The sequence below is a fragment of the Pseudoalteromonas sp. H71 genome (assembly GCF_001468485.1).
GTDB lineage: Bacteria > Pseudomonadota > Gammaproteobacteria > Enterobacterales > Alteromonadaceae > Pseudoalteromonas.
The window spans coordinates 1-57,671 of record NZ_LODI01000024.1 but is presented as its reverse complement, the minus strand read 5'-3'; the positions used below and the strand labels follow the sequence as shown (position 1 = coordinate 57,671).

The 57,671-nt window shown below is 39.6% G+C and carries 59 protein-coding genes, 1 rRNA gene and 2 pseudogenes (1 of these 62 running past the window's edge); 15 read left to right on the top strand and 47 right to left on the bottom strand.

Going from position 1 to position 57,671, the window contains the following annotated elements; translation table 11 throughout:
- Nucleotides 1–407 carry the 5' portion of a tRNA uracil 4-sulfurtransferase ThiI gene (gene thiI, locus ATS71_RS11530; RefSeq protein WP_058404962.1) on the bottom strand. It extends 1,051 nt beyond the left edge of the window, so 407 of the gene's 1,458 nt are visible here — the first part of the coding sequence; it begins with the start codon at nt 405–407; its stop codon lies beyond the left edge, outside the window.
- Between the two features lie 98 nt (nt 408–505).
- The gene (locus ATS71_RS11525) at nt 506–1,159 is read right to left on the bottom strand and encodes a TetR/AcrR family transcriptional regulator (protein ID WP_006791540.1); all 654 of its coding nucleotides are present in this window, start codon (nt 1,157–1,159) and stop codon (nt 506–508) included.
- Nucleotides 1,160–1,482: 323 nt separating this feature from the next.
- Between ATS71_RS11525 and coaD the strand changes: the two genes are divergently transcribed.
- Nucleotides 1,483–1,974, top strand: coding sequence for a pantetheine-phosphate adenylyltransferase (gene coaD, locus ATS71_RS11520; protein ID WP_058404961.1), 492 nt, complete (start codon nt 1,483–1,485; stop codon nt 1,972–1,974).
- 60 nt (nt 1,975–2,034) lie between these two features.
- Here coaD and ATS71_RS11515 read toward each other — a convergent pair whose 3' ends face one another.
- The 13 genes from ATS71_RS11515 to argC all read right to left on the bottom strand — a co-directional run bounded on the left by ATS71_RS11515 (nt 2,035) and on the right by argC (nt 12,374).
- Complete coding sequence (locus tag ATS71_RS11515; RefSeq protein ID WP_058404960.1) at nt 2,035–2,550, bottom strand: hypothetical protein; 516 nt, start codon at nt 2,548–2,550, stop codon at nt 2,035–2,037.
- Nucleotides 2,550–3,080 (bottom strand): hypothetical protein, encoded by a 531-nt coding sequence (locus ATS71_RS11510; protein ID WP_058404959.1) that lies wholly within the window; start codon nt 3,078–3,080, stop codon nt 2,550–2,552. The genes ATS71_RS11515 and ATS71_RS11510 overlap by 1 nt, the downstream gene beginning before the upstream one ends.
- Nucleotides 3,080–3,610 carry a hypothetical protein gene (locus ATS71_RS11505; protein WP_058404958.1) on the bottom strand — a complete coding sequence of 177 codons (531 nt, stop codon included), beginning with the start codon at nt 3,608–3,610 and terminating at the stop codon, nt 3,080–3,082. Before ATS71_RS11505 ends, ATS71_RS11510 begins: the two co-directional genes overlap by 1 nt.
- The gene (locus ATS71_RS11500; protein ID WP_058404957.1) at nt 3,610–4,140 is read right to left on the bottom strand and encodes a hypothetical protein; all 531 of its coding nucleotides are present in this window, start codon (nt 4,138–4,140) and stop codon (nt 3,610–3,612) included. The genes ATS71_RS11505 and ATS71_RS11500 overlap by 1 nt, the downstream gene beginning before the upstream one ends.
- Entirely contained in the window at nt 4,140–4,673 is a 534-nt protein-coding gene (locus tag ATS71_RS11495; protein ID WP_058404956.1) for a hypothetical protein, read from the bottom strand. The genes ATS71_RS11500 and ATS71_RS11495 overlap by 1 nt, the downstream gene beginning before the upstream one ends.
- The gene (locus ATS71_RS11490) at nt 4,674–5,180 is read right to left on the bottom strand and encodes a hypothetical protein (protein WP_058404955.1); all 507 of its coding nucleotides are present in this window, start codon (nt 5,178–5,180) and stop codon (nt 4,674–4,676) included.
- Between the two features lie 353 nt (nt 5,181–5,533).
- Nucleotides 5,534–6,067 carry a hypothetical protein gene (locus tag ATS71_RS11485; RefSeq protein ID WP_058404954.1) on the bottom strand — a complete coding sequence of 178 codons (534 nt, stop codon included), beginning with the start codon at nt 6,065–6,067 and terminating at the stop codon, nt 5,534–5,536.
- Nucleotides 6,068–6,083: 16 nt separating this feature from the next.
- Nucleotides 6,084–6,284, bottom strand: coding sequence for a hypothetical protein (locus ATS71_RS11480; protein ID WP_058404953.1), 201 nt, complete (start codon nt 6,282–6,284; stop codon nt 6,084–6,086).
- A gap of 259 nt (nt 6,285–6,543) precedes the next feature.
- Complete coding sequence (gene argH, locus ATS71_RS11475; protein WP_058404952.1) at nt 6,544–8,409, bottom strand: argininosuccinate lyase; 1,866 nt, start codon at nt 8,407–8,409, stop codon at nt 6,544–6,546.
- A 48-nt stretch (nt 8,410–8,457) separates the two neighbouring features.
- Nucleotides 8,458–9,660 (bottom strand): argininosuccinate synthase, encoded by a 1,203-nt coding sequence (locus ATS71_RS11470; protein WP_058404951.1) that lies wholly within the window; start codon nt 9,658–9,660, stop codon nt 8,458–8,460.
- Nucleotides 9,657–10,589, bottom strand: coding sequence for an ornithine carbamoyltransferase (locus ATS71_RS11465; RefSeq protein WP_058404950.1), 933 nt, complete (start codon nt 10,587–10,589; stop codon nt 9,657–9,659). The genes ATS71_RS11470 and ATS71_RS11465 overlap by 4 nt, the downstream gene beginning before the upstream one ends.
- A gap of 7 nt (nt 10,590–10,596) precedes the next feature.
- Nucleotides 10,597–11,364 carry an acetylglutamate kinase gene (gene argB / locus ATS71_RS11460; RefSeq protein ID WP_058404949.1) on the bottom strand — a complete coding sequence of 256 codons (768 nt, stop codon included), beginning with the start codon at nt 11,362–11,364 and terminating at the stop codon, nt 10,597–10,599.
- Nucleotides 11,364–12,374 carry an N-acetyl-gamma-glutamyl-phosphate reductase gene (argC, locus tag ATS71_RS11455; protein ID WP_058404948.1) on the bottom strand — a complete coding sequence of 337 codons (1,011 nt, stop codon included), beginning with the start codon at nt 12,372–12,374 and terminating at the stop codon, nt 11,364–11,366. Before argC ends, argB begins: the two co-directional genes overlap by 1 nt.
- Before the next feature lie 220 nt (nt 12,375–12,594).
- Between argC and argE the strand changes: the two genes are divergently transcribed.
- The gene (gene argE, locus ATS71_RS11450) at nt 12,595–13,740 is read left to right on the top strand and encodes an acetylornithine deacetylase (protein ID WP_058404947.1); all 1,146 of its coding nucleotides are present in this window, start codon (nt 12,595–12,597) and stop codon (nt 13,738–13,740) included.
- Nucleotides 13,741–13,793: 53 nt separating this feature from the next.
- On the opposite strand, the gene panP is transcribed toward argE, so the two are convergent.
- On the bottom strand, nt 13,794–15,422 hold the full coding sequence (gene panP / locus ATS71_RS11445) for a pyridoxal-dependent aspartate 1-decarboxylase PanP (protein WP_058404946.1): 1,629 nt from the start codon (nt 15,420–15,422) through the stop codon (nt 13,794–13,796).
- 275 nt (nt 15,423–15,697) lie between these two features.
- Here panP and ATS71_RS11440 point away from each other — a divergent pair, with 275 nt between their 5' ends.
- Nucleotides 15,698–17,581: an EAL domain-containing protein gene (locus ATS71_RS11440; protein WP_058404945.1), complete on the top strand. Its 1,884-nt coding sequence runs from the start codon at nt 15,698–15,700 to the stop codon at nt 17,579–17,581.
- Nucleotides 17,582–17,614: 33 nt separating this feature from the next.
- On the opposite strand, the gene trmB is transcribed toward ATS71_RS11440, so the two are convergent.
- From trmB to folB, 8 genes are all read right to left on the bottom strand, one after another.
- Entirely contained in the window at nt 17,615–18,283 is a 669-nt protein-coding gene (gene trmB, locus ATS71_RS11435; RefSeq protein WP_058404944.1) for a tRNA (guanine(46)-N(7))-methyltransferase TrmB, read from the bottom strand.
- A complete protein-coding gene (locus ATS71_RS11430) occupies nt 18,283–19,050 on the bottom strand; it encodes an ABC transporter permease (protein ID WP_058404943.1) in 768 nt (255 codons plus the stop codon). Before ATS71_RS11430 ends, trmB begins: the two co-directional genes overlap by 1 nt.
- Nucleotides 19,051–19,980, bottom strand: coding sequence for an ABC transporter ATP-binding protein (locus ATS71_RS11425; RefSeq protein WP_058404942.1), 930 nt, complete (start codon nt 19,978–19,980; stop codon nt 19,051–19,053).
- Complete coding sequence (locus ATS71_RS11420; protein WP_058405099.1) at nt 19,980–20,600, bottom strand: flavin prenyltransferase UbiX; 621 nt, start codon at nt 20,598–20,600, stop codon at nt 19,980–19,982. Before ATS71_RS11420 ends, ATS71_RS11425 begins: the two co-directional genes overlap by 1 nt.
- A 1-nt stretch (nt 20,601) precedes the next feature.
- A complete protein-coding gene (mpl, locus tag ATS71_RS11415) occupies nt 20,602–21,957 on the bottom strand; it encodes a UDP-N-acetylmuramate:L-alanyl-gamma-D-glutamyl-meso-diaminopimelate ligase (protein ID WP_058404941.1) in 1,356 nt (451 codons plus the stop codon).
- Between the two features lie 175 nt (nt 21,958–22,132).
- Nucleotides 22,133–22,933: an undecaprenyl-diphosphate phosphatase gene (locus ATS71_RS11410; RefSeq protein ID WP_058404940.1), complete on the bottom strand. Its 801-nt coding sequence runs from the start codon at nt 22,931–22,933 to the stop codon at nt 22,133–22,135.
- Nucleotides 22,930–23,418 (bottom strand): 2-amino-4-hydroxy-6-hydroxymethyldihydropteridine diphosphokinase, encoded by a 489-nt coding sequence (folK, locus tag ATS71_RS11405; RefSeq protein ID WP_058404939.1) that lies wholly within the window; start codon nt 23,416–23,418, stop codon nt 22,930–22,932. The genes ATS71_RS11410 and folK overlap by 4 nt, the downstream gene beginning before the upstream one ends.
- Nucleotides 23,419–23,778 (bottom strand): dihydroneopterin aldolase, encoded by a 360-nt coding sequence (folB, locus tag ATS71_RS11400; RefSeq protein ID WP_058404938.1) that lies wholly within the window; start codon nt 23,776–23,778, stop codon nt 23,419–23,421. It abuts the gene before it with no gap.
- Nucleotides 23,779–24,022: 244 nt separating this feature from the next.
- On the opposite strand from folB, the gene plsY reads away from it, so the two are divergent.
- Nucleotides 24,023–24,634: a glycerol-3-phosphate 1-O-acyltransferase PlsY gene (gene plsY, locus ATS71_RS11395; protein ID WP_058404937.1), complete on the top strand. Its 612-nt coding sequence runs from the start codon at nt 24,023–24,025 to the stop codon at nt 24,632–24,634.
- A 9-nt stretch (nt 24,635–24,643) separates the two neighbouring features.
- Here the strand turns inward: plsY and tsaD are convergent, their stop codons facing one another.
- The 3 genes from tsaD to ATS71_RS11380 are packed head-to-tail and all read right to left on the bottom strand — an operon-like array spanning nt 24,644 to nt 26,645.
- On the bottom strand, nt 24,644–25,657 hold the full coding sequence (gene tsaD / locus ATS71_RS11390) for a tRNA (adenosine(37)-N6)-threonylcarbamoyltransferase complex transferase subunit TsaD (protein ID WP_058404936.1): 1,014 nt from the start codon (nt 25,655–25,657) through the stop codon (nt 24,644–24,646).
- A gap of 57 nt (nt 25,658–25,714) precedes the next feature.
- Nucleotides 25,715–26,305, bottom strand: coding sequence for a YjaG family protein (locus tag ATS71_RS11385; RefSeq protein WP_058404935.1), 591 nt, complete (start codon nt 26,303–26,305; stop codon nt 25,715–25,717).
- Entirely contained in the window at nt 26,298–26,645 is a 348-nt protein-coding gene (locus ATS71_RS11380) for a putative signal transducing protein (RefSeq protein ID WP_058404934.1), read from the bottom strand. Before ATS71_RS11380 ends, ATS71_RS11385 begins: the two co-directional genes overlap by 8 nt.
- 81 nt (nt 26,646–26,726) lie before the next feature.
- Here ATS71_RS11380 and ATS71_RS11375 point away from each other — a divergent pair, with 81 nt between their 5' ends.
- The 3 genes from ATS71_RS11375 (at nt 26,727) to ATS71_RS11365 (ending at nt 29,116) form a co-directional block, all read left to right on the top strand.
- Entirely contained in the window at nt 26,727–27,158 is a 432-nt protein-coding gene (locus ATS71_RS11375) for a DUF2721 domain-containing protein (RefSeq protein WP_006791572.1), read from the top strand.
- 357 nt (nt 27,159–27,515) lie between these two features.
- Entirely contained in the window at nt 27,516–28,400 is an 885-nt protein-coding gene (locus tag ATS71_RS11370; protein WP_058404933.1) for a LysR family transcriptional regulator, read from the top strand.
- A 95-nt stretch (nt 28,401–28,495) separates the two neighbouring features.
- Nucleotides 28,496–29,116: a 2OG-Fe(II) oxygenase gene (locus tag ATS71_RS11365; protein WP_058404932.1), complete on the top strand. Its 621-nt coding sequence runs from the start codon at nt 28,496–28,498 to the stop codon at nt 29,114–29,116.
- Between the two features lie 5 nt (nt 29,117–29,121).
- Here the strand turns inward: ATS71_RS11365 and ubiA are convergent, their stop codons facing one another.
- Nucleotides 29,122–30,000: a 4-hydroxybenzoate octaprenyltransferase gene (gene ubiA, locus ATS71_RS11360; RefSeq protein WP_058404931.1), complete on the bottom strand. Its 879-nt coding sequence runs from the start codon at nt 29,998–30,000 to the stop codon at nt 29,122–29,124.
- Nucleotides 29,997–30,536 carry a chorismate--pyruvate lyase family protein gene (locus tag ATS71_RS11355; protein WP_058404930.1) on the bottom strand — a complete coding sequence of 180 codons (540 nt, stop codon included), beginning with the start codon at nt 30,534–30,536 and terminating at the stop codon, nt 29,997–29,999. The genes ubiA and ATS71_RS11355 overlap by 4 nt, the downstream gene beginning before the upstream one ends.
- Before the next feature lie 167 nt (nt 30,537–30,703).
- Between ATS71_RS11355 and ATS71_RS11350 the strand changes: the two genes are divergently transcribed.
- Nucleotides 30,704–31,102, top strand: coding sequence for a flagellar basal body-associated protein FliL (locus tag ATS71_RS11350; RefSeq protein ID WP_058404929.1), 399 nt, complete (start codon nt 30,704–30,706; stop codon nt 31,100–31,102).
- Between the two features lie 2 nt (nt 31,103–31,104).
- On the opposite strand, the gene glpG is transcribed toward ATS71_RS11350, so the two are convergent.
- The 6 genes from glpG to ATS71_RS11320 form a co-directional block, all read right to left on the bottom strand.
- Nucleotides 31,105–31,932: a rhomboid family intramembrane serine protease GlpG gene (gene glpG, locus ATS71_RS11345; protein WP_058404928.1), complete on the bottom strand. Its 828-nt coding sequence runs from the start codon at nt 31,930–31,932 to the stop codon at nt 31,105–31,107.
- On the bottom strand, nt 31,929–32,246 hold the full coding sequence (glpE, locus tag ATS71_RS11340) for a thiosulfate sulfurtransferase GlpE (protein ID WP_004588558.1): 318 nt from the start codon (nt 32,244–32,246) through the stop codon (nt 31,929–31,931). The genes glpG and glpE overlap by 4 nt, the downstream gene beginning before the upstream one ends.
- A 68-nt stretch (nt 32,247–32,314) precedes the next feature.
- Nucleotides 32,315–33,340 carry an L-threonine 3-dehydrogenase gene (gene tdh, locus ATS71_RS11335; RefSeq protein WP_058404927.1) on the bottom strand — a complete coding sequence of 342 codons (1,026 nt, stop codon included), beginning with the start codon at nt 33,338–33,340 and terminating at the stop codon, nt 32,315–32,317.
- A 46-nt stretch (nt 33,341–33,386) separates the two neighbouring features.
- Nucleotides 33,387–34,580 (bottom strand): glycine C-acetyltransferase, encoded by a 1,194-nt coding sequence (locus ATS71_RS11330; protein ID WP_058404926.1) that lies wholly within the window; start codon nt 34,578–34,580, stop codon nt 33,387–33,389.
- Between the two features lie 168 nt (nt 34,581–34,748).
- Nucleotides 34,749–35,309, bottom strand: coding sequence for a D-glycero-beta-D-manno-heptose 1,7-bisphosphate 7-phosphatase (gene gmhB / locus ATS71_RS11325; RefSeq protein WP_058404925.1), 561 nt, complete (start codon nt 35,307–35,309; stop codon nt 34,749–34,751).
- Nucleotides 35,306–36,367, bottom strand: a complete 1,062-nt coding sequence (locus tag ATS71_RS11320) for a glycosyltransferase family 9 protein (protein ID WP_058404924.1) — start codon at nt 36,365–36,367, stop codon at nt 35,306–35,308. The genes gmhB and ATS71_RS11320 overlap by 4 nt, the downstream gene beginning before the upstream one ends.
- Nucleotides 36,368–36,490: 123 nt before the next feature.
- Here ATS71_RS11320 and ATS71_RS11315 point away from each other — a divergent pair, with 123 nt between their 5' ends.
- Nucleotides 36,491–37,213 carry a 3-deoxy-D-manno-octulosonic acid kinase gene (locus tag ATS71_RS11315; RefSeq protein WP_058404923.1) on the top strand — a complete coding sequence of 241 codons (723 nt, stop codon included), beginning with the start codon at nt 36,491–36,493 and terminating at the stop codon, nt 37,211–37,213.
- On the opposite strand, the pseudogene ATS71_RS11310 reads toward ATS71_RS11315, so the two are convergent.
- From ATS71_RS11310 to ATS71_RS11305, 3 genes and pseudogenes are all read right to left on the bottom strand, one after another.
- Nucleotides 37,202–38,115 (bottom strand): annotated as a pseudogene (locus ATS71_RS11310) (glycosyltransferase); the annotation flags it as partial. The gene ATS71_RS11315 and the pseudogene ATS71_RS11310 sit on opposite strands and share 12 nt — an antisense overlap.
- A gap of 1 nt (nt 38,116) precedes the next feature.
- Nucleotides 38,117–38,287, bottom strand: a pseudogene (locus ATS71_RS19050) (glycosyltransferase); the annotation flags it as partial.
- Nucleotides 38,284–39,357, bottom strand: coding sequence for a hypothetical protein (locus ATS71_RS11305; protein WP_058404921.1), 1,074 nt, complete (start codon nt 39,355–39,357; stop codon nt 38,284–38,286). The gene ATS71_RS11305 and the pseudogene ATS71_RS19050, both read right to left, overlap by 4 nt.
- A 169-nt stretch (nt 39,358–39,526) precedes the next feature.
- On the opposite strand from ATS71_RS11305, the gene ATS71_RS11300 reads away from it, so the two are divergent.
- A complete protein-coding gene (locus tag ATS71_RS11300; RefSeq protein WP_058404920.1) occupies nt 39,527–41,074 on the top strand; it encodes a capsule assembly Wzi family protein in 1,548 nt (515 codons plus the stop codon).
- A gap of 86 nt (nt 41,075–41,160) precedes the next feature.
- On the opposite strand, the gene hldE is transcribed toward ATS71_RS11300, so the two are convergent.
- Together hldE and ATS71_RS11290 are read right to left on the bottom strand one after the other, a co-directional pair.
- Entirely contained in the window at nt 41,161–42,600 is a 1,440-nt protein-coding gene (gene hldE / locus ATS71_RS11295; RefSeq protein ID WP_058404919.1) for a bifunctional D-glycero-beta-D-manno-heptose-7-phosphate kinase/D-glycero-beta-D-manno-heptose 1-phosphate adenylyltransferase HldE, read from the bottom strand.
- Complete coding sequence (locus ATS71_RS11290) at nt 42,600–43,190, bottom strand: D-sedoheptulose-7-phosphate isomerase (protein ID WP_058404918.1); 591 nt, start codon at nt 43,188–43,190, stop codon at nt 42,600–42,602. Before ATS71_RS11290 ends, hldE begins: the two co-directional genes overlap by 1 nt.
- 182 nt (nt 43,191–43,372) lie before the next feature.
- Here ATS71_RS11290 and waaA point away from each other — a divergent pair, with 182 nt between their 5' ends.
- Nucleotides 43,373–44,650, top strand: coding sequence for a lipid IV(A) 3-deoxy-D-manno-octulosonic acid transferase (gene waaA / locus ATS71_RS11285; protein WP_058404917.1), 1,278 nt, complete (start codon nt 43,373–43,375; stop codon nt 44,648–44,650).
- A 2-nt stretch (nt 44,651–44,652) separates the two neighbouring features.
- Nucleotides 44,653–45,201: a DUF1415 domain-containing protein gene (locus ATS71_RS11280; RefSeq protein WP_058404916.1), complete on the top strand. Its 549-nt coding sequence runs from the start codon at nt 44,653–44,655 to the stop codon at nt 45,199–45,201.
- Nucleotides 45,202–45,231: 30 nt separating this feature from the next.
- Here the strand turns inward: ATS71_RS11280 and ATS71_RS11275 are convergent, their stop codons facing one another.
- The 4 genes from ATS71_RS11275 to purL form a co-directional block, all read right to left on the bottom strand.
- Nucleotides 45,232–45,561 (bottom strand): YdbL family protein, encoded by a 330-nt coding sequence (locus ATS71_RS11275; RefSeq protein WP_058404915.1) that lies wholly within the window; start codon nt 45,559–45,561, stop codon nt 45,232–45,234.
- A 10-nt stretch (nt 45,562–45,571) separates the two neighbouring features.
- A complete protein-coding gene (locus ATS71_RS11270; RefSeq protein WP_033025578.1) occupies nt 45,572–45,769 on the bottom strand; it encodes a YnbE family lipoprotein in 198 nt (65 codons plus the stop codon).
- Nucleotides 45,770–45,771: 2 nt separating this feature from the next.
- Nucleotides 45,772–48,228, bottom strand: a complete 2,457-nt coding sequence (locus tag ATS71_RS11265; protein ID WP_058404914.1) for a YdbH domain-containing protein — start codon at nt 48,226–48,228, stop codon at nt 45,772–45,774.
- A gap of 141 nt (nt 48,229–48,369) precedes the next feature.
- Nucleotides 48,370–52,260 (bottom strand): phosphoribosylformylglycinamidine synthase, encoded by a 3,891-nt coding sequence (gene purL / locus ATS71_RS11260; RefSeq protein WP_058405098.1) that lies wholly within the window; start codon nt 52,258–52,260, stop codon nt 48,370–48,372.
- Nucleotides 52,261–52,471: 211 nt separating this feature from the next.
- Between purL and mltF the strand changes: the two genes are divergently transcribed.
- On the top strand, nt 52,472–53,887 hold the full coding sequence (mltF, locus tag ATS71_RS11255; protein ID WP_058404913.1) for a membrane-bound lytic murein transglycosylase MltF: 1,416 nt from the start codon (nt 52,472–52,474) through the stop codon (nt 53,885–53,887).
- A gap of 180 nt (nt 53,888–54,067) precedes the next feature.
- A complete protein-coding gene (locus ATS71_RS18705) occupies nt 54,068–54,235 on the top strand; it encodes a hypothetical protein (RefSeq protein WP_171034590.1) in 168 nt (55 codons plus the stop codon).
- A 10-nt stretch (nt 54,236–54,245) separates the two neighbouring features.
- Here ATS71_RS18705 and tadA read toward each other — a convergent pair whose 3' ends face one another.
- The gene (tadA, locus tag ATS71_RS11250) at nt 54,246–54,743 is read right to left on the bottom strand and encodes a tRNA adenosine(34) deaminase TadA (RefSeq protein ID WP_058404912.1); all 498 of its coding nucleotides are present in this window, start codon (nt 54,741–54,743) and stop codon (nt 54,246–54,248) included.
- A 178-nt stretch (nt 54,744–54,921) separates the two neighbouring features.
- On the opposite strand from tadA, the gene ATS71_RS11245 reads away from it, so the two are divergent.
- Nucleotides 54,922–56,226, top strand: a complete 1,305-nt coding sequence (locus ATS71_RS11245) for an inosine/guanosine kinase (protein ID WP_058404911.1) — start codon at nt 54,922–54,924, stop codon at nt 56,224–56,226.
- Nucleotides 56,227–56,241: 15 nt separating this feature from the next.
- Here the strand turns inward: ATS71_RS11245 and glsB are convergent, their stop codons facing one another.
- Together glsB and rrf are read right to left on the bottom strand one after the other, a co-directional pair.
- Nucleotides 56,242–57,165: a glutaminase B gene (glsB, locus tag ATS71_RS11240; RefSeq protein WP_058404910.1), complete on the bottom strand. Its 924-nt coding sequence runs from the start codon at nt 57,163–57,165 to the stop codon at nt 56,242–56,244.
- Between the two features lie 410 nt (nt 57,166–57,575).
- Nucleotides 57,576–57,671: ribosomal RNA gene (gene rrf, locus ATS71_RS19420) — 5S ribosomal RNA — on the bottom strand; the annotation flags it as partial.

The following is a 57,671-nucleotide window of genomic DNA, read 5'->3' as shown; positions in this document are numbered from 1 at the left end:
TTTAAACCACCACCAACGTAACGCTCTAAATCGGTTGATGTAAAGTCGTGTTGGCCTATACGTTTTGCACGTACGCAAAATGTTTTACCCGCAATTGTGTGGCCAATTAATTCAAAGGTTTTTTGATAAATTTCGTCCAAAGTACTAAATTCGACTTCGGTCACTTCAATAAATTGCACTATACCTGGAATGCGTTGCAAACCATCAATAAAGTCTAACCGAGTTTGCGCATCAGTTAATTTGGTAACAACTGAAATGTTATCCCAGTTGTTTCTTACTTGTACTTTTTCGTCAATACGACGCAATACAATTTTAATGTTATTTTCTAACACTTTAGTAAAGCGTTTACGAACCGAGCGGCTTTTGATAGCTATTTCGGGGTGTAGTTTGACGATAAATTTAAGCATAGTTCACTCTTAGACTGCGGGAATTCGCGCTCCCAGGCATTTGGCGCGCGATTATAGCAAAAATTTTAACGTCTAGGAAACAGCCAATAAATGAGGCGTTATGCTACTGCCGGTGCTTGCTGTGCAAGTGCCGTGTACTTTTCGCGAAGTTGGTTCATCTGTACGCTGCTTTTTTCTGTACTGTAAGCTCTAAATAAAGCCAATACTTTTAAAATACCATAATAAATATCTTGCTCAGCCAACGAACCACTGGGTCTTCGTGCTTTTATGTAAGGTGTCCAAAAGCTAACGGTTAATTTAAGTGTGTGTGCTAATTCGGTCACGTCTTGTTCGTCAATGGCGATCATGCCTTTATCTCGCAACCCCAAAATAACGTTACGAACTTGCTCTAGTAACTCAAGCTGAAAATCAATATACGCTTGTTTTAAGTCGGTATCTCTAGAGAGGATATCGCCAAGGTTGTCGTAAAAAAAGTGAAAACGCCACATAAGTTCAAATAGCGAGTCGAGATAAGCAGTTAAATGACTAAATGCATCGTCGTCTTTATCAATAGGCTTAAAATGTGTACTTAAATGATCACGGTAAAGCGCAAAAATATGGCGAATAATGTCTTCTTTATTTTTAAAATGATAATAAAGATTACCCGGACTCATCCCTAAGCTCGATGCAATATGATTAGTTGTTATTGCACGTTCACCATTTTCATTAAACAACGAAATACTGGTGTGTATTATTTTTTCCTTGGTATTCATATGCTAATACTCAAATAGTCTACTGGCTACATTACACTCAAATTTGGATAGGCAGTATAAACAAAATTAACAATTAAAACACTCCCCTTACAACTAGATCGTGTTGACCTTAATGGATTGAAAGTTATTCAACATAAAAGACGACTTAACCACAGCGATTAGTTTGAAACCAAAAAAGCGAGCTATAAATAGCGTCATGCTTTTACGGCATATTCTCACCCTTAATAGTCACTAAAATAATACCTACTAGCTGCACATGCGACTGGGCTGCTTTGTACTGTAAACACTGTTAAACTACGCTAAAATTATAATTTGTGAACCTTATGAACGTTACAGCAATTTACCCCGGCACTTTTGATCCACTTACTAATGGGCACACAGACCTTATACAACGTGCTGCTAAAATGTTTGATACTGTTTTGGTTGCCGTTGCTAATAACCCAAGTAAACAGCCATGTTTTAACCTTGAAGAGCGTGTGGCGCTAGCAAACACAATATTAAGCCATCTAGATAACGTAAAAGTTATTGGTTTTTCTGGATTACTGGCTGATTTAGCACGCGATCACAATGCTCACGTACTTATTCGCGGTATAAGAGCGGTGTCTGACTTTGATTATGAATTTCAATTAGCAAACATGAATCGCCGCCTAAACCCCGATCTTGAAAGTGTATTTTTAACACCTGCTGAAAAAAATTCTTTTATTTCATCTACTTTAGTTAAAGAAGTGGCGCGTCATCAGGGTGATGTAAGCGAATTTGTAGACCCTATTATTGTAAAAGCACTCAAAGATAAAGTAGGCTGCAGTACTAATTAAGCCTAGTGAAGTGCTTTACCAAAGCAAAAAATTTAGAGGTATGCAGCCTCTAGCGATACATTAACTACGTGTGGTTAGTTTTTTAGTTAACCACACCAGTTTTAATAAATCTTTATTTGTAACAAGTACAACGGCCATTGTTATATCAACAAGCGGCATCACTAACGCGTATACTCCCCATAGCCACCAATATTCACTATACGGATCTAGCATTGTATCAATATGTATTGCCAAAAAAAGCGTTGCGTTAACAGATAACCCCCCTACCAAATAGTAAAAGCTAACAGGGATCATTCTGCCTAGGCTGTAACGCCAAATGATAATAGCTGCGATAGTAACCGCATCAAAAATATATAACTGTAAATGCTTTAGCGGTGTATACATATCTATGTATAAACATAAGGTGTAAGAAACCATCATAATGAATGACAGGTAAGTTTGACTATTATCGGTTTTATTAATAGCCGCAGACAAATGATATAAAAAGGTGAAAATAAATAGCCACGTAGTAAAAATACCAAAAGGTTGACCAATTGAAACCATTAGCCAAAAGAAGTCTTCCAAAAAACTACCCATTAAACAGAAACCTGTTTTTTACGATTGAATAGACTGTTTTTTAATTTAACCAAGCCTAAAATATCTTTATTAATAATGAGTACTAAAGCCATGACTAATTCGTCAAAAGGCATCAATAAACAGTATACCCCCCATAACCACCAAAATTTGTAATTCTGATTGATTCCATTATCGATATGCATGGCCAAAAAAAGCGATGCGTTAATGCATAGCCCTGCAATTAAATAGTAAAAAGCAATGGGAGGTACTTTGACAAAACAAAAACGCCAAATAAAAATAACGGCAATGGTAACTACATCAAAAGCTAACACCTGAAGGTGGACAGAGTATTGGCTTATATCTATATATAAACTCAACGTATAAGAAACCATCATAATGAATGAAAGTTGAGTTCGGCTATTATCGGTTTTATTAATAGCCGCAGACAAGTTATATAAAAAAGTGAAAACAAACAGCCAAGCAATAAAAATTCCATAAAGCTCACCGATAGAGACCATAAACCAGAAGAAGTCTTCCAATCTATTCCCCATTACATAACTGCCTGTGTTTTACGATTTAACATACTATTTTTTAATTTAACTACCCCTAAAAAATCTTTATTGGCAATAAGTACTACAGCCATAATTAAATCGACAAGTGGCATAACTGATCCGTAAACTCCCCATAACCACCAATATCCATCATATAGCTTTACAATTGATTCAATATATAGCGCCATAAAGAGAGTCGCATTTATAGTGAGACCTACTATCAAATAATAAAAGCCAATAGGGATAACCTTACCAAAGTACAGTCGCCAAATAAAAATAACGACAATAGTGACAACATCAAAGGCAAATAACTGTAAATGAACTGATGGCGTATATGCATCTATGTACAAATTCAACGAATACGAAATCATCATAATGAATGACAGTTGAGTGCGGCTATTATCAGGTTTATTAATAGCCGCAGACAAGTTATACAAAAATGTAAAAACAAATAGCCATGTAATGAGTATGCCAAAGGGCTCAGCAATTTCAGCGAGGCTAAAAAAAATGTTTTCCAAAACACTACCCATTACCTAGCCACCGGTATTTTACGATTCAGTAAAATATTTTTTAATTTGACCAACCCTAAAATATCTTTATTAGCAATAAGTACTACAGCCATTATGAAGTCAACAATAAGTGTTGAAAAGCCATAAAGCATCCACAACCACCAAAATTCGTAATTTAGATTTACCATTATATCAATATGCATGGCCATAAAAAGCGATGCGTTAATGCACAGCCCAACGATTAAATAATAAAAGCCAATAGGGATTACTTTACCTAAGCACAACCGCCAGATAAAAATAACGGCAATAGTGACCACATCAAAGGCAAATAATTGTAGATACAGTAATGGAGTATACATGTCTATGTACAAACTCAACGTATAAGAAACCATCATAATGAATGACAGTTGAGTGCGGCTATTGTCAGGTTTATTAATAGCAGCAGACAAGTTATATAAAAATGTAAAAACAAATAACCATGTAATAAGTATGCCTAAGAGCTCGCTAATTTCAGCGAGACTCCAAAAGAAGTCCTCCAAAAAACTCCCCATTACCTAGCCACCGGTGCTTTTAGATTCAACACAACATTTTTCAATTTAACCAAACCTAAAATATCTTTGTTCATAATGAGAACTAAAGCCATTATTATATCACTAGAAACCTGTCCAATAGCATACAACCCCCAAACCCACCAATAATCATAATTAGCCAAAACAGCATAATCGTAATGCATAACCAAAAACAGCATAGCGTTAAGACTCAAACCAAGAGTAAGATAATAATATGCAATTGAGTAAGGCGCTTTGTAAAAGTGTGAAAAGGTCACGATTGCAAAAATAGCAACCACGTCAGATAGAGCAAAATCTAAATAAAACGAAGTCGTAATAATTACTTGCGCTTTTCCCATTATTAAGGTCAGCGTATAAGACACCATCATTATTAAAGACAGGAACATAACGCTTCTGTTTTTAACATTTATGCTTATTGTTAAATTATAAAGAAATGCAAAAGCAAAAAGCCATGTGATAAAAATACTCAAATGGGCGTTGATTGAACCAAGTATTAATGTTGCATGTTCAAGCATTTATACACTTCGACTCAATTTTTTATATATGCATAATTTTGCTTTAACTAAACCTAAGAAATCTTTTTTAATGAAAAAAACAGCAACCATAGCAAAGTCGTTAAAGTTAACTAGCCAAGAATAAACTATTGTAAAAAGCCAAGGCTCGTAGTTGTTATAAACCACAGTATCTAAATGCATTCCTAAAAATAGGATGGCATTCACTGAGAGTCCCACTAATAAATAGGCAAATATAAGCCTCTCTTTAATAATTAAATTAAGTACCACTAGGGCAAAAATAGTGGCCATATCAAAATAAAAAAAATCGAGGTACAGTACTGTTTGAATATCTATAAAAAGGCTTGATAGATATGAAACAGTCATCACTAGCGATAACCAAACACGCTTTTTGTCAGGCTTATTAATGCTAGAAACGAATGAGTACAAAAAAGCCATTAAAAAACCCCACTGCACCAATGCCCCAATATAAAAACTTACATCTGGACTTAATACTAGGTCATCTAACATGGCAATCGCTTACATAGTAAGAGCCGACAGTTCTGGCCGGTAAGTACATATTTAATTGGATGGGTTTATATATGCTTAAAACCAAGTAGGACAAAAAAGACATTAAAAAATACCCCATTGTACTAATGCGCTAATTTACGTAGATAGTTGGGGCTAGTTTTAAAGCGTTTCATGATTTTGTTGTTTACCAAATTTAAGGAGTATGCTTTTATTTTACAGTCTAAAGCTGAGTGACAGTGGATTAATACTTTATAATGGCTGGTAGTCGTACCATAGTCACTTGGAGGAAAGTTACCGCACTTTGATGTATGCTTTGACGTTTTTTCATCGCAAAAATAAAAATGAATTTTAAGCTAGGGCACATTTGAATTGGCGCTTGGGTTTAGTAATGTGCTGATTGTATTCTTAAGTTTATGAAGCCCTAAAATATCTCTATCAACTATTATAGCTACAATCATAATAAAATCTATTGAGTTCATAGCGTACATATAAACCTCCCAAAACCACCAATGATGTTTATTTTCATAAATGTCAGTGTCTAAATGCATTAATAAAAATAAAATAGTATTAATGCTTAAGCCTAATACTAAATATAAAAAAGATGGCGTGGTTTTTTTTACTATTTTGTATAAGCACAGAAGAGCGATAATTGTAGCGATATCATATAAGGCGAAATTTAAGTAGAATGAATTTTTAAAAGAAAGCCAAGTAAAAAAGTAATCTGATAAGGTGTATGAACACATCATAACCAAAGAACTGACCAAAAGGGTCGTGTCTCTTTTTACATCCAGTGAGTAAACAAATACATTAAAAAAAAAAGCCATTAAAAACCCCCACATAAAAAATGCGGAGAGAGAAAACAGCCCAAATAACTCTTGTAATAACATCTAACGCCTTAAATTATCACTTTGGTTTAATCATGTCAGGTGGCAAAACACCAGCACGCTGTAAATCAACACTTGCCGCACTTAAACCTTCTTGCGAGAAACTTACTGTATCAGATTGTAGGGTTTTAGTGCTAGCAGTTTGTTGAGCCAAAGGCTGTAATTGTTGTGTTTTGTTGTATGCTTGCATTTGCACTTGGTTATTAGCTGAAATTTGCATGTAATTGATCCTTATAAAAGTTTAAATTTAATTGGCGTAAAACTAAATCACACCATTGTGTAGGTATATGCACTACTCATGGTGGTAGTTGCTATTTTATAACTACGTAACTATTAGCAAGCTATATACCAACTTTTATTTAAATATTATTTTTAAGTAAATTACTAGTAATTGAAACAACCAAAACACATCCGACCAGACAAACTCAGGCATAAAAAAACGCACAGGGGTAACCGTACGTTTTTTGTATCCAGGGAGTTTAAGCCACGAATTTACACGGGATCGCCGCTTTATTACTTGGCTTTAAAATATATTCCATTGCTACTTCGTCGCAGTTTTCTTTACGAAGGCACAATTCACAATCTTTCATTACTTTTTCAGGCAGGCTGTCTTTACTGCAAAAAGCAAAATCTTGTTTTTCAAAAAAGTCTGGCACGCGCGTAAGTACAATTACGCGATTAAGTGCCAATTTTTTGGCTTTTATTAGCAAATGGTCAACTAATTGCCGCCCTTGCCCAGTCACCGCACTTTGCGGGTCAATACCCAAAGAGCGTATCTCTGCAAGGCCTGTATCGTATATATACAGCGATGCACAGCCCGACACCTTGCCGTCTATTTCGGTTACAGCAAATTCATTAATTGAATGCACCATATCACTTTTTGCACGCGGCAAATTTTCGCCGACGGTTGCCCAATGTTGAATAAGTTTTGCAATGGATTCAACGTCGTCTAGGTTGGCATCACGAACCGTTATCTGCTGTTTTTTTTTGGCTGCTTTAATTGCGCTAGTGACTTGCTCAATAGAGGTACCGCCAATTGCTTGACGCGCTTTAATACAGGCGTCTATTTCAAGTACCGGATAAACGTCGTCTTCAAATACATCATTTACTGATTTATATTGCTCAAGTGAGAGCTCCTCAAGCGTTTTATCCTCACTTATTGCAAGCTGTACTAACACCCCCACAATATGATGGCCTTCTCTAAAAGGTACCCCTTTAGCCACTAAGTAATCAGCCAGCTCGGTTGCATTTGCATGGCCACCTTTTGCCGCAGCCAATGTACGCTCACCTTTTACTTTTACGCCTTTAATACACGCTTGTGCCATATGAATACAGGCAAGCCATGTTGGCATCGCATCAAAAATGCCTTCTTTGTCTTCTTGCATATCTTTGTTATAAGCAAGTGGTAATGCTTTAAGGGTCATCATCATGGCGCTAAAGGCACCAAATACACGGCCTGTTTTACCACGAATAAGCTCAAGTGCATCTGGGTTCTTTTTTTGCGGCATTAAAGACGAGCCAGACGTAACATTGTCGGCAAGCTCAATAAAGCCCGCTTCACCTGAGTTATAAAAAATTAAATCTTCAGACATACGCGATAAATGAATCATTGAAATTGAAGCACAACTTAATAACTCAACAACAAAATCACGGTCTGAAACGCCATCCAAGCTATTTTTTGTTGCTCCTGTGAAACCTAACCCTTGTGCAAGTGTTTGGCGGTCAATTGGGTAAGCAGTGCCAGCCAACGCGCCACTGCCTAGCGGACAATAGTTCATACGGGCTTTAGCGTCTTGCAAACGGCTTTCGTCGCGTTCTAGCATTTCAACATACGCCATACACCAGTGGCTAAATAGTACGGGTTGTGCACGTTGTAAATGGGTATAACCTGGTAAAATAGTCCCCAGTTCACGTTCGGCTAACGCAACAAATTCAGCTTTTAATTGCGCAATGGCTTTTAAAATATGATCGGCAGTATCACGGCACCATAATCTAAAGTCGGTGGCCACTTGGTCATTTCGACTTCGGCCTGTGTGTAACTTTTTAGCTAGGTCACCCACTTTTTCGATTAAAGCGGCTTCAACATGTGAATGAATATCTTCAGCACCTGAGGTAGCTACAGCGGTTGGATCTGCTTTTACCTCTTCGAGTAACTCGTATAATGCCGATACTAATTCTTTGTGCTCATCGCTTGATAACACGTTCACTTGTTCAAGTGCGCCAGCCCATGCCACAGAGCCAATAATATCTTGCTCTGCTAATTGGTAGTCAAATGGAAGAGAGTCGTTAAATTGCTTAAACGCCTCGTCTGGACCCGTAGAAAAACGTCCGCCCCATAATGCCATGAAATATCTCCAAACCCTGTAATGCCCCTTTTATAAGGGGCGTAAAATTTACTTTTTAGACAACGCCGAAATTCTGCTTGAAAGCGAGAACAAACGAATAAAGCCTTCAGCATGTGATTGGTCATACACATCGTCTTCGCCAAAGGTTGCAAAGTCTTCGCTGTATAGGCTGTTAGGTGATTTTTTCTGAACCGCAGTCACTTGGCCTTTATAAAGCTTAAGTACCACTTCGCCCGTTGCTAGTGTAGACAGCGCTTCTGCACCGGCTAAAATAGAATCTTTAAGTGGCGTAAACCAACGTCCGTCGTACACTAAGTGCGAAAATTCGCCGCCTAATACTTCTTTCCACTTACGGCTTGATTTATCAAGTACCAGCTCGTCTATTGCTTGAAGCGCCGCCATGATCACAGTACCACCTGGGGTTTCGTAACAACCGCGTGATTTCATACCGACTAAACGGTTTTCGACTATATCTACACGGCCAACACCATGCGGTGATGCAATGTCGTTTAATTTAACTAAACAATCATAAGGTTTAAGCTCTTCGCCATTTACAGCAACCACTTCACCTTCAACTACTTTTAATGTTACAAGTTCGGCTTTATCTGGGGCTTGCTCTGGAGAGTTAGTCCAGGTCCATACTTGATCGCTAGGCTCACACCATGGATCTTCAAGCTCGCCACCTTCGTGCGAAATATGCCATGCGTTTGCATCACGGCTGTAAATTTTTGTTGCTGAAGCAGAACACGGAATATCACGCTCGGCTAAGTAATCTAATAGTGATTCACGGCTTGATAAGTCCCACTCACGCCATGGCGCAATAACTTTTAGCTCAGGTGCAAGCGCTGCAAAACACGATTCAAAACGTACTTGGTCGTTACCTTTACCCGTACAACCATGTGAAAGTGCATCAGCCCCTACTTTACGTGCAATCTCTACTTGCGCCTTAGCAATAATTGGGCGCGCCATAGACGTACCAAGTAAATACGTACCTTCGTAAATAGAACCCGTTTTAAGCGTTGGGTAAATGTAGTCACTTACCATTTCGTCTTTTAAGTCAACTACGTAACACTCAGATGCGCCCGAAGCAATTGCTTTTGCCTCTACGCCTTCAAGCTCTTCTGCGCCTTGGCCTACATCGGCAACAAACGCGATTACCTCACAACCGTAGTTTTCTTTTAACCATGGCACGATAGCCGATGTATCTAGACCACCCGAATAGGCTAAAACGACTTTTTTAATTGAACTCATAGGTGTTCCTTAACAAAATTTGGATTTAGTAATGTAACTAGCAGAGCATTTTGCGCATGCATGCGATTTTCTGCTTGTTGAATAATTTTAGATGCTGGGCCATCCATTACCTCAGAAGTAATTTCAAACTCACGGTGTGCCGGTTGACAATGTAATACCGTAGTCGCCCCTGTTTGATCTAGCAATGCTTGGTTTAGCTGATAAGGCATGTATTTTTCTTTAACTTGCTCAAGCGGGGTATCGTCCCCCATTGAAACCCATGTATCGGCGTAAACAACGTTTGCGCCAACCGCCGCTTCTACACGGTCACTTACCATGACTGATGCGCCGTTCATTGCAGCTATTTGCTCAGCCTTTTTAAGAATTTGCGAATCAGGCGAGCTGCCTTTTGGTGTAACAGCAACAAAATCAGTACCTAGCGTTGCCGCTAATAGCATTAATGAATGGGTAACGTTATTACCCTCGCCGAGGTAAGCCACTTTAAGTTCGCTCACATCGCCATGCACTTCTTGAAGGGTTAAAAAATCTGCCAGTGCTTGGCACGGGTGGTACAAGTCACATAAGCTATTAACCACAGGCACAGAGGAGTATTCACCTAACGTTGTTAATGTACTGTGCTGATTAACACGCGCTACAATACCGTCAGCCCATGTAGAAATATTTAGTGCAAAATCTTTTACCGATTCGCGAGCGCCCATAGCGCCATTTTGCTGATCTAAATAAACAGCGTGGCCACCTAAACGATTAATACCAATATCAAACGATAAACGTGTACGTAGGCTTTGCTTTTCAAATAGTGTAACAACTGACTTACCCGCTAGTACTTGGCTGTATTTCTCGGGATTTGCTTTTAAATCACGCGCTAGCTTTAATAAATTAAGTGCGCCTTGTTGGTCTAACTCTAGACCGGTTAAAAAATTATCTAACATGGTAACCCTATGGTGTAATCTTTGTTCCGACATGCTCGCCTTGCAGCAAAGCAGTTAAATTTTCTGGCTTTTGCCAGCTGGAAATATACACACCGCGTCGTAAGTGTAGGGCAGCGTGAAGACTGGTCTTAACTTTGACCTCCATCCCGCCCACAATTACTCCCTCTGCAATTAAAGTCTCAATGTGTTTTGTGTCAAGGTGATGTAACGGCTGCTTATTAGCGTCAAGTACGGCCTCTACATCGGTCATAAAAATAAGCTCTGCATTTAAATTATTAGCAATAGCGGCCGCAGCCTCGTCAGCATTAACGTTGTACCAAAGTCCTTGTTCATCAAATCCTATTGAGCTAACAATAGGTAGGCGCCCGACGTTTAGTAAATCGTTAATAATAGAGTCATCGTTGCTTTCGCACTTACCTACTAAACACAATGCTTTGAGCTTTTGCGATGCGGTTACGCCTGCTTCATAAAGGCTTAAGCCAACAGGCTTGTGGCCAGCAGAAATAGCTTGAGCCATTAGCTGCTTGTTTGCACACCCTGCAAGTGCACCGACTATATGCGGCATTTGTTCAGCAGGGCTAATACGTAAACCTTGATGTTTAGCACTAACAAAACCTGCCTCTTTTAACCATGTATCGACTAATGCCCCACCACCATGCACAATTACAAAGTTATGGTTTGGCTGATTAGATAACACTTCAAATAACGCGTGAGCTGCATTTTCAGTATTAAGTACAGCACCGCCAAGCTTAATAACCCACGTTTTTTTACTCATTAAAACGCTCCTTTTAAGCCTGTGGTATGGTTTAAACCCATAGATAAATTAATACATTGCAAAGCTTGCCCCGCAGCACCTTTAAGTAGGTTATCGATTGCCGCAACAACAATTAATTGCGAGCCTTGCTGTTGCCACCCAATATCAACGTGTGGCTGCTTTGCAACCCCTTTGATTGATGGAATTTTATTGCCTAACAAACGAATTAAAGGCTCTTTTGAAAGCACATCATAAGCCGTTGCTACTTGCTCACTTGTCACCTCAGGTTTTAGTTGCACGTAAATCGTTTCTAAAATACCGCGAGCAAAGTTACCTAAATGAGGTGTAAATAAAACCTTATGGCCCAGGTGCTGTTCTATTTCTGGTCCGTGACGGTGGTTAAATAAACCATATGGCGCTAGCGATACTTCACAAAAATGAGTACCTACACTGGCTTTACGCCCTGCGCCGGTAACACCCGATACTGCATTAATAATAATCGATTGTTCACCCAGTAAGCCTGCGAGCTGTAATGGCTTTAACGCATTCAGTGCCGCAGTAGGGTAACAACCCGCAACAGCCACTAACTTTGCATTTGCAATTGCATTGCTATTCCACTCTGCTAAACCGTATGCCGATTCATTTAGTAGCTCAGGGTGCTTATGTTCAAAGCCATAATAAGTAACGTAATCGTCATTACTTGCTAGGCGGTAACCACCCGATAGGTCAAACACCTTTTTGCCCATCGCTAAAAATTGCGGCGCTAAATCTACACTGACTTTATGGTCGGTACACAGGCATACGTAATCTGCATTCGCGTTAATGTCGTCAAACGCTGATTTGGTAAGAGGAAGTAAAGGAATATCAAGTAAGCCTAAGTGTTCTGGGTATAAATCACTCAGTAATTTATGTTTGTCTAGGCTACCTTCAGATACATAACAACCTGATAAAGTTAAATTTGGGTGTTTAGCAATAAGGCTTGCTAGTTCTGCGCCGCTGTAACCACTTGCGCCAATAATCATTACATTCATTATTTACTCGTTATCTTAAAATTTATTACTACTTACTTATGTTTCGCTTACACTAGCTTAGGTGCTAATTAAGTCTTATTTATTAATGAATTTTGATTATCGTCGCATTATCTTCATGGTGTTACTTAATATATTTATGCTTAAAAAGTGAATTGATATTCATCATAAATACTTTTATATTGTTATGCAATTAAATTGAATAATTATTTTGGGAATTTTTATGTCTCTACCTTCGTTTATTTCTATGTATCAGCAATTAATTGCAGCCCCTTCTATTAGTGCGATTGAAGACAGTCAATGTATGAGCAATAAAAGTGTTATCGAGTTACTTGCACAATGGTGTGAAACTCTTGGCTTTACGTGTGAAATAATAGAACTTGAAGGTAAAAAAGGGCGTTATAACTTATTAGCAAAACGCGGCATTGGCGATGGCGGTTTAATGCTTGCTGGGCATACCGATACAGTACCGTTTGATGATAGCCGCTGGAATCATAATCCGTTTAAATTAACCGAACTCAATAACAAACTTTATGGTTTAGGCAGCATTGATATGAAAGGATTTTTTGCTTTCGTGCTGCAAGCTATAAGCGAGTTGGATGAAAAACAACAAACACAGCCAATTTTAATACTTGCCACTGCAGATGAAGAAACAACAATGGCAGGTGCTCAACAAATTTGTCAGCACCCAAATTTAAAACCAGCGCGCTGTATTATTGGTGAACCCACTGATATGACACCGGTATTTACACATAAAGGCCATATGAGTACAGCTATAAGGGTCGTTGGTCGCTCAGGGCATAGCTCCGATCCCGAACGTGGTCTAAACGCCATTGAAGTTATGCATAAAGTGACTTCAAAATTACTGATCTTGAAAGAGCAATTAAAGAATAAGTATTCACTAAATCACTTTGAAATACCTTACCCTACTTTAAATTTAGGTAATATTCATGGTGGCGACAACGCAAATAGAATATGTGGCTGTTGTGAAATGCATATTGATATGCGCCCACTGCCAGGGCTTAGCGTGCAAGAGTTGCAAGCTTTGCTTCTAGATGCAACAAAAGAGATTAACGAACAATATCCTAACTCAGTGAGTGTAATTGACCTGCACGACCCAATACCGGCATTTACAGGCCATACCGACAGTGCGCTAGTTCAACTTGCAGAAAAAATAGCTGGCCAAAAAGCCATTGCTGTTAATTACTGTACAGAAGCCCCGTTTATTCAACAATTAGGCTGTGAAACCATTGTTATGGGGCCGGGTTCAATTAACCAAGCGCATCAACCTGACGAATTTTTAGCAATGGAAAAAATAAAGCCCTCACAGCACATCATTAGCAATATTATAAAAGCCTGTTGCTTTTAACTAAGCAATAAAAAAGACGCTTGTTAGCGTCTTTTTTATAAATGCGGTATTTACTATTTCATGTATTTGCTTAAATACTTTTTAAATACAGGGTCTGTTTTAGCAAGCTCTTTTTGCTCAGCTAATATCTCTTTTAAAATCACACCCGAGGTAAGCGGGTTAGCCAGTACAACCCTAAACACAACCGTAGGTTGATTATCGTATTGAGTTGGGGTCAAACGAGTACGCGATACAAACGATCGTCCAGACTCACGCTGGCGTTTTTGCATACTGGCTGTAAAACGATTTAGTGAGGCAAAAATATCAATCCGTGTTTTTTCATCAGCCTCAGCAATCGCTTGTTTTATTTGTTTTGGCACATAACGATAAGTGAGCAAGCACAGTTCAGGTTCTGAAATAAGCTCAAAATCTTCATCTGCTTTGATTAAATCAGCAAAGTATTTTGCTTTTTTAATGCTTCTATCGATTAGCATTTCATAGCCTTTACGGCCTATAACACGTAAGCAAGCATGCACTAACATAGCCATACCAGGGCGACTACCTTCGAGTGTGTGACTACCTAAATCTTTAGAGCCCTTACGCAATATATACTCAGCATGATGTTCTATTGCATCGGTTGCAGCGGGGTCTTTAAATAACACCAAACCAGCCCCCATAGGTACATACATTTGTTTATGGGCATCAATTGTAATTGAGTCTGCTCGCTCAATGCCATTCAACAAAGGACGGTACGTGTTCGATAACAACGTTGCCCCACCCCATGCTGCATCAACATGAAAATGACAGTTAATTTCTTGCGCTAAATCAGCCATTTCGTTGAGGGGATCGATATTACCGGTTTCAGTTGTACCAGCAACACCAATAATCGCCATCACTTTAATGCCTTTAGACTCTAGCTCGCGAGCTTTATCTCGCATGGCATTTACATCGACTTTATTGTCATCCGTTGTTTTGATACCAATTAAGTTGTCGCGCCCTAACCCTAATAAATCAACCGATTTCCCTAGTGAGTAATGGCCTCGCTCTGAAATTAAAACCGCGAGCCCTTTATACCCATAATGAAGCATACCAGCCACTAGCCCTTGGGCTGCAATACCTGTGAACTCGCCATCTGGTTTTAATAAACGATTTCGAGCAATCCAAAGCGCAGTAATATTTGCAACCGTGCCACCTGAGCAAAATGCGCCAAGTGAGGTTTTAGCGCTGTGCATCCATTTAGAGTAGAACGCATCATTTTGGCCATAGGCTAAATGATGCATCATACCAAGTACTTGGCGCTCTAAGGGGGTAAATGCCTTGGATGTCTCTATTTTTACTAAATTTTGATTTAGTCCCACCATCAATTTTGATAGAGGTAATAAAAAATGTGGCAGTGCAGAGGTCATATGGCCAATAAAACTTGGTGCAGCAGTATGCACAGAATGCGCAACAAGCTGCTCCATTATGTCTTGAGCATAAGCAGATACAAATGTTGGATCTTCCGGGATCACCGCAGATTGAAAGTCTTTTTCAATTTCATGTAAGGGTTTTTCAATTGCCGCTATATTTTCGTTCAAAAAACCTGCTAAATTACTCGATATCTCAAGCTCAATTTTGCTTAAAGTTGAGTCTGGTGCTTCAGGTACAGTGAATATACGCTTGAGGCTTTCTTTAGAGGCGACGGCACAACGCTTTTGATCCATCTTAATACCTAGTGTGTGTGTTGCTAAAACACCTGTTTAACTAGTGAAAACGCCCAAATATGGCGGTAAGTTAAGCAATAGTGTTTCTAAATAATTGCGCTAACTGTACTGCAATATAAGTAAAATGTCTCGTTAAAAGCCTTAAAAGCAACAACACGCATGACAAAAAAGTGTTAATTTAATTAAAATTTTATTTAATCGAATAAATACTAATTATTTATTGGGCAATTTTGTATTTTAAGTATAATAAAAAAAACAATAAAAAAGGGACAGACATGCTTAAGGGAAGAGTAAAAGTGAGCTGGTTAGTAGCTGGTTTTGCTTTATTTTTAGTCAGCTTAGTTGTCTACATCTATTACACCTACCAAACAACCCGCGCTGAAATTATGGAGTCTGTCGATGCTCGTCTACTTAATGCCGCAGCCACTGTAAAGCATATACTAGGTGATGATTACCTAAATACCATGAATCAAAACGGCCAAATTAATTTTATTGATTATGAAGTCAAAAGCAGGCAGCTTTCAGAGTTTGCACAAGCACTCGGTGTTGAATATGTATACGCGATGATATTAAAAAACAACCGCGTATACTTTACGGCATCTAGCTATACTCAAGAAGATATGAGCAATGGCAAAATAACGCAATATTTAGATATATACCCAGAAGCAACCAATCTCAACATAAGTGCTTTTTACTCCACAGAACCAGTATTTGAAGTTTCAGCGGATCAGTGGGGTCATTTTAAAACGATATTTATTCCTTACGTAGATACTCGAACAGGTACCACTTACCTTACCGGTGCCGATATAACGATTAACGACCTAAACCAAAAGCTGAGTGAAAGCGTTTCTAAAGCAGCTGCTATGGCAAGCTTTTTCTTTTTTATAGCAGCGCTTGTTGCCGCTATTTATGTTTATTTACTTAAGCGTTCATTAGCAACTGACTCCAGTACCGGCTTTGATAACCACATTGCTTTGGAATATTTACTCAAAAAAAGTAATAACCACCATATGCAACTAGCCGTTGTATGGGTGAACGAAATTGAGGATATAAATAGTTTTTACGGCACTGAAATTGGCGACCGAGTAATGAAAAATCTACTTATGCATTTTAAAAGCCGTTGCTCTACTCACTGTCATTTATATCGCTTAGCAACGAATAAACTGGTACTGCTTTCCCCCAAAGAAACACCTTATGAAGAACTTAACGACTTAATTGAAACCTATAATGCCAATACGCCTTTATTAACCGACCCATTCATATACATCACTTTATGTGCGGGCATTGCAACTGGCAATAAGTCACTATTACTTGAAAATGCTCATATTGCTGCCCTGCAAGCAAAACAAGGCAGACATACGGTTATTAATTATTCAAAAGCCCTACATGATGTTAAAACTCAATATCAATACAATGTAGAAATGGCTAAAGAAGTTCACGATGCGTTTGATAACAACCGAATTGTGCCCTACTTTCAACCAATAATAGATACCAAAACTAATCAGGTAGTGCAGTATGAATGCTTGGCTCGGATGGTGACCGCAAGTGGAGAGATTTTAAAACCCGATGCGTTTTTAGATGTAGTTACTCGCTCTAGAATGGACGGGTTATTAACCCGCACTATATTTTCGCAGTGTATTAGTCGCTTTAGAAAGACTAATATTTGCTGGAGCTTAAATATAACAGCGCAAGATATGTTAGACCCAAGTTTAAACGAATATATTACTAACGAACTTAAACGTTACCCACACCCAAGCAATATCACTTTAGAGTTAATCGAAACGCAAGCCATTGCTAATTATTCAGAAGTGAAAGCCTTTATTTCTATGGTAAAAAGTAAAGGGGTAAAAGTCATTATTGATGATTTTGGAAGTGGCTATTCAAATATTTCAAATGTGCTTAAGCTAGAAGTAGATGGAATTAAATTAGATGGTGGATTGATAAAACAAATAATAAACGATAAAGACATTTACTTATTTATTGAGCATATAGCAGCATTTGCTAACCAATTAGATTTACAGCTCATTGCTGAATCTGTAGAAAACGCAGCCATAGTTAATGCGCTACAAAAAGCAAATGTGACGCTTATGCAAGGTAATTACTTTGCTTATCCCGCGCCACAATTCGCTATATCTGAAGATACTAATTTAGCCAGCTGAGTAAACTGTAACGACTAAATATTCTAGCCATACTTAGGTTAAATTAATGATAAGCCGATGACTTTGCTGACCGCTAGCCCAATACTTACGCTCAAACGGAGTGATTGCATCATCTGACTCATAAAGTGTCACTTCGCAGTGATTACCTGTAAGCGCAAGCGCTCTGGCAAACTCCTTTACGTAAATATCCCAATTACTGCGAACCTCTAATTGCCCACCTAATTTAACAATAAACGGAAAAATAGCCGCACCATGCCATCTGCGCTGAATATGCTTTGATTTAGGCCATGGATTTGGGTAAAGCAAATAATGATGCGTAGGCTGCCAATTAGCAGCCACTGCTAAACGCCAAAAATCGTTTAAATCGGCTTGCACTAAAATATACTGCCCGCTATCAGTTTGCTTGTATTCTACGTCGTGCTTATCAAGTCGATGAGATGATTTATCAACACCAATCACCAACGCATCGGGGTGCCGTTTAGCTAAGTTCGCGCTGCTTTCACCCACACCACAGCATGAGTCTAAAATAAGTGGGCCATCAAATGCCTGCACCTTTTCATTAACCTCATCAAATGCCGCTTGCGTGTGAGCAGCAATGGGCTTTTTAAACTCGGCGCTTAAATGCTTATTTACTATTTCATCAAGCTTTTCATGAATACCAGCCTGATTAGATACAATACTTCGAGAATTTGCATCACTCATTAATGTCTTAGCCCCACACCTTTTTTGATTAATGTAAGCGCAACAGAAAATAACACTGTAATGAACACTAAAATAACACCCAATGCGACCGTTAAATCAACATCCGACACACCTAAAAATCCATACCTAAATGCGTTAACCATATAAATGATTGGGTTTATTTGCGATACGTTCTGCCAAAACTCAGGTAGTAACGTAATTGAATAAAATACACCACCTAGATACGTTAGCGGAGTAAGTATAAATGTGGGAATAATACTAATATCATCAAAACTATTAGCGTAAATAGCATTAATCAAACCACCTAATGCAAACACCGCAGAAGTTAAGATAACTGTTGCCATTATTACAAAAATATTATGTATTTGAATATCAACAAACAGTAGCGACACGCAGGTAACAATAAAGCCTACCATCATACCGCGCGTCATACCGCCTCCCATGTAGCCTAATACAATTATATAATTAGGCACCGGAGCAACGAGCAACTCTTCAATACTTTTTTGAAACTTGGTTGAATAAAAACTAGAGGCGACATTAGAGTATGAATTAGTTATAACCGACATCATAATTAAGCCGGGTACAATAAACTCCATGTAACTAAATCCGCCCATTTCACCAATACGCGAGCCAATTAAGTTACCAAAAATAACAAAATACAAACTCATTGTAATAGCCGGTGGTACTAAGGTTTGCACCCAAATACGTAAAAAACGAATACACTCTTTAATCCATATACTTTTTAAGGCTACGCCATATTTTAACATTTATTCGCCCCGCCCTTGCTCTAGTAATCCTACAAATAACTCTTCTAATCTATTGGCTTTGTTACGCATACTCAATACTGTATTACCTTGTGCTGTGAGCTCAGTAAATACCGCATTTAATCCTTGCGATTTTGCCACTTCAACCTCAATGGTATGATCGTCCGTCATGGTGTAGGTATACCCTGGTAATGTGACGGGCTTTGCTGGCATTTTTAAATCAAGCACAAAGGTTTCTTTATCAAGCTTTGCTAATAACGCTTTTATGGTGGTATTTTCTACGATGCGCCCACTATCGATAATAGCGATGTTTTTACACAGTAACTCTGCTTCTTCAAGATAGTGCGTGGTTAAAATAATTGTGACGCCTTGCTCATTAATTTTGCGTAAAAACTCCCACATAGAGCGGCGTAGCTCTATATCTACTCCCGCTGTTGGCTCATCTAAAATCAGCAGCTTTGGCTCGTGCATCAGTGCGCGTGCAATCATTAAACGGCGCTTCATACCGCCAGAAAGCGTGCGTGCCTGCTTGTCTTTTTTCTCAAGTAAACCTAGTTGCTTTAAATACTTATCAGCGCGTTTGTGCGCCTCGCTGCGAGTAACACCATAATAACCTGCTTGGTTAACCAGTATTTGCCCTAACGTTTCAAACTGGCTAAAGTTAAACTCTTGCGGAACAAGCCCTAAATGCGCTTTAGCTGCCTCTAAGTCTGTATCAATATTGTGCCCAAATACTTCAACCTTGCCTTTTGTTTTATTAACCAAAGACGATATAACACCTATGGTGGTCGATTTACCCGCGCCATTAGGGCCTAATAAAGCAAAAAAATCGCCCTCATTAACTTGTAAGTCAACACCTTTAACAGCCTCAACGCCGTTTTTGTATACCTTGGTAAGGCCTTCGATATTTAATGCAATACTTTGCTTACTCATTACTTACCCTCACCATAGCCCCAACGTTTTGTTAGAGCATGCTCAATGTTTAAATGATCTAAAATGCGTGCCACCATAAAATCGACTAAATCTTCTATGCTTTGCGGTTTATGATAAAAGCCAGGGGCTGCGGGCATAATGGTTACACCCAATCGCGATAGCTTTAGCATATTCTCTAAATGGATCTCGCTAAAAGGCGTTTCGCGCGGCACTAAAATAAGCTGGCCACGTTCTTTAATCACCACATCAGCCGCACGCTCTAGTAAATTATCAGATGCGCCTACCGCAATCGCTGATACCGATCCTGCACTGCATGGACAAACAACCATTTTTTTGGGCGCTGCAGAGCCAGAGGCTACAGGACTAAACCAGTTATCTTTACCAAACACTTGTAATTGCTGTGGTTTTGCATCAAATAGCGCATTTAATTGCTCAGTGGCTTTATCTTCATTTGCAGAGAGCTTTATGTTTGACTCAGTATCAAGCACAACTCGAGCCGCACTCGAAATAAGTACATACACTTGATACTGCTGCTCAAGCAGTACTTCAAGCAATTTTAATCCATATGGCGCACCAGAGGCACCGCTAAACGCTAAGGTTATTTTATCTTTAAATTGCAAATTATTCTCCGCTGTATTTATCAGCCAATCCATCAACAAGCTGCTGATGGAGGCCATTAAAACCGCCATTACTCATGATTAGAATGTGTTGATTAGGCTGCACATTTTCAAGCACCGTATTAATAATCGACTGCGTGCTGTTAAAGCATTGCATACCCGCTTTATCTGCTTGCTCTTTCAGTGACCAACTTAAGTTATCTGGCTCAAATAACAGTACATCGTCAGCATCGCGTAACGAATCAAGCAATGTATGCTGATGTACACCCATTTTCATGGTGTTTGAGCGGGGCTCTAAAATAGCAATAATTTTTTCATCGCCAACTTTAGCGCGTAAACCCGCTAAGGTTGTTTTAATCGCTGTTGGGTGATGAGCAAAATCGTCATACACCTTAATACTATTTATGTCGGCTTTGAGTTCCATTCGCCTTTTTGGGCTAATAAACTCGGCAAGTGCATCAATACTGTGACTCACAGCAATTCCCACATGGCGCGCAGCTGCAATTGCCATAATCGCATTTTTTACATTATGCTCGCCAATTGCGCCCCAATTAACCGTGCCTTGCTGCTCATTATTCAAAAGTACATCAAACTCGCTGCCATCGGCTTTAATTAGTTTATAGCCCCAATCGCCATCTAACGTTTCGCTTTCACTCCATAGACCTTGCGATATAACGTCTTCAAGCGCTTTGTCTTGTTTTGGCCAAATGACTTTACCGCTGTAAGGTAGTGTACGCATTAAGTGGTGAAATTGTTTTTTAATTGCATTTAAATCTTCAAAAATATCTGCGTGATCAAATTCAAGATTATTTAAAATTAGCGTACGCGGTAAATAGTGAACAAACTTACTACGCTTATCAAAAAAGGCGGTATCGTACTCATCGGCTTCAATTACAAAAAATGGGGTTTCGCCCACTTTAGCCGACACACCAAAGTTTTGTACTACGCCGCCAATTAAAAAGCCAGGCTTAAGGCCCGCATATTCGAGTATCCACGCAAGCATACTGGCTGTGGTGGTTTTACCATGCGTACCAGCTACCGCAAGTACCCAAGAGTTTTGCAATAAGTTATGCTTTAACCACTCAGGGCCTGAGGTATAAGGTAAGCTGTTATCTAACACATATTCAACACATGGGTTACCTCGGCTCATGGCATTACCAATCACCACCATATCGGGTTTTGGCTCCAATTGAGATACGTCGTAACCTTGAGTGAGCTCAATACCAAGATCTTCAAGCTGGGTGCTCATAGGTGGGTAAACGTTTTGGTCTGAACCTGTCACTTGATGACCAAGTGACTTAGCAATGGCTGCAATACCGCCCATAAACGTACCGCAAATGCCCAAAATATGAATATGCATATACTTTCCTTAAACCGTATGCTCACTTTGCAGCTGTGCAAAGTTTAATGGCGCTATAATGCCAAATTTCGCGCATAGTTACCATTATATGTAGGTATTTTACTAATGCTTAAAGTCATTATCACAAACAAAAAAGCCTTCTAAATTAGAAGGCTTTTTTGCAAAGTAAATTAATCTACATACTTAAAAAAACGATTAAACCTAAGCCTAAAACTAATCGGTAAATGACAAAAGGTAACATTCCCATTCGTTCAATCACTTTTAAAAATAAATAAATACACGCATAAGCAGATAAAAAGGACAGTACCACCCCTAGTAACAATGTGCCCCATTCAACAACGTGGTCGCCCAATGCGAGCTCTACTGTGTAATAAAGCCCCATCATTGATATAACAGGAATGGCGAGTAAAAACGAAAAGCGCGCTGCGCTTTGCTTATTCATGCGTAGCATTAAACCCGCTGTCATTGTAATACCTGAACGAGAGGTACCCGGGATCATAGCAACGGCTTGCGCCAAGCCAATCATTAAAGCCGACTTCCAATTAAGTTGATAAATTGTTTTAACTTGTTTTCCTTTGGCATCAGCGTACCAGAGCAGCAAACCAAAAATAATGGTGGTGGCAGCAATGACCCATGCACTTCGAAGGTATAACTCAACAAAATCCTTAAGTAACAAACCAAATACTGCAGCAGGTATTGTCCCTAAAATAATCCACCAGCCGAGTTTACTGTCGTCTGTTTTACCTTGTGCGCCAAACGATTTAAACCACGCACTGAGAATATCAGCCACTTCTTTACGAAAATAAATGACAACCGCTATCAAAGTGCCCACATGCACTGCAACATCAAAAGCGAGTCCTTGATCTTCCCAGCCTAAAATTTGCGAGGGTAAAATTAAATGAGCCGAGCTAGATATGGGTAAAAACTCAGTAAAACCTTGAATTAGCGCTAAAATTATTATTTCTAAAATACTCATGGGTTAGAAAACTCCACCTTCCATAGTTTTTGTTGAGGGTTATTATATTCATTCCATAATTGAGCAATTGTTTGCTTAGCTACAGGGTGATAAAAACCGGGGGCAACCTCACTGAGAGGCTGTAGTACAAATGCATTTTTAGTGATTTCATCGCGCGGCAATTGCGCAGGGCTGTCACAAATAACATCGTCGTAAAACAATAAATCTAAATCTAGTGTTCGTGGACTGAACTTTTTATCATTAGGTGTACGACCATTATCGCGCTCTATTTCTTTTAGTAACGCACACACTTCAGCTAGCGGCCTATCTGTTTTTGCCCCAACGACCGAATTATAAAAGTTATTACCTACGAAACCTACGGCTTCGCTTTCAAAAACAGACGAATGCTCTATATTTTTAAAATGCGTTTTAAGCGCTTTTAAGGCACTTTGCATATAGTGCACTTTGTTAATATTTGACCCAAGACTAATAAATATTTGCGCCATTTAAACGCTTGCCTTATTGCGAGTTATTTCTACTCCAACAGTTTGTGCTTGCGGCACTGCTGCAGGTTTACTCACTCTAATTTTCACTTGAGTTGTATTAAATTCCGTTAAAATAATATCAGCCAATTGCTCAACAAGTGTTTCAAGTAACTCAACAGGCTTAGCAGTACTATGTGCAATGACGCGTTCGCTTACTTTTGCGTAATCAAGTGCTAAATTAATGTCATCATTTGCGGCAGCGGGTTTAATATCACTTAGCATTTCAATATCAAAATAAAGGCTCTGTTTACTTTCTTTTTCAAAGTCGTACACTCCAATAATCGTGTCGACGTGCAATTGAGATATAAATACCTTATCCATTGATACTCCAAAAGACCAACAACTGTTCTAACTACATAAACTAATTAAAAATTAATATTGTATATGCTTTAATCAGTGTTTAAATATGTAAAAATACCTTCTACAATAACAAAATAACGCGTTGAGCTAAAATTGATAGAAGTATAATACTTTTAACGATAAATTTTGCCGCCAATAATAGCCCAAAAACGATGTTAATTGCATTAAATGTAACGGGTATAACGATAAAAAAATAAGGAACTATGTGTTAGCCATTTTGATGTTTGTTTTAGCGTACCTACTTGGGTCGATTTCGTCGGCTATTTTAGTGTCGCGCCTATTTAAACTCCAAGATCCCCGCACACATGGCTCAAATAACCCTGGCGCAACTAATGTTTACCGCTTAGGTGGCGCTTTTCCTGCTGTTTTAGTTCTTGTTTTTGATATTTTAAAAGGCACAATTCCAGTGTGGGGGGCCTATTTTTTACAACTTGAGCCTTTAGTTCTGGGCGTTGTTGCCGTCGGCGCCTGTTTAGGGCACATGTACCCCGTGTTTTTTAATTTTAAAGGAGGCAAGGCCGTTGCAACCGCATTTGGTGCTTTACTTCCAATAGGTTTATCCCTGGCAGGGTTATTAATTGCTACTTGGCTAATTATTGTTGCGGTAAGTCGCTACTCTTCACTTGCCGCCCTCGTTACCGTTTTACTCGCACCGCTTTATACGTGGTTAATTAAGCCCCTATATACATTGCCAGTGGTTTTTATCACGGTGCTCATTATTTTTCGCCACAGAACAAATATAGTTAGGTTATTTGCGGGTGAAGAACCAAAAGTGGGGGCTAAAAACGCCCCCACCGATGAAAATAAACCAACATAACCCGTTAAATTAAATGGGCTCGAGGCTGTCTATTGGCCAACGTGGCTTGGTTTTCATATCGAGGGTTGCAAACTGACCTGCTTTTAAACGCTGCATTCCGGCATAAGCAATCATTGCGCCGTTATCTGTACAAAACTCTGTACGCGGATAATAAACCTCACCTTTCATCCCTTGCATCACACGCTCAAGCTGAAGCCTAAGCTGGGTATTTGCGCTTACTCCACCTGCAATAACTAAACGTTTGATGCCTGTTTGCTTAAGCGCTCGCTTACATTTAATAACTAACGTATCAATAACGGCGGTTTGAAATGCATGAGCTATGTCAGCTTTAGTTTGCTCGTCTTCATCATTTTCACGAATGGTAATCGACGCCGCAGTTTTTAAGCCACTAAAGCTAAAATCAAGGCCTGGCTTATCAGTCATTGGACGAGGAAAGATAAATCGTTTTGGCACACCCTGCTCTGCTAATTTAGCTAAGCGAGGGCCTCCTGGGTAATCAAGACCTAATAACTTAGCTGTTTTGTCAAACGCTTCACCTGCAGCATCATCAACAGACTCGCCCAGTACTTCGTATTGACCAATGCCTTCAACTTTTACCATCATGGTATGGCCACCAGAAACAAGTAACGCAATGAACGGAAATTCAGGTACGTTTTCTTCAAGCATAGGAGCAAGTAAGTGCCCCTCCATATGATGAACCGCAACAGCAGGAATATCCCAGCCATAAGCCAAAGAGCGACCAATTGAAGTACCCACTAACAGCGCCCCAACCAAGCCTGGGCCAGCGGTATAAGCAATACCATCTAAATCTTCAGGGCCACACCCCGCTTGAGCAAATGCGGCATCAATAAGAGGTAGAGTTTTACGCACATGATCGCGTGACGCAAGCTCAGGAACCACACCACCGTAGTCAGCATGCACTTTTACTTGGCTGTATAATTGATGAGCTAATAAACCTTTTTCATCATCATAAATTGCAATACCAGTCTCATCACATGACGATTCAATGCCTAAAATTCGCATTGTACTTCTCCCGCTTTTTTATCACTACTTAATCAAAGTTCAAGTTACTTAATTTGTTTATAACGTCAAACCAATATTTGTTTGACCATCAAAAACAGCAAATTTTTTCAGCGCTTTTACACTATCTGAAGTAATACGCCCCATATTTTCAACAAAATCAATAAGCTCAGCTAACACTTCAATTTCATACTGCATCAAAGGGTGTTCCCTAACAGCGGTATTGTCTGCAATTTCACCGTCTACTGTCATTTGGTATTCAATAAAGCGCGCAACGGTTGCTTGCGAAATTTTACTAACGCTTACAAATTCTTTATCGTCTTGTGCCATTAAGCCATGCATCAAGCTCAGTAATGACGTTGCCGCATCAATAGCCGGGTATGTACCAAACATATCAAAATCAGCCAGCTCTGGAACATTAGGTTCCACTTTTTCAACTTGCTTTTCTAAATCGATCTTACTTTTTGGTAGCAAGATTTTTTCCCAACAAACATTAAGCGCATTACGAAGTAACGTTTCATCACCAAACCCCGTAGCTTCACTAAATAAGCCGTAATTTGGCAACATACGTTCAATTAGCGCACTTGCTAATACCGCTTTTTGTAAATAGTTTAGCTCTCTAATACGCTGAAAATTATTTGCTTTAGTCATTCTTTAACGTCTCACATGACCAACAAAAATCAAATGTTGATCCATTATGCTCATTACAGTTAGGACATACCCAATCTGGAGCGGATTGTTTTACTTGCTGATAGTTTACCAATATTTGTCGCGCATGGCGCTCTTTTATCGCATAAACCTGCACTCTAACTTGTGCCTGATCGAAAGGAATTTCTCCAAGTGCGCCTTGAAGCATTTCTCCTGCAACTTTACACTCTATCCCGCCTGCTTGAATTAACCCCTTAACAATATTAGCCTCTAAGGTGTTGGCTGCTTGGTAAATTGTTATCCAATTAAATGCACTATCTGTTGTGTTTTTATGAGTTTGCAATATCGACCTCGATTATTTTGTGTGTACAATACTTTAAGGTATTGAGAACGTTATTAAACAATTTTCAAAAAAGGCGCAAGCATGACACTTACAACCCCGGGTCTACTTTTTCCAGCGATATCTTTATTACTTCTTGCTTATACAAACCGATTTTTAGTGCTTGCGCAATTAATCAGAGAATTAAATGCCAGAGAAGGCGAGTCAATTCGACCTGTCGTTGTTGCGCAAATTACCAATTTAAGAAAACGTATAAAACTAATAAGAACGATGCAAGTTTACGGTGTAGGCTCCTTTTTATTGTGTACTTTGTCTATGTTCGCTCTTTTTATTGAGTTTAATACCACGGGTATTATTTTGTTTGGCGTAAGCCTAACCTGCTTAAGTTTATCTTTATTAACGTCTTTATTTGAAATTCATATTTCATGTGATGCAATAGAAATTGAGCTTCAAAATATTGAAAACAAACCATTGAGTAACAGAGCAAACAAAAACTTTGACAATAAAACAAGCTAAAAGACTAAAATTCGTGCAAATATTTTAATTATTGCTTAATCAATGCCCTACTTTGTGGCATACTTTTTCATTAATTAGCATAATAAAGTTATCTAATATTTTATTTATAGATTTATACCTGCTTTTTATTTTAACTTTGCCAGATAGGGATGTTAGGTGAATACTAAACTATTAGCCTTTAGTCTAAAGGTTAATACTTTTTAACATTTTTACACTTTTATTATTGTGCAAACAGATATATTGTGTGATCTATCGGTTGTAAATTTACATATATTTTTTAATAGTTTAGACAGGTAAAACAAACAGAATATTGATGTATCATTACATCACAACTTACTTATAAAAAGGGACTATAAAGTGAGATTTGAGCAATTAGAACAATTTGTAGCACTTGGTGTGTTACGTCACTTCAGACAGGCCGCAGAAAAAACGCAAATTAGTACTTCTGCGCTTACCCGTAGTATTCAAACCCTAGAAGATGAAATGGGCTATGAGCTAGTTACGCGCTCAACCCGCTCAGTAAAACTGACTCCTGAAGGCGAACTTTTTCTTGATTACGCCAAAAATACACTTAGCGAATTAGAAAACACCAAAAAGCGCCTGTTTCAATCTGTTCATGGCAATGCCGATGAAAAACTTATTATTGGTTACACAAATAAGGCGAGTAATATTGTGCCTATCTCATGTGGGCAATTTTTAGCGCAGTACCCACATGTAAAAATTGAAATGCAATTACAAGAACAGCATGAATTAACGCGTAAGCTTCAAGAAGGTGAAATAGACATTAGTGTTTATTCTCAAGCTATAAATAGTATTGGTAGCGATATTCATCTGCCTGATCAGCTTATTTTATTTGTATCTAAACATCACCCGCTTGCCCAAAAAAGTGACATAAGCAAACACGAACTTGACTCCTATTCAGCCTTTGGCTGTTTCTCTCAGTCAAAACAAGTTCAAACCATGCTAAATGAAGCCATTGATTCTTTAAATAAATCATCAACTATTAAAATGGGCAGTATTGAACTGGTTATATCGGGCATTACTAAATCAGATAGTTTTGCAATCGCCAGTATTGAACATGCAAACACAGTGGCAGAGCACACCGACCTGGTTCAGTTAAAAACAAATAAAGACCTAAGCCATGAGCAGTTAGTTGTTCAAACAAATCAACAAACAGCTGTTACTGAACACTTGGCACATTTACTTTCACTCATAAAAAAAGCAGCCACAACAATTAATTAATCCATTGTTATTTTTGAAATAGGTGCAGCACAAAACAATAGCTTTTTACTCTTTTTCGGCTAAACTGGCGCACCTTCAAAAAAAGAACCACATAAATGATCAACTTTTCAACCGATGGTGCGTTTTATAACGATATTGAAAACCGCGGTTATACAGTTATACCCAATGCCATAAACAAAGAACTAATAGCTGATTTAATGGCTGATTGTTATCGTATAAATCCGCACTTTAGCCTTGCTGGTATTGGTCGTTTAAATCATTTACAAATTGACGATAATATTCGAAAAGATAAAACTTATTGGTTTGATGGGTCATCCCAAGCACAATTAACCTACCTAGCTGTTATGGAGAGTATTCGCACAACGCTCAATCGCACTTTTTTTATGGGGCTATTTGATTACGAATGTCACTATGCAAAATACACTCACGGTGACTTTTATAAAAAGCATGTCGATGCCTTTAAAGGACGTTCTAATAGAGTATTTACCAGCGTTTTTTATTTAAATACACCAGGCGAGGGCGGTGAACTTGTAATTTATAAGCCAAAAAGCAAAGATATTGAAATGACTATTGCGCCAGAGGCAGGAACGTTAGTTTTATTTGAAAGCGAGCGCTTTGTCCACGAAGTATTACCAGCTGTAGATAATCGGTATTCAATTGCTGGCTGGTTTAGAAAAAACGCATCAATTAGCGGAATTATTGATCCACCTCGTTAATATAACTAAATGTTAATGGGGTACGAGAATAGTAAACCAGCAAAAATAGCCATACCAACATAATGGTTGTTTAAAAATGCTTTAAAGCATGCGTCTCTATCTCGCCTTAAAATTAACACGTGTTGATAAATAAGCAACGTAACTGCAATTAGTAGCCCGCCCCAAAACGGCATACCTAAATGATTAATCGAACCTATATAAGTTATAAGTGCGATAAATAAAGCATTTAGTATAAAAATGATATGGCGGTCGAAGCGACCAAATAAAATAGCGGTCGATTTAACACCAATTTTTACATCATCATCTCTATCAACCATGGCATACATAGTATCGTACGCAACCGTCCAACATACATTAGCAGTAAACAGCAACCAAGCCTGTATGGGTAATGCATCAATAGATGCCATATAAGCCATCGGAATTGCCCAACCAAATGCGGCCCCAAGCACGACTTGCGGCAATTGGGTATAGCGCTTCATAAACGGATAGCAAAACGCGAGCGCAAGCGCACCAAAAGACAATAAAATGGTGTTAACATTCAGCATTAAAACCAAAATAAACGCTACAAAGATCAGTAATAAAAATAAACTTAGTGCTTCTGCGCTTGCTACCGTACCAGATGCTAGAGGACGTTGAGCTGTACGTTTTACAGAGCCATCTACTTTTCTATCTGCAAAATCATTTATCACACAGCCTGCACTGCGCATTACTACAACACCCAAAGTAAACACTATAAAATTAATTAAGCTCGGCGTACCGCTATTGGCAAGCCATAAAGCCCAATATGTTGGCCATAAAAGCAATAAAGTACCTATTGGCTTATCAACACGCATAAGCTGTAAATAATAAGAAAAATGCTTAGCTTTTAAACCTGCTAATTTCATAAGTAAAGATACGCTCCGGGTAAAAATACTTCCGCCACCAAAAATTGATACTCACTTAACGAAAACACACTGCGGCGACCTAATAATGTTTGTATTGGCAAATTTTGCTGTGCCACTAAATTTTGTATTGAATGTTTGTTATCGAAACGGGCTATTTCAATATTTTGACGAACAAGCTCGGGCTGTTGAAAAATAACATCGCCTAAAGGACGTTCTCCCATATTATGAAGCGAGTTGTGAGTTTGGTTATTCGGCAGCCAACTTTGAGCGTAAACCATGGGGTGATTATCGCATAATAAAAGCACTTCTCTGTTTAACGCCGATGACGTTTTGCAGTCTAGTAATTGCTGCTGTTCATGGTTTAAATTAAATGTCTGTTCGCTAAGTACTTTTACACTAAAAGAAGTTGCTTTACTTTTTAGTTTAGCGGTTAAAGAGCGCGGCTCAAAAAGCCATTCTCGCTCTGTAGGTGTTAAGTCATCGGTTTGTAAAGCCGATAGCCAGTTAGCTGATAAAGATAAAGGAAAAGTTGCCACAATAACTCAATAAAATATAATCCAAGTAAATGATAACATTGCCTAAGCATTTGAAAAAGTGCCTATTCACCAACCCAAGTAACTAATATAAATAATTGCTTGGCGCTGTTTATTACCTATTATTAAGTATAAACTATTTACAACAGGTTTTCGGAAACGCTTTAAATATGAAAAAAATAGTATATGTGGGTCTTTTTACATTAATTATGAGTTTAGTGAGCCTGAGTGCCCGAGCAGAGTCAACGGTTGGTTACTTTGGTTTTGAACCTGACATAATCACTAATTATATTGGCGCATCAAGTAAAAAGATGGGTTATGTGCGCGTTACCGTTGACTTAATGCTAAGTGATAATTCAGACATCGCTGTTGTTGAGCATCACACCCCTTTATTAAGAGACGCTATTGTAGAAATTTTATCGAAAGAGCCTGAAGAAAAAATAAAGTCATTAACTGGTCGCGAAGAAATTCGCGCAAAATGCATAGAAAAATTAAAAAGCCTGTTAAAAGAAGAAACAGGCCAGGAAATTATTCGTGAAGTGTTATTTACTAAGTATTTGTACCACTAAGTTCAACCACCTTTAGGCTCATTAGTAAATAGTTGGGCGGTATAGGCAAACGCCATTCCGCTCAAAAGTCCACCTAAGTGTGCCCAATTAGCCATTCCAAAAAACAGCACATCAGCAAAGCCAAGCACTAACCAAACAAGCATAAAACCTACAATTGAGGTACTCACTAATGCCGGTTTATGCGGGTTTAAAAAACTATGAATCCAACAATAACCTAGCAAGCCGTATACCACGCCACTTAAACCGCCAAAATTAGGCCCAACAATTAAATATTGCGCCCAGCTACTGATTAAAGCAGTAACAAAAAATAGCCCTATTAGACTCAATTTTCCACATTGCTTTTCAATATTGTCTCCAAGCGATACCCACCATATTAAATTAAACACTATGTGGATTGCGCTAAAGTGAACCAAGGCCGGCGTTAACCAAGTTATAGGAGACGAGGGATCAAATTGTAAAGCAGAATAAATACTCTCAAACCCACCCAATAAAAACGCAACATAAATAACAATACTAAATACACTGACTGACTGATTAAGCCAACTCAGCGCTTTAAATCGCGCTATGAGATTTAGCGATTGCCCTTGATACTTTAGGGGCGATTGCGTACTACCTACATGCCAAGAAGCTTGCTGATATCGTGGATGAGAGGGATTTTGAGTAAACTCAATCCAAAGCTGTTGTACCTGGTGAAAATGCTCTTCAGATACACTAATAACAACATGGCTACCATCGGTTGAATGTAGGCGCCCATCTAAACCTTGGCTTTTTAAATAATCTATAAAGCCTTGTGCGGCACGCGGGTTATTTAAACTGCCAAGTTCTATCATCGTTCTACTTTCTCGCTGTAGGCTGCTTCCCAAGCTGTAAAACCGCCATCCATGCTATATACATCCTCAAAACCTTGCTCAACTAAATAGCTTGCAGCACCTTGCGAGCTCATACCGTGGTAACACACAATAATAATGGGCTGATCGAACTCTTTTTCCATCATAAACTGTGCAATATTGGCATTTGATAATGCCTCAGAGCCTGGGATATGGCCCGCTTGATATGAGTTAGGATCGCGTATATCTGCAATTACTACGTCTTCTTTGTCTAATAACTCATGCGTTTGCGCAATCGATATATGTTTAAATGCCATTGAACTCTCTTTAATAAATAAAATAAAAAAGGCGGCCATAGCCGCCCTTCTTGTAATTTTTTATGGAATTAATCCCAATTTAAAATTACTTTTCCTGACTGACCTGAAATCATCATATCAAAGCCAGCTTGGAAGTCATCTACAGAATACTGATGCGTTATGATTGGGCTTAAATTAAGACCTGACTGAATCAAACTTGCCATTTTGTACCAGGTTTCAAACATTTCGCGACCATAAATACCTTTAATCACTAAACCTTTAAAAATAACTTGGTTCCAATCTACCGCCATATCTGATGGCGGAATACCTAACATGGCAATTTTACCACCGTGATTCATGTTATTAAGCATTGAATTGAATGCGCTTGGCACGCCTGACATTTCAAGGCCAATATCAAAGCCTTCTGTCATGCCTAAATCGGTCATAACCTCTTCAAGCTTTTCGTTGGCAACATTTACCGCGCGAGTTGCACCCATTTTACGAGCAAGCTCTAAGCGATATTCATTTACATCAGTAATTACTACATGACGCGCGCCTACATGTTTAGCAACGGCTGCAGCCATAATACCAATTGGACCAGCGCCTGTAATAAGGACATCTTCACCCACTAAATCAAACGAAAGCGCTGTGTGTACCGCATTGCCAAACGGGTCAAAAATAGACGCTAGTTCATCTGAAATGTTATCTGGAATTTTAAACGCGTTAAATGCAGGGATCACCAAATATTCAGCAAACGCACCTTCGCGGTTAACACCAACACCTGTGGTATTACGACATAAATGAACACGCCCAGCACGGCAGTTTCGACAATGCCCACAGGTAATATGACCTTCGCCAGAGACGCGGTCACCAACAGCAAAACCACGAACTTCTTGGCCCATATCAACTACTTCACCAACGTATTCGTGGCCAACTACCATAGGCGTAGGAATCGTTTTACTTGCCCACTCGTCCCATTTATAAATATGAACGTCGGTTCCACAAATAGCCGTTTTGCGAATTTTAATAAGCAGATCGTTGTGGCCAACTTCTGGTTTTGGCGCATCTGTCATCCAAATGCCCGGCTCTGCTTTTAATTTAGATAATGCTTTCATGAATTACACTCAACAAAAAACCGAAAAGACTTCGGTTTATTAAAAATTAAATAACGCCCATTTCTTTACCAATACGAGTAAAAGCTGCGATCGCTATATCAAGCTGCTCGATACTGTGCGCTGCTGAAATTTGCGTACGAATCCGAGCTTGCCCTTTTGGTACTACTGGGAATGAAAAGCCAGTCACATAAATGCCTTCTGCAAGTAATTTGTCTGCCATAAGTGATGCCACTTTAGCGTCGCCCAACATAACGGGGATAATGGCATGGTCTTTACCTGCGCAGGTAAAACCCGCCGCTTCCATTTGTTCACGGAAGTACTTAGCATTTGACCAAAGCTTAGCCCGAAGTTCGCCGCCATTTTCAAGCATTTCTAGCACTTTAATTGATGCTGTAACAATCGAAGGAGCTAGTGAATTAGAAAACAAGTATGGACGAGAGCGCTGGCGTAGCCATTCAACAATTTCTTTTTTACCTGAGGTGTAACCACCTGATGCGCCGCCAAGTGCTTTACCTAATGTACCAGTAATAATATCTACTCGGTCAAGTACATTACAATACTCTGGTGTACCTTTACCGTTTTCGCCAACAAAACCAACTGCGTGAGAGTCATCAACCATAACAAGAGCATCGTACTTATCGGCCAAATCGCACACGGCTTCTAAATTACAAATTACGCCGTCCATAGAGAACACGCCGTCGGTAGCAATGAGTTTAGTTTTAGCACCCGCTTCGTCTGCAGCAATAAGTTGCTTTTCAAGGTCGCTCATGTCGTTATTCGCATAGCGAAAACGCTTAGCTTTACATAAACGAACGCCATCAATAATTGACGCATGATTTAATGAATCTGAAATAATGGCATCATCTGGCCCCAAAATTGTTTCAAATAAACCTGTGTTCGCATCAAAACAAGAAGAATATAAAATGGTGTCTTCGGTTTCTAAAAATGCACTAATTTTTTGTTCCAGTGTTTTGTGAATGTCTTGCGTACCACAAATAAAACGCACAGAAGCCACACCAAAACCATGCTTACTTAAGCCATTTTGGGCAGCTTCAATTAGCTCTGGGCTATTAGCTAAACCTAAGTAATTGTTAGCACAGAAGTTAATAACACTACCAGAGGCAACTTCTATTTGAGCTTGTTGCTGAGACTTAATAATACGTTCGTTTTTGTACAAACCTTCTGATTTTACGTCTTCAATTTGCTGTTGTAGCTGGCTAAAAAAAGCAGATGCTCTCATCTGTGTTCTCCATTTAATTGAACGGGTAAACAACAACATTTTAGTTACTGTTTAAGATGGGGGGTATTGTAAAAGTTTAGCGAAGAAAATGCACGGTTTGCAGTTCGTCGCAAAGTGGCTAACTGGCAGGAATTCCTGCCAGTTTACAGCCAATTAGGGTAGGATTACTTACCTGCTTAAAAGTGCAGTTAACTCATTGATTGAATCAATAACTAAATCAGCATGTTGAGGTGCATCACTCGGTAAATCTTTACCAGACCTTACTAATACTTTTACGCCAATACAGGCGTTACTGGCCGCTTGCATATCACTAAGCTTGTCGCCCACCATAATACTTTTTTCTGGGTCGATGCTATGGGTATCAATACCCTCAAGCAACATACCCGGTGCGGGCTTTCTGCAATTACACTGTTTTAAATACTCAGGTAATGCCTTTTTTGGGTGGTGAGGACAAAAGTATACATCGGCCACTTCGATGTCATGCGCACTAAATTGGTTTTTCATCCAACCTGTAAGCATTAGGAAATCGTGTTGTGTGTAATATCCTCGCCCAATCCCCGATTGGTTGGTCACTATGATTATTTTATAGCCTGCATCGTAAAATGCTTTACAGGTACTAAATACACCGTCAATAAATTCAAAATCTTCACTTTTATATACATAACCATGATCAATATTAACGACTCCATCACGGTCTAAAAAAAGGGCTTTATTTTGTTGTAGGCTCATTTTAATGACTCTTTTTTTACAACATGGTCAAACATTGCCTTTACGCTTTCTACGCTTATCTGGCTCATTAAATCATCGCCTTTAACGCGGGTGCCCCACGGTACTTGCTGCGCCGTTTTACCGGTTTGATTAAGTAAGTTTTGATGGTAAACCTCAACGACGTAGTTTTGGTATAAATAGGGGCCTGTGCGTGCAGGGTTTGAATGCGCATATAAACCAATAACAGGCGTGCCAACGGTTACTGCCATATGAGCAGGCCCGGTATCAGGGGCAAGTACTAAATCAGCTCTTTTTAATACACATAACAGCTCTTTAAGCTTAGTTTTGCCAACTAAATTTAAAATAGGGCTATTGCAATGTTTAATAATATTATTCGCTAAGTTTACTTCAAGCTCGGTAGGCCCGCCGGTTAAAGCAACGTTAAAACCTTCCGCGTGTGCGTGATCAGCTAGTGCAGCATAGCGTTCAGGCAACCAATTGCGCTGAGCTTTACTAGCCGCTGGCGAGATAACAAATAGCTTGTTAGCTAAATACTCTTGCCCTAATAACTCGTCTGCTTTGCTTTGATCTTGTGTGCTGTAAGGCATTTGCCATGAAGGCGTATAATCATCGACACCTATTGCATTAGCAAAACCTTTAAAGCCCTCTAATACATGCGACTCTTTTTGCGCTGCTATGCGTTTATCTATAAATAAGCTGTGTAGCTCTTTTGAGCGCGCCCAATCAAATCCTATTTTTACTTTTGCAGGTATACAGCGTGCTACAAAGCCTGCTCTTAATGCCACCTGCATATTAAGAAGTACGTCAAACGGCTTACCTTTAAAGGTATTTTTTAATTTCTTAAGCGCAGCGTTACCTTCTTTTTTATCAAAAATTACCAGCTCTACGCCTGGTAAATCAGCAAGTAACACAGCCTCTACTTTACCCATTACCCAGGTTATTTTTGCATTAGGGTGCGCTTTTTGAATTGCTTGAACAGCACTAACCGCATGGCAAACATCACCAATAGCAGAGAGTCTTAAAATACAAATAGAGGAGTAATTAGGCACTTGAGTCACGCATTCCGTTAGGCTTTAAATAATAGGTTAAGATCTTAAATTATACTCGCGTTAATGCAAGCACTTATCCTGCGCCATAAAACACGTTAATATAGGCGCATTATTGAATTATTTTAACAAGCTATGTTTAATACACTAAAGCAAGGCAAACACACTATTTTAAGCCATCCAGATTATTTAAACCTTGTTGATATAAACTGGTTTGATGCAACTTATTGGCAACAGCAAAATAAAATAGTGGGTACTAAAAAAGGCCGTGCTACGGCATGGTTTTTTAAACACGATAACTTAACCGCTGTGCTCAGGCATTATTGGCGCGGTGGATTAGTTGGTAAGGTATTAAGCGATCAATACCTTTACCCTGGCCTTGAAAATACGCGCGTTTACAAAGAATTTAGCTTAATGATAAAGCTTATTGAACTTGGCCTAAATGTGCCTAAGCCCATTGCAGCTAAAGTATTTCACAATGGTTTAATTTACCGCGGCGATATAATTACACAAGCGGTAAACGGCGCTAAAAGCCTGCTCGACATTTTAATTGAGCGCCCTTTAAATAATGATGAGCTTGAAAATATAGCCAGCACTCTTGCGTTATTTCATATTAAAGGGGTGTACCACGCTGATTTAAATATCAATAATATTTTATTTAATGAAGATGGCGACGTATATGTTATCGACTTTGACCGGGGTGAAATTAAGCAGCCAAACGCACAGTGGCAGCAAGCTAATATGGCTCGCCTTGCACGTTCATTTTTAAAAGAACAAGGCCGGAACAATAGCTTTTGTTGGCAAGGTAACGACTGGAAAACTTTGCATACTATTTATAAGCAAAAGCTATCTGCTTAGCGCTAAATACTGCTGAGAAACTTGCTCTGCACTCACTTTTTGCAAAATATCGGCGCTTTCCACGCTCGGCTTATTTGCTAAAACGTGTTTTATTTTAGCCGCTAGCTCTTCGCTATTTCCTACAGGTACTAAGTAATTAGCCAGCTCGCCTGTTAATATTTCACTCGGCCCGAAGGTACAATCAGCACTCACTACAGGTGTACCCACTGCTAACGCTTCAATTAACACTGTTGGCAACCCCTCAAAGTCAGAGCTTAAAACTAATGCCTGCGCGTGTTTAATCCAATTATACGGGTTTTGTTCAAACCCGGGGACAACTAATCGCTCTGCAATACCATACTCTTTTGCAAGCTTAAACGCTTTTGCTGGCTTATTACACAAAAGCACTAATTTGTATTTTTTATCAAGTTTGGCAAATGCTGCAAATAAAATATCGTGGCGCTTTTGCTTAGCTAAGCGACCAACATGAATTAAATAAGGAGACTGCGGGATAGCCGTATTAATTTCATCTGATTGGCGTTTTATTTCAGCTAAGTTAAATGGATTATAAATAGTAGTTATTGCGCTTGGCGTAATTAAATCGCCTTCCATGATTTCTTGCTCTACCCCTTTGGATACACAAACTAGTGACTTACCATTTAGGTTTTGTTTTGATTTTTTAAGATAGCGATAAGAAAACGGGCCTAATTTTTTTTGCCTAGCCAGCTCTGCGTTGACTGAGTTATGTACAACAAAATGTACATTTTTAACTGCACTTTTAGCAAGTAAATTATTACTTCTATCAAGGTTTGAAAGCACTAAATCTATCGCGCCTATGTCTTGTTGTTTATTGCTAAACCAGGCTTCTAACATTACAACGCTTTTATTTATGTTCCAAAAACGGTCTACTTTTGAAGCCCTATNAGAAAATAAACTATCGACCTTAACGCATTCAGGAATATCGTATTCAATGGAGCTTGCAAGTGATAATAAAGTAACATGATGCTCAAGTTCAACAAGCTGCGCAGCCAAAGTAAGCATCACTTTTTCTGCGCCACCGCCAACAAGAGAGTCAATTACTATCACAATGTTCATGCATGGCTTCCTACGAGCATATTTTTTACAGCACTGGTAATTACGCTATAGCTTTGAGGGTTCTCTAATTTATGGTATTTAATTAAGAGAGATTTGTAGCGACTGTCTTCTATTGCGTGTTCAATTTTAGAGACTATATCATCAGCATTAAGGCTTGCTTTAATAACTACACCTGTATTAACACAATTTTCTAGGCGAGCGTGTTGATCCTTTGAAATAGCGCAAGCTATTACAGGGGTTTGCAATGCAATGGCCTGCAACAAAGTATCACCAGCACTTAATAAAGCCAGCTTAGCCTGACTCAACAAGGCTAAAAAATCCGTTCCCTCTAAACTTGTTAAACAAATAATCTCGCTTGTTTTTGGTATTCTTTTTGTATAATTAGAACCAAACACGACCACTGTTTTTAAACCCGTTTTTTTTCCCGCTTTAAGCGCGGTCTCGAAGTAGGTGTCTGCACAATTTAAATTATTAAATGTATGTCCACCAGAGCCTGCATTTACTAATAAGTAGTTATTCTCTTCAAGCCCATATTTGTTCAAAACTTGCTTTTTTTGCTCAACTGAAGCGTGTGCAACGAAAGGGCCAACATTATACGGGTGAGCAAGGGGAAACATATCTAGCTTTGTATTTTCCACCCAACTTAAAGGCGCAATGCAATAATCTGGCTGTACAACCCAATGCGCATCAATTAAATTTGCACGGTTTAGCTTTAACCCTTTTGCGCGCTTTTTTTCATGTTGAGAGATAAAAACAACTTTAGCGCCAACCTCTTTTGCCGCTTTCATGTGTGCTGCGCGCCCAGCACAATCAAATACAACTACGTCTGGTTTGTATGCAGTAATAAAGTCGCACACTAATGTAACTTCTTTGGTTGCTGAAGTCTCAAGTAAGGTGGTATCAAAGGGGCAATTATCAGCGTAGGCTGTATACTTATTTAAAATAAAATGAATATCAAGCATCCCAGCAAATTCGGCGAGTAACCCATTAGCCAACGACAACGAGCGCATATATTCACCAATTCCTTCTGGTGACGATACTGGAATAAATAAAAGTCGTTTGTTGCTCATTGCATTCTCAATTTCCTATTTGATCTTTAGTATATCAATCAGGCCTTTGTTACGATAGATAGGTTACATTTTTATACATTTAATTGACCCTATAAATTTGAATATTTACTGCAATAACATACTTAGATTGGTAAACTTGCCAACAATCTTAATCACAAGGACCTGAACTTTGCGACACAGAATTTTTATTCTTTCAACATTATTTAGTGCTATCAGTTTATCTGTTAATGCTGAACCATGGGTTAAACCAGATGACTACGGACTAAAAGCTGATATACAACAGCTAGCCGACGCCGGTATTATTTTAGCGCCGGTAACAACATACCCGTTAATGTGGAAGAGCTTTATTAATGATGTTAACAGTATGCCCATCGAGCAATTATCTCCAAGCTTGCAAGACGCATTACTGCGTGTTAAGCATCGTTATAAATCTGAAAACGCAAGTTCACATAGTGTGCAATTATCAGCTTATGCAGCCACAGATCCAATACATACAACGAGCTTTGGCGCTACAAACACTCAAGAATCTGAATTAAGCGCAGCATACGCTTACCTTGGGGATAATTTTGCAGCAAAGATTGCTATTAACTACCGAAACGATGGCAAAAAGTGTCTAATTGAAGGTAAAACAACTGATGATATAGCCTTAGATGATCAAGCGCTTGAAGATTGTAACGACACTTCATTTGACGATAGCTATTTAGCATACCGCTTAGGTAATTGGATTTTTAGAGCCGGCGCCGTAGAGCAATTTTGGGGACCTGGTGTTGATAACAGTTTAATTATATCAGGTAATGCCAAGCCACTACCTGCTCTGAGTGTAACGCGTGAGCAAAGCACTGCGTTTGAAACCCCATGGTTAAGCTGGTTAGGGCAATGGAGCTTTACAGCTCAAATGGCAAAACTCGAATCAACCCGCGTAATTCCTGATGCATTACTTTGGAGCAGCCGTTTAAATATTCGCCCAGTTCAACAGTTGGAAATAGCGGTAAGCTGGTCTGCACAATGGGCTGGCGAAGGACAACCTGGCTCTGCTGGTGATTTTATTGATGTAATTACCGGGCAAACCCAGTGTGTAGATGGCAATGAAAGCTGCGATAGCTCATTAGAGTCTAAAATTGGTAACCAGCTAGCAGGTATTGACGTTCGTTGGGCTGATACATTATTTAGCCACCCATACGCTATTTATGCCAGCACCATAGGTGAAGATGCCAGCTCACAATTTAAACCAGCCGATAGAGCTTACTTATTTGGTGTGCAAACGACCCAACGCATTTATGATCAAAATGTATTAGTGAATGTAGAATACATAGATACAGGTGTTTCGTGCGCAGCGGAATCAACCAATGAAAACTGTTATTACGAACACACTGATTACAAATCAGGTTACCGCTACCACGGCAGAACTATAGGTTCAACGTTTGATAATGACGCACAATCTGTAGTATTAACATTATTAGGTCAACTTTCGAATGGTGATGACTGGCAGGTAAAATTACGTAGCGTGGATTACAATAGTGATAATAGTGATAAAGCCCCTGATAATCCTGATATAGGTAATACAATTACTAAGACGGGTTATAACTCAAAACAGCTTGAACTTCGTTACAGAAAAATCACCATGGGTGGGCGTTTAACACTAGGTGCTTTTGCATCTCAAAATGACGATGCGGAAAATGACACATCTGCCTTTGCTAAATACGAATATAACTTTTAGCCAGTATTTTAAATACACTTTATTCAGGCTTTAAAAAAGGGGATGAGAGCAACGCTTTCATCCCCTTTTTTATACGCAAAATATACTTACTGCTTTATTTTGCTAATCACTTTTGATGTAGAACAACCATCTAAAAATGTTAGCACTTCTACTTTTCCGCCATGGCGCAGTACATGATCGGCCCCTGCTATTTGCTCTACAGTATAATCGCCACCTTTTACTAAAATGTCAGGGCTTATTTGCTCAATTAATTTAGCGGGTGTATCGTTTTCCTCAGCGCTGCCAAAGGGGATTACCCAATCAACAGAGGCAAGTGCACTTAATACCATTGCGCGCTCATCAAGTGGATTTATTGGGCGCTCAGGGCCTTTTAAACGGGTAATAGATTCATCATTATTTAACCCAACAACGAGTCTATCTCCGCGCGCTTTAGCTTGTGCTAAATAGCGCACATGGCCTGCATGTAAAATATCAAAACAACCATTGGTAAATACAATGGTTTCGCCGTTTTGTTTTGCAAACTCAATATGCTGTAGCACATCATCAAATGGGGTTTGGTAGTGCTCGCCATTTGTGTGTAAGTACTGGCCTAACTTTTGACTTAGCTCTTCTGGTGACACTGTGGCTGCACCCAATTTACTTACCACAATGCCTGCAGCTAAATTAGCAATTTCTACTGCATCTTTAGGGGGCATACCTGCTCCAAGCATTACAGCTAAAGTTGCAATTACGGTATCACCTGCGCCAGTTACATCGCTTACTTCTAGCTGCTGAGCTGCAAAGTCGTGCTTTTCATCGGCATTAATTAACGACATACCTTGCTCTGAGCGTGTAAGTAGCATGGCTTTAATACCATTTTTACTAATAAGCTCACGAGCACTTTGCGCTAAAATCTCTTCAGAGCCTGTTTTACCGCCTGCTAAATTAAACTCATGTAAGTTAGGCGTAATGTAGTCTGCGCCCTCGTATAAGTGTAAGTCTGGCGATTTAGGATCGATAAGTACGGTTTTACCCGCCGCTTTTGCAATACTCACCATCTCTTTAATTAAGCTGAGCGAGCCTTTACTGTAATCAGAAAACACCACAAAATCGTATTCATCAAGCACCAGCTCTAAGCGATTTAATAACAGCTGGCTATGCTGCTCAGTAAATGTCTCTTCTAAATCAAGGCGCACAAGTTGTTGATGGCGGCTAATAACGCGCATTTTAGAAATAGTCGGTAAATCACATACACTCACAAGCTGTGAGCTTATTTTTTCACCTTTTAAAATTGTTTCTAAAATTTGCCCACTTTCATCTTCACCAATTAAGCCAAGTAACCCTACTTTGGCATCAAGCCTAGCAATGTTTTTAGCAACATTGGCAGCGCCACCGGCTTTGTCTTCAAACTTGCTTACTTTTACTACAGGTACTGGCGCTTCTGGCGAAATACGCCCAGTGTCACCGTACCAGTAGCGATCAAGCATTACATCGCCCACCACTAAAATACGCGCTTTAGATAAGTTTTTTAATAGCGATAAATCCATTACTGCTGCTCCGCAACAACCATATCTATGGCTTCACATAACCAGTGGCCAATAAACATATGCGCTTCTTGAATACGTGCTGTTTCATCGTTTTTGATAATAATTGGCAGCTTGGCAATGTTTTTTACTTTTCCGCCATCACGACCTGTTAATGCAACAGTATACGCGCCAATTTTATTAGCAGCTTCAAGTGCTAAATTAATATTTGCACTGGTACCTGAGGTTGTTAAACCAATCACTAAATCTTCTGGTTTACACAGCGCCTGAACTTGGCGCTCAAACACGGTATCAAAATGGTAGTCGTTACTGTGCGCAGTAAGAATTGACGTATCAGTTGTGAGCGCCATAGACGCAAGCGGTCCTCGCTCTAATTTATAACGTACTACAAATTCGGCCGCTAAATGCTGAGCATCCGCTGCACTTCCGCCGTTACCAAACCAAATAACCTTACCACCAGCTTGTAATGCACTATGGCATGCTTCTAATAACTGCATAGACTCTTGATGATAAGCCTCCATCGTTTCAAATAAGGCTTGATGACGGTTTAAACTTTCAACGTAGCTTGTTGCCACAGAATCGATAATTGACATGAAAAATTCCTCTAGGAACTGAAATGGCAGGAAAAAATGAAATCCATTATTCCACAGTTTTATTTAGTTGTGTGTATTTTATAGGAATATAGCTGAACTGGAACATAATTTAGTGCTTCACATGTTCAGAAATTATCACTTTCGCGTTAAACTAAGGGCACTTACCTCAATAAAAGTTCAGTATGGCACGCATTTTTTACTCATTCGCTTTAATTTTAATTAGCCCGCTGATTGTATTTTACTTATATGTATTAAGAGGTAAAAAAAACAAAGGCTACCGCGCACACTTTAAAGAGCGCTTTGGCTTTGTGAGCAAAAGCTTATTTACAAGCAAAAGCAAACCGTTAGTTGTGCACTGCGCCTCTGTAGGTGAAGTACTTGCAGCTGCACCACTTATTAAAGCGCTGCAAAAACAACATCCCCAGCTTAATATACTTATTACCTGCAATACCCCTACAGGGCGCGAGCAAATAATTAATCAGTTTAAAAATACCGTGGCGTGTAGTTATTTACCTATGGACTTTGCGTTTTCGACCGCCCGATTTTTAAAACGTATTAACCCACAAACACTATGCATATTAGAAACCGAGCTTTGGCCAAACTTAATGGCAATAAGCCATAAAAAGAACATTCCGGTACTGGTACTTAATGCACGCTTGAGCGAAAAATCGCAACAAGGGTATCAAAAGGTTACCAAGTTAACGCAAATAATTATGCGTTCAATCACGGTACTTGCAAGTCACAATAAAAAAGATGCCGAGCGGTTTATTGAGCTAGGTTTACCCCCCTCAAAAAGCCATGTTACAGGCTCAATAAAGTTCGACATTACGCCAAGCGACGAACAACTGACTAAAGTGGCAAATCTTAAATTCGTGTATAAAACTCAAGAGCGTTTTGTATGGGTGGCAGGCTCGACTCACCCACTTGAGCACGAAATGATATTAAACGCCCATCAGCAACTATTAAAAAAGTACCCAAATGCACTTTTAATCATTGCCCCGCGACACCCTGAACAGTTTGATAAAGTAGCCGACACGTTAGCTCAAAGCCCACTTAGCTTTAGTCGTCGCAGCAACAATAACTATCAAAACGAACACGTACTATTGGCCGATACACTTGGCGAACTGCAATGTTTATATGGCGCTGGTAATGTAAGTTATGTAGGAGGTAGTTTAATTCGCCGCGGCGGGCATAACCCACTTGAATCTGCAGCTTTTTCAGTTGGTGTTATAACTGGCCCATATACGTATAACTTTGATCATATCTACCCTGAACTTATAAAGTTAAAGGGGGCTGTGGTTGTTGAAAACACTGATGAGCTTGCTACACAGTTAATTAATTTAAGCCAAAACACTAAAGCCTGCCAAACTTTAGGGAATAAAGCGCAGCAGTGCGTATTAAAAAACCAAGGCGCCATTAAAAAAACATTAACCATAATTAATCAGTATTTAGAGCCATAAGCATGACCAATTTAGCTATTACTCAAACCCGTGAGTGGGTATCGTCGGTTATTGTAAAATATAACTTTTGCCCATTTGCCCGCAAAGAAGTTGAGAACAACTGCATTCATTATGTGCTTAGCCCAGCAGTAAAAATTGATGATGCGGTAATGGATATGCTTGAGCAATGTACTCAGCTTGATCAAAATCCAGAGCGCGAAACTACATTAATATTGTTTGATAACGGCTTTAGTGATTTTGAAGACTTTTTAGATTTAGTTGATTTAGCCAATGCGCTACTGGTTGCACAGGGCTTTGAAGGTAAATATCAAATTGCTAATTTCCACCCTGACTACGTTTTTGCCGACAGCGATGAAGATGATGCCGCAAATTACACAAACCGATCACCCTACCCTACACTGCATTTAATTCGCGAACTAAGTATGAGCGAAGCACTTGATAACTATAACGAGCCAGAATCTATCCCTGAGCACAATATAAAACTTGCAAGGCGCAAAGGCATCGACTTTTGGCAGCAGCTTTTAGAAGGTATAAAAAAACCGAGCGCATAACCGTTCGGTTTTTAAGTATCAAATTCAATATTACTTTTTAACCCAGCTGCCATTTACTTCAACATAATCACCACTTTGGGTTTTTTCGATTGTTTTAGCCGCAGCGAGTGCTTCTACTTGGGCGAGCGATAAATTGTTCTTTTTAGCTAGTTTTAAATACTGAGCTTTACGCTTTGCGTTAATTTCTTCAACAACAGCTTTAGCTTCGCTATTTTGTACTACTAAGCCTAAATAACCCGAACTGTTCTCACCCACTAACCCTTGGCTTTTAGCATCATCTAAACTAATCGCCCACGCCGAAAACGACAAACATACCGCACTTACTAAAGTGGCAATACTTAATTTATTTTTTATAGTCATCATTTAGCTCCTAAAATAATTCACTGTCGTCACTGAATAGGGTATCGAGTTCTTTATCTACTTTTACTCGAATTTCGTGATCTACTTTTACATTTAGATTGATAGTTATTGGCTCTTTCGCTGCCACCTCTACTCTGTGAGTACATGCGCTTAAAGCGCTAATAGCAGCAAAGGCTATGATTGCCTTAATGCTTAACGAATTTTTCATCATTAGTTTCCTTTTTGAGAATATTGCTGCTCAACTTTTTGTGTTATTTCATCACTTAATCTTAGCGCTCTAAGTAGCGTAAACACGTTTTCTTCGTGGTTATAGTTAAAATTAACTTGCTGCTGTTGTGGCGCATTAAAGCCTTGTAAGTTAACACCTAAATTTAACCAACCATCACTTTTAAGTGCCACTGTACTATTAAGTTTTTGTATCTCAAGGTTTTTAAGTAAGCCCAGTACAGGTTGTAATTCTTGTTGCTGTTGAATAACAGCGTCAAACGCTGCGTTATTGTTAATAATAAGCTTACCTTCACCTTGGTTTAATAAGCTGCCGTTTGTAACCTCTACGCCACTGTCACTAAAATGAAGTGGCAGCCACCCTTTTAATCGGCCCGTTAAGGTAATTCCCGACTTGTCATCAAGGGTAATAAGCTTACTCGCATCAATATCTTTAAAAGTAACATTGGCTGTTTGCTGCGATTTTAAAAGCGAGTATTTATCTAATTCAAATACCCCACCAAACACATTGCCACTTACATCAAATGCTTGCGCGCTGTTATTTACCACTTTTATTTTGCCATTAATATTATTAACTACCGCGCCCGCTCTTAATTCATTAACGTTAAAGGTAGTAGGCTCAACATTAAGCTGTCCTGAATCATATTGCCCATTAAGTTGCGCCCTAAACTGATTAGCTAAGTAATCGTTATAAAGCGCGCTGGTATCATCAATAGTTAAATTAAAATTAGCTTTTTGTAAGTTAACATCGCCACTAATTCGCCCACCAAACTCGCCTTGAGTGAGCTGAGCTAACGGCTCAAATTGGCTAATAATTGAATTTAGCGAAAGTACATTTTGCTGCGGGACTATTACTTCAAACGGGTGTTCTACTTTAGAAATATGGTGATTCGCCACCAGCTCTATACCGTTTACAAATACATGATGAGACGCTTTAAGCGCTCGGCTTTGCAAGCCCTTTGAATCTACGTTTATATTTTCTAAATCAATGCTCGGGCTTGTCAGTCTACTTATTTGAGTATTCGCTGATAAATGAGCAAATAACTCACCCACGCCTAAGTTTGCCTTTGCACTGAGGGTATTGTTAATACCAGTGAGCTTATACTCATCGTATTGAGCGCTTTTAAACTCACTTTTTAAAACCACGTTTGCATCGAGCTTTTCACTCATATTTGCCACTAGTTTACCTGTGTAAGCGTTAATAGTAGTGCCATAAGCAACGGCTTTATCAAAACTAAAGGTAGTACTTACTTTACCTACGGGTTTAGAGTCAATAAGTTGAGTAAGTGTAAAGTCGCCGTGGGCTTTTACATTATTAGCATCAGCCGGTAAAAATTCAGGCAAAGCGGTAAGCACAATATCGTAGTTGCCAATTAGTTGTGCGTTTTCAAGCTGCGTATTTAGCACTATAGCCTTTATATCATCAGTATGTAGCTGCGCTTTAAGCTGCGTGCGCGCACTTTGCAACGGTGTAGCTATATTTATAAACGTATCTGTAAAAGTTATGTCTATGTCTTGCTCACTTTGCTCATCGCTTGTAAGCGTTATTAACGGCAAGGTTAAGTTATTATCTACTAGGCTTATTTCTTTAGGTAAAGCCCATTGCCAATTAAGGGGAAGTTGCATAACGGCAAAGGCCTTGTAATCACCTTCAGGAATAAGAGATTGATAATTATTACTAAGCATTACGTTATTTTTAAGCTTGCTTGGGTCAAGTGAAAGCTTTTGGGTATTTAAATTATACGCAGTGCTTAGCACCCCTTCAGTATTATTACTAATGTCGCAGTTTTTAAATTTATAGTCATACCGCGCCTGCAAACTACCAGTGGAGCTTCCCTCTATCCCATTAAAGCTAAATGCTTGCGATGTATTAAAGCTAAGTCCACTTAATAACGCGTTATCGGTTTTAAGTAATTGTTTAAGCAATTTATCACTAACTTTAAGCTGCCCTTGTACCTTGTTATTGTAAAGCGTTGCGCTGGCACTTAAATCACCACTAACTACAAACTGGTTAAGCTTAGGCTCGTTAATGCTTAGCATTAAAGGCTGATTTAAAAACTCACTGTTTATACTTAGTTGCCCAACTGTAATTGTTGGTCTTTTTTCGGGCAGGGCTAAATCTAAAATTGTTGCAGGGCTACTTGCTTTATCACTTTGAGGAAGTGGATTTATATTAAGCGCCGCATGTTTAATTTCAACATGGCGAGTATTTGCGGTAATGCCTGTAGCAACAAGCTCTTGGTTTTGGTAACTCAAGCACGCTTTTTGTACATGCACATTTAGCTTGCTGGTAAGCGAAAAGTCTAAACAACTTAAAGTAACGCCCGCTTTTTCAAGCTGAGGCGCTACAGCCCATTGTAATAATGGCAAACGAAATACATAACCAAGCAATACTATGCTTAGTAATACAGTCCCAACAATTAAACCAATGCGCTTTAACATACTATCCTTATAAGCTTTTATTCATACCTTACAAACTATCGTAATTTTAAATCTACGCAATTAAAAAAGGCTGCACAGGCAGCCTTTTTTATTTTACAGCTAGATTATGAATCTAGCTTGTATAGGGAGTGATTGTGATCACTAGCCTACATTTTTACGTGCATTGCGGAACATGCGCATCCACGGGCTATCTTCTTGCCACTCATCAGGGTGCCAAGAGTTAGCTACAGCGCGAAATACACGCTCTGGGTGAGGCATCATTACTGTTGCGCGGCCATCAGTAGAAGTAATACCGGTAATACCTTCTGGTGAACCATTCGGGTTAGCCGGGTATTGCGTTGTAGGGTTACCGTAGTTATCTACAAATTTAACCACGACAGTGCCGCTTTCAAGCGCAACTTGAGTGGCAGCATCATTTGCAAACTCAGCATGGCCTTCACCATGAGATACAGCAATCGGCATACGCGATCCCGCCATACCACTGAAGAACACCGACGGATTCTCTTGTATTTCTACTAAGCTAAAGCGTGCTTCAAAACGCTCAGATTTATTAGTTACAAAACGAGGCCAATGCTCAGTACCTGGAATTAGCTCTTTAAGCGTTGATAACATTTGGCAACCATTACATACACCTAAACTAAAGGAGTCTTCACGGTGGAAGAAGTTTTGGAACTGATCGCGTGCCATATCGTTAAACAATATAGACTTAGCCCAACCTTCACCGGCGCCTAATACGTCACCGTAAGAGAAACCACCGCATGCCACTAAGCCTTTAAACTGCTCAAGAGTTAAACGCCCTTCGAGTATATCGCTCATGTGCACATCAACAGCGGCAAAACCAGCACGGTTGAACGCAGCAGCCATTTCTAGGTGCGAGTTAACGCCTTGCTCACGTAAAATAGCCATTTGTGGTTTAGCGCCCGTTGCAATGTATGGCGCAGCTATATCTTCGTTTAAGTCAAAGTTAAGTTTTACGTTTAAGCCTGGATCTTTTGCATCAAACTTGGCATCAAACTCTTGCTTAGCACAATCAGGGTTATCACGACGTGCTTGCATTTGGTACGTTGTTTCGGCCCAAATAGTACGTAATTCAGTTCGAGTATGATTAAGTACCGTTTGTTCGCCGCGGTTAAATACAATGCTATCGTCGCTGTTAAGCGAGCCAATCACGTGACTAATTGCAGCTACACCGTGTTGTTCAAACACTGCATTTACAGCCTCTAAGTCGCTGTTAGCCACTTGAATTACTGCACCAAGCTCTTCGTTATAAAGCGCTTCTAAGTCTGAGCCTGTTAGGCCAGCTAAATCAACGGTTACACCTGTGTGCCCTGCAAATGCCATTTCAGTTACGGTAGTAAATAAACCACCGTCTGAACGGTCATGATAAGCAAGTAGTTTGCTATCTGCTACAAGTGCCTGCATAGCATTATAAAAGCCTTTAAGTAACTCAGGGCTATCTACATCAGGTGTAACATCACCAAGCTGCTTATAAACCTGTGCAAGGCTTGATGCACCCATGCGGTTTTTGCCAGCACCTAAATCAACTAAAATAAGCGATGTGTCGCCTTTATCAGTGCGTAACTGTGGCGTTACTGTTTTACGTACATCGTCAACACGGCCAAAGGCTGTAATAATAAGCGATAACGGCGACGTTACTGATTGCTCAGCACTATCGTCTTCGTTTTTCCATGTCGTTTTCATCGACATAGAATCTTTACCTACAGGTATAGTTAAACCAAGTGCAGGGCAAAGCTCTTCGCCAACCGCTTTTACGGCTTCGTAAAGGCCTGCGTCTTCACCTGGGTGACCCGCTGCGGCCATCCAGTTAGCAGATAGCTTAATGTTCTCAAGGCTACCAATGTTTGCACAGGCAATATTAGTTAACGATTCAGCCACCGCTAAACGCGCCGAAGCACCGTAATTTAATAGTGCCGCCGGAGTTCGTTCCCCCAGTGACATGGCTTCACCGTGATAAGTATCGTACGTTGCCGCGGTCACTGCACAGTTAGCAACAGGGACTTGCCAAGGGCCAACCATTTGATCCCGTGCAACTAAACCGGTAACTGAGCGGTCGCCAATGGTAATTAAGAACGTTTTTTCTGCAATGGTAGGTAAGCGTAATAAGCGCTGCGCAGCATCTGCTACGTCAATAGCGTTTGCATCAATGGCTGTGCCTGTTACTTGCTGTGATGTTACATTGCGGTGCATTTTAGGCGCTTTACCTAATAATACATCTAGCGGTAAATCAACAGGGCTGTTATCAAAGTGGCTGTCTGCTACGGTTAAATGGCGCTCTTCTGTGGCTTCACCAATTACTGCGTACTGTGCGCGTTCGCGCTTACAAATGGCTTCAAAACGATCAAAGTCTTCTACAGCTACAGCAAGTACATAGCGCTCTTGCGATTCATTACACCAAATTTCATGAGGTGCCATGCCTGGCTCATCGTTAGGAATATCGCGTAGTTGGAATTTACCACCACGGCCACCATCGTTTACCAGTTCAGGAAAGGCATTTGATAAACCACCAGCGCCTACATCATGAATAAATGTAATTGGGTTTTCGTCGCCTAACTGCCAACACTTATCGATCACTTCTTGGCAACGGCGTTCCATTTCTGGGTTTTCACGTTGAACAGAAGCAAAATCTAAGTCTTCGTTTGATTGGCCCGATGCCATGCTTGATGCTGCACCACCGCCTAAACCAATGTTCATAGCAGGGCCGCCTAGCGCAATTAGTTTTGCGCCTACTGGAATATCGCCTTTTTGAACATGATCAGCACGAATATTTCCTAAACCACCGGCAAGCATAATTGGTTTGTGGTAACCACGTACCTCTTCCCCATTGTGGCTTGTTACTTTTTCTTCGTACGTGCGGAAATAACCTAATAAATTAGGACGACCAAACTCATTATTAAATGCAGCACCGCCCAGTGGGCCATCCATCATAATATCAAGGGCATTGACTATACGACCAGGCTTACCAAAGTCGCTTTCCCACGGTTGCTCGTAACCTGGTATACGTAAGTTAGAAACCGTAAAGCCAACTAAACCTGCTTTTGGCTTAGAACCACGCCCTGTTGCGCCTTCATCACGAATTTCACCACCTGAACCGGTAGCCGCACCCGAAAACGGTGCAATAGCCGTTGGATGGTTATGCGTTTCTACTTTCATTAATATTTCAATGTCTTCTTGATGATACGCATATTCACCTTGCGCATTCGGGAAGAAGCGACCCGCTTTTGAGCCTTTCATTACTGCCGCATTATCTTTATAAGCAGACAGTACATTTTCAGGGTTGTGCTCAAAGGTATTTTTGATCATTTTAAACAGCGATTTTGGCTGTTCAATGCCATCAATTGTCCAATCAGCATTAAATATTTTATGACGACAATGCTCTGAGTTTGCTTGGGCAAACATAAATAATTCTATGTCGTTAGGATTACGACCTAGCTTTTTAAAGTTCTCTACTAAGTAGTCTATTTCGTCATCGGCAAGAGCAAAACCTTGATCAACATTTGCGGCAGCTAACGCTTCTCGACCACCACCTAAAATATCAACTGATGACATTTCACGAGGAGAATCATTACGGAATAACTGCGCTGCTGCTTCAAGCTCAGTGTGTGTAGCTTCGGTCATACGGTCGTGTAATAACGCCGTTACTTGTCCAAGTTGCTCTGCACTTAGCTCACCTTCTATATAATAAGCAATACCGCGCTCTACACGGTGGACCTGTTTAAGGCCACAGTTATGCGCTATATCGGTTGCTTTAGATGCCCAAGGCGAAATGGTACCAGGGCGAGGTGTAACAAGTACTAATGTGCCAGCTGGGGTATGCTCGGCAATAGTTGGACCGTAAGTTAATAGCTTTTCAAGCTTGGTCTGCTCATCAACACTCAAAGGCGATGTTAAATCGGCAAAATGAGCATATTCGGCATATACGTTAGTGACTGGAAGTTGCGATTGCTGGCAACGCGCTAAAATTTTATTAACTCTGAACTCTGACAGTGCTGGTGCACCACGAAGGATCAACATAGATAATTTCATCCGGGGTTAGGGATTGAACGATATTTTAGGCACGCATTATAGTCCAATTAGCCATCATATTTAACTCCAAATTACGCTTTTCATAAAATTAACTTCTTACGCTTTATTTATTCTCTTCCCTACTAATAAAATAAATAGGAAAGTGACGAAATGGTTAAGTTTTGTTATAACGGGTGTTAGCGTGTTAAAGGGGCACTCAATGTTCAAAGAAAAGCTAATAACAATCATTACTTTAGTTATGCTGTTATGTGCATGTAATATGCAAGAACAGCCAACTCAACTCGCCCAAATTAAAGAGCAAAACAAAATACGTGTGGGCACGTTGGCAAGTGCGAGTAATTATTATCAAGCAGTGCAAGGCGAGCAAGGCTTTGAATATGAGCTTTCTCAAGCGTTTGCCGATTACTTAGGTGTTGAACTGGAAATAGTCCCTTTTTTTAATTTATCTGATATGTTTGAGCGCTTAGAAAGTGGTGACTTAGACCTAATTGCTTCAGGCCTTACATACAATAAAACGCGCGCACAGCAATACCGCTATGGCCCTACCTACAGAACAATAAGCCAAAAATTAGTATATAAACAAGGTCGTGTTCGTCCTCGTAAATTTGACGATTTAGAAGGTAACTTTACGGTTATAGCCAAAAGCAGTCACTCTCTTACTCTACAAAAAGCGCAAAAAAACAACCCATCACTCACCTGGACCGAGAGTGAAGAGTTTGATGAAGAGGAACTACTTCAAGCTGTTATAGATGGTGAAATAGACTATACCCTAGCCGATTCGCATACATTATCGCTTTTTAGGCGCTATCATCCTAATTTAAGTATTGGCTTTTCAGTCAGCCGTAATGATCCAATAGCGTGGATACTTCGCAAGTCAAAAGATGACTCTTTATACGCCTTACTCGTGCCATTTTTTGGTGAAGTAAAACAAAACAACCAACTTTATGTACTCGAAGAAAAATATTTTGGTCATGTACGCCAGTTTAACTATGTGAATACATTAGCTTACATAGAAGCAATAAAAGAAACGCTCCCTACATATCAACCATGGTTTGAGCAATACGCAAGGGATCTTGACTGGCGTTTACTCGCAGCATTAAGTTACCAAGAGTCGATGTGGAACCCTCGCGCTAAATCCCCAACGGGGGTTCGTGGTATTATGATGCTTACACGCAGTACAGCTAAACAAGTTGGTGTAACTAATCGCCTTGAGCCAGAACAAAACATTCGTGGTGGTGCTCAGTATCTAAGTAAATTAATAACCCGTATTCCTGATAGAATACCTCAGCCAGACAGAACTTGGCTTGCTTTAGCGGCTTATAATGTTGGTTGGGGTCATGTAAATGACGCGCGTATTATCACCCAGCAACAAGGGGCAAGCCCTGATAAATGGGCCGACGTGAAAAAGCGTTTACCGTTATTGATCAAGAAACGTTATTACCGTAAAACACGCTATGGCTATGCTCGTGGTGACGTTGCAGTTCATTATGTTGATAATATTCGCAGATACTACGACGCACTGGTATGGCTTGATGAAAACAATGCAATGACAGAAGAAAATACCACTACAGAGCATAATAGCGACAGCAGTATAAAACAAAATGAATCGCCATAGCGGTTCAATGAATTAGTAGTAAATTTAGTATTTATAAAAGATTACAACTCTAAAGCAGTGAGTAACTAAAATATCTGTTTACTTGTCATGAAATGATCACTAATGTGTGATAATTGTATATCTTAACATTTTCAAAGATATGCCTTGTGCCTTTCTCACTCTCACGCATTAGGAGAACACATGCTAAAACGTAGACGCACGCAAAAATTAAAAAGAAACGTTATTTATTCAACGGCAACACGTCGTCGTATCATGTTACGTGGTTTACATAAAAAAATAATATGGCGTCGCAGAATGTTTGCAATGCAACAAATGGAAGCATCAGACACCCTACCTGTAGGCAATTGATAACGTATTTTTAAGCTTCACGAGCAGCTTTTTTGGCTGCTTTAATTTGTGCTCTTCTTCGTTTAAAAAATTCAGAAATAGTGTTTCCGCATTCATCAGCTAATACCCCTTTAACAACTTCAACTTGATGGTTAAGCCTTGGTTCTTGCAGTAAGTTCATAATAGAACCTGCTGAGCCGGTTTTTGCATCTGTGGCGCCGAAGACTAAACGCTTTATTCTGCTATGTACTAACAGACCTGCACACATTGAGCATGGCTCAAGTGTTACATATAAGGTGCAATCAATTAACCGATAGTTATTTAGCACTTTACCGGCTTCTCTCACAGCAATCATTTCAGCATGAGCTGAAGGGTCATTATCTGTAATGGAACGATTGTATCCAGCCGCTATAAGTTGATTATCTTTTACTAAAACAGCACCAACGGGAATTTCGTTAAGCAACTCTGCTTGTTTTGCATATAAAAGCGCTTGCTCCATCCAATAAGCGTCGTCAAATGGCTTGTTCATTATTTCTTCTTCAATTGCCTTTTATGCTTTAATTATACCTAGTTAAAACCCTAAAGCGTGTCATTGATTACTTTATTGCAAAAATAAAACACTATTTAGCTGTTAATAATGGCTCACTGCCGCTGATTTACGTTATAATCTCACGCTTTTTTTATTTAGCTCACAACACGGGTAGCGAATGAAATTTCCTGGACGCCGCAGGCATAAACATTATTTTCCAGTGGAAGCCAAAGATCCACTAACTAATCAACTTAACGCAACAGATAGATTACAACGTAGCTATATTACGGGTATCGATCAAATCGTTGTTGATATCGAAGCAAAAGTTGATCAAGCTTTCCTTGATGAGTTTCAACTACGCAGAGGCATGTCACAGGTTATAGACAGTGACATAACAAATGCTCTGTACGATCGTTTAAAATTAAACGACATGGTTGATTATGAATTTGCAGGTGGAACCATTGGTAACACAATGCACAACTACTCTGTGCTTGCCGATGATCGCTCTGTTTTATTAGGTGTAATGAGCGAAAACATTAAAATAGGAAGCTACGCATATCGCTTTTTATGTAATACCTCAAGCCGTGTAGATTTAGATTATTTACAGCCTGTTGACGGGCCGATTGGCCGTTGCTTTACCCTGATTGATGAAACGGGCGAACGCACCTTTGCAATCAGTGCGGGTTTAATGAATTACCTACGTCCAGAATCAATAGATAAATCGTTAATAGAAAACTCATCGGCTTTAGTCATTAGTGCATATCTTATGCGTACACAAGATGACGAAACCATGACAGATGCAACTATGCAAGCTGTTAAATATGCTAATGATGCTGGCGTTCCTGTTGTTCTAACACTAGGCACTAAGTTTTTAATAGAGCAAGATCCTGCATGGTGGGCAAAGTTTGTTGAAAAGCATGTAGACATTCTTGCTATGAACGAAGAAGAAGGCTTTGCTATTACAGGGTTTGAAGACCCGCTGTTAGCTGCAGACAAAGCACTAGACTGGGTGGATCTTGTTATATGTACCGCAGGTGAGAAAGGGTTATTTATGGCAGGCCACGTTGATGACAGCTTTAAACGTGAAACTGAATATCCACTACTGCCAGGCGCTATTGCAGACTTTAACCGTTATGAATTTTCACGCGCTATGCGTAAAGCTGATTGCGAAAAACCTATAAGAGCTTACAGCCACACGGCCCCTTTTATGGGCGGACCTGACTCAATCAAAAATACAAATGGTGCAGGCGATTGCGCCCTAGCCGCTGTACTACATGATTTATCAGCAAATGTTTATCACAAACTTAATGTGGCAAACTCAGCGAAGCACGATCAACAAGCCATTACATATTCATCTCTTGCACAAATTAGTAAATATGCAAACAGAGCAAGTTATGAGGTACTTGTGCAACACTCGCCGAGGTTATCGCGTGGTTTGCCTGAGCGTGAAGATTGTTTAGAGCAAGTTTATTGGGAGCAATAAGCTCCCAATGCCTTTCTAAAAAATAGAAATATCGAGCTTTTTAGATAGCAGCTCTAATGCTGCTATCCCCGCGACTGAATTACCAAACGAGTTTAATCCTGGCGAGTAAACTGCAACAGTAAATTTATTCGGTAATACCGCAAGAATAGTACCTGAAACCCCCGACTTTCCGGGCATACCCACTCTATATCCAAAATCGCCTGCGGCATCATACAGACCACTGGTAAATAATAATGAATTAAGCTGTTTATTTTGACGACTACTTAAAACACGCTTACCAGAGAGTCGATCAATACCTTTATTTGCCAAAAAATTATATGCCTTAGCTAGTTCAACACAATTAAGTTCAATAGAGCAAAAATTAAAGTATGACCAAAGCACATCATCAACTTCATTCTCAAAATTACCAAATGACTTCATTAAATGTGCCATAGCAGCATTACGGTGTCTAAATTCATACTCAGAGTTAGCCACTTTTTTATCAATCACAATACCGCGGTTACCTGATAGCAACCTGAATGTTTCGAGCATAGAATGCATAGGTGCAGACAAACGGCTATAAAGCGCATCACAGGTAACAATAGCACCAGCATTTATAAATGGGTTACGCGGTATGCCTTTTTCAAATTCAAGCTGAGTAAGCGAGTTGAAAGCAGTACCTGAAGGCTCTTTACCTACTCTACTCCAAAGTTCATCACCATAACGCTGTAACGCCATAGTTAATGTCATCACTTTAGATACAGATTGAATAGTAAAGCGCTGCGAACAATCACCTGCGCAAATTATGTCACCCTCAGTAGTATATATAGCAATAGAAAACTGCTCAGGATCAACTTCAGCAAGTGCAGGAATATAATCGGCTACTTTTCCCTTAGACAATAAAGGGGCGACTTCTTGAGTGATTTCATTTAATACACGTTGGTAATCTGTAGTAGGCAATTAACACCTCAAATAGGTTTAGGTAAATGAAAATATTACCATGTCTCAGATTAAACGAGCTAGTTTAGTTGAATGAAAAATATTTATTAAATTTTGGGGATAAAAGCAGACGCTAACCTCGTTAGTGAGGCACGGGTTGACGTTTTAAGTTAGTGCGTTTACGCAAAAAACCCGTTACATTAATGTAACGGGTTTCTCTTAATTAAATCCTAGTAATGTCGTGGTGCCCACAGCGGTGGAGAGTCACATAGCAAATGGGATACTATCTTTGCGTCGGGGCGGCCTTCCGCGGGGCTCGCCTTCGAGCTGTTTTGTTTCACTACTGAGTTCGGCATGGGTTCTTGGCTATTTACTAAACCCCAGACAGCAAAAAACCCGTCACATTACTGTAACGGGTTTTCTTAATTAAATCCTGGTAATGTCCTACTTTCACATAGCAAATGCTACACTATCATCGGCGCTGTTTCGTTTCACTACTGAGTTCGGCATGGAGTCAGGTGGGTCCA

Coding starts and splice junctions, on each gene's coding strand:
- tdh (WP_058404927.1), bottom strand. CDS start 33,340: ATGAAAGCATTATCTAAATTAAAAGCAGAGCCGGGCATTTGGATGACA.
- ATS71_RS11245 (WP_058404911.1), top strand. CDS start 54,922: ATGAAATTTCCTGGACGCCGCAGGCATAAACATTATTTTCCAGTGGAA.
- ATS71_RS18705 (WP_171034590.1), top strand. CDS start 54,068: ATGCTAAAACGTAGACGCACGCAAAAATTAAAAAGAAACGTTATTTAT.
- mpl (WP_058404941.1), bottom strand. CDS start 21,957: ATGCATATTCATATTTTGGGCATTTGCGGTACGTTTATGGGCGGTATT.
- ATS71_RS11525 (WP_006791540.1), bottom strand. CDS start 1,159: ATGAATACCAAGGAAAAAATAATACACACCAGTATTTCGTTGTTTAAT.
- panP (WP_058404946.1), bottom strand. CDS start 15,422: ATGGATCAAAAGCGTTGTGCCGTCGCCTCTAAAGAAAGCCTCAAGCGT.
- ATS71_RS11505 (WP_058404958.1), bottom strand. CDS start 3,610: ATGGGTAGTGTTTTGGAAAACATTTTTTTTAGCCTCGCTGAAATTGCT.
- folB (WP_058404938.1), bottom strand. CDS start 23,778: ATGGATAAGGTATTTATATCTCAATTGCACGTCGACACGATTATTGGA.
- ATS71_RS11385 (WP_058404935.1), bottom strand. CDS start 26,305: ATGACTAAAGCAAATAATTTTCAGCGTATTAGAGAGCTAAACTATTTA.
- ATS71_RS11305 (WP_058404921.1), bottom strand. CDS start 39,357: ATGAGCAACAAACGACTTTTATTTATTCCAGTATCGTCACCAGAAGGA.
- ATS71_RS11270 (WP_033025578.1), bottom strand. CDS start 45,769: ATGAAAAATTCGTTAAGCATTAAGGCAATCATAGCCTTTGCTGCTATT.
- ATS71_RS11365 (WP_058404932.1), top strand. CDS start 28,496: ATGATCAACTTTTCAACCGATGGTGCGTTTTATAACGATATTGAAAAC.
- argB (WP_058404949.1), bottom strand. CDS start 11,364: ATGAGTAAAAAAACGTGGGTTATTAAGCTTGGCGGTGCTGTACTTAAT.
- trmB (WP_058404944.1), bottom strand. CDS start 18,283: ATGAGTGATGCAAATTCTCGAAGTATTGTATCTAATCAGGCTGGTATT.
- tsaD (WP_058404936.1), bottom strand. CDS start 25,657: ATGCGAATTTTAGGCATTGAATCGTCATGTGATGAGACTGGTATTGCA.
- ATS71_RS11480 (WP_058404953.1), bottom strand. CDS start 6,284: ATGCAAATTTCAGCTAATAACCAAGTGCAAATGCAAGCATACAACAAA.
- hldE (WP_058404919.1), bottom strand. CDS start 42,600: ATGGATTTATCGCTATTAAAAAACTTATCTAAAGCGCGTATTTTAGTG.
- mltF (WP_058404913.1), top strand. CDS start 52,472: ATGTTCAAAGAAAAGCTAATAACAATCATTACTTTAGTTATGCTGTTA.
- gmhB (WP_058404925.1), bottom strand. CDS start 35,309: ATGAGCCTACAACAAAATAAAGCCCTTTTTTTAGACCGTGATGGAGTC.
- tadA (WP_058404912.1), bottom strand. CDS start 54,743: ATGAACAAGCCATTTGACGACGCTTATTGGATGGAGCAAGCGCTTTTA.
- ATS71_RS11280 (WP_058404916.1), top strand. CDS start 44,653: ATGACCAATTTAGCTATTACTCAAACCCGTGAGTGGGTATCGTCGGTT.
- coaD (WP_058404961.1), top strand. CDS start 1,483: ATGAACGTTACAGCAATTTACCCCGGCACTTTTGATCCACTTACTAAT.
- ATS71_RS11495 (WP_058404956.1), bottom strand. CDS start 4,673: ATGCTTGAACATGCAACATTAATACTTGGTTCAATCAACGCCCATTTG.
- ATS71_RS11500 (WP_058404957.1), bottom strand. CDS start 4,140: ATGGGGAGTTTTTTGGAGGACTTCTTTTGGAGTCTCGCTGAAATTAGC.
- ATS71_RS11440 (WP_058404945.1), top strand. CDS start 15,698: ATGCTTAAGGGAAGAGTAAAAGTGAGCTGGTTAGTAGCTGGTTTTGCT.
- ATS71_RS11485 (WP_058404954.1), bottom strand. CDS start 6,067: ATGTTATTACAAGAGTTATTTGGGCTGTTTTCTCTCTCCGCATTTTTT.
- argE (WP_058404947.1), top strand. CDS start 12,595: ATGTCTCTACCTTCGTTTATTTCTATGTATCAGCAATTAATTGCAGCC.
- ATS71_RS11265 (WP_058404914.1), bottom strand. CDS start 48,228: ATGTTAAAGCGCATTGGTTTAATTGTTGGGACTGTATTACTAAGCATA.
- ATS71_RS11350 (WP_058404929.1), top strand. CDS start 30,704: ATGAAAAAAATAGTATATGTGGGTCTTTTTACATTAATTATGAGTTTA.
- folK (WP_058404939.1), bottom strand. CDS start 23,418: ATGGCGCAAATATTTATTAGTCTTGGGTCAAATATTAACAAAGTGCAC.
- purL (WP_058405098.1), bottom strand. CDS start 52,260: ATGTTGATCCTTCGTGGTGCACCAGCACTGTCAGAGTTCAGAGTTAAT.
- ATS71_RS11375 (WP_006791572.1), top strand. CDS start 26,727: ATGACACTTACAACCCCGGGTCTACTTTTTCCAGCGATATCTTTATTA.
- ubiA (WP_058404931.1), bottom strand. CDS start 30,000: ATGAAATTAGCAGGTTTAAAAGCTAAGCATTTTTCTTATTATTTACAG.
- ATS71_RS11465 (WP_058404950.1), bottom strand. CDS start 10,589: ATGTTAGATAATTTTTTAACCGGTCTAGAGTTAGACCAACAAGGCGCA.
- ATS71_RS11290 (WP_058404918.1), bottom strand. CDS start 43,190: ATGTCAATTATCGATTCTGTGGCAACAAGCTACGTTGAAAGTTTAAAC.
- glpE (WP_004588558.1), bottom strand. CDS start 32,246: ATGGCATTTAAACATATATCGATTGCGCAAACGCATGAGTTATTAGAC.
- ATS71_RS11425 (WP_058404942.1), bottom strand. CDS start 19,980: ATGAGTAAGCAAAGTATTGCATTAAATATCGAAGGCCTTACCAAGGTA.
- ATS71_RS11430 (WP_058404943.1), bottom strand. CDS start 19,050: ATGTTAAAATATGGCGTAGCCTTAAAAAGTATATGGATTAAAGAGTGT.
- argC (WP_058404948.1), bottom strand. CDS start 12,374: ATGAATGTAATGATTATTGGCGCAAGTGGTTACAGCGGCGCAGAACTA.
- glpG (WP_058404928.1), bottom strand. CDS start 31,932: ATGATAGAACTTGGCAGTTTAAATAACCCGCGTGCCGCACAAGGCTTT.
- waaA (WP_058404917.1), top strand. CDS start 43,373: ATGGCACGCATTTTTTACTCATTCGCTTTAATTTTAATTAGCCCGCTG.
- ATS71_RS11490 (WP_058404955.1), bottom strand. CDS start 5,180: ATGTTAGATGACCTAGTATTAAGTCCAGATGTAAGTTTTTATATTGGG.
- ATS71_RS11410 (WP_058404940.1), bottom strand. CDS start 22,933: ATGAGTATTTTAGAAATAATAATTTTAGCGCTAATTCAAGGTTTTACT.
- ATS71_RS11275 (WP_058404915.1), bottom strand. CDS start 45,561: ATGACTATAAAAAATAAATTAAGTATTGCCACTTTAGTAAGTGCGGTA.
- ATS71_RS11510 (WP_058404959.1), bottom strand. CDS start 3,080: ATGGGGAATAGATTGGAAGACTTCTTCTGGTTTATGGTCTCTATCGGT.
- ATS71_RS11330 (WP_058404926.1), bottom strand. CDS start 34,580: ATGAGAGCATCTGCTTTTTTTAGCCAGCTACAACAGCAAATTGAAGAC.
- ATS71_RS11515 (WP_058404960.1), bottom strand. CDS start 2,550: ATGGGTAGTTTTTTGGAAGACTTCTTTTGGCTAATGGTTTCAATTGGT.
- ATS71_RS11470 (WP_058404951.1), bottom strand. CDS start 9,660: ATGAGTTCAATTAAAAAAGTCGTTTTAGCCTATTCGGGTGGTCTAGAT.
- argH (WP_058404952.1), bottom strand. CDS start 8,409: ATGGCATTATGGGGCGGACGTTTTTCTACGGGTCCAGACGAGGCGTTT.
- ATS71_RS11315 (WP_058404923.1), top strand. CDS start 36,491: ATGTTTAATACACTAAAGCAAGGCAAACACACTATTTTAAGCCATCCA.